The following is a 57,671-nucleotide window of genomic DNA, read 5'->3' on the forward strand; positions in this document are numbered from 1 at the left end:
GGTCTGGCAGGGGCGACACATCTCGCTCGGTCATCCGGTTGCGATCAAGTTCGTCCACCCGAAGCTGGCCAAGAGCTCCGAGGCGAAGCGCCGGTTCGAAATCGAGGCCAAGGCCGCGGCCCGCATCAACAGTCGCCACGCGGTGAAGGTCCACGACCATGGTGTGACCGACGATGGCCACCCGTACATCGTGATGGAGTACCTCGACGGCGAGCCGCTCGAGCAGGTCATCAAGAACCGCGGCCCGCTGCTGATGCCCGAGGTGACGACCATCGTGACCCAGGTCGCGCGGGCACTGGAGGCCGCGCACGAAGCCGGGATCGTCCACCGCGACCTGAAGCCCGACAACGTGTTCCTGGCCCGGGACGCCGAGGCGGGGAAGCTTGGTTATACGGTCAAGGTCGTCGACTTCGGGATCGCGAAGCTCGTGCACGAGGACCACAAAGTCTCGGGGGGCACCCAGGCCGGCGCGCTGCTCGGCACTCCCCACTACATGAGCCCCGAGGCGCTGACCTCGTCGTCCCCGGTTGGTCCGGGTTCGGACGTGTGGTCCCTCGGCGCCTGCGCGTTTGCTGCCCTGTGCGGCAGTCCGCCGTTTGGCGGTGACGTCATCGGTGAGGTGGTGCTGAAGGTCTGTTCGGCGCCCATGCCCGTGCCGTCGAAGGTCAATTCCAACGTGCCGCGGGAGTTCGATGCGTGGTTCGCCCGTGCGTGCGCCCGGGTCCCGGCGCAACGCTTCCAGTCGGCGCGGGATGCCGCGGTAGCGCTGCAGCAGCTCGGTCAGTGGGCCCAGACCAGCCGCGAGCAGGTCAGTTATGCGGTGCGCCCCACCCAACCCAGCCAGCTCGAGCTGGAGCTCGAAGAGCTGCAGCCGAAGGGCGGCAGGGGCAAACTGCTCGGGGTGGTGCTCGTGGGAGGGGCGCTCGCCATCGGCGGCTACGGTCTCTATGCAGCGCAGGCTGCGCGGCAGGCAAACCTCGCGCTGACCTTGCCCGACGAGCGTCCCGACGCGGGCGCTGTTGCCGTTCCGGAATCCAGCGTCGACGAACCCGATGCAGCGGACGACGGCGCTGTCGACGCGGCGACTTCACCATCCAGCTCTGCGGCGCCGACCAAACGACCGCCGAAGCGCTGACTTCGCGCACCGCTCAGCGGTGGAAGTCCTGCACCATCCACACGCTACCGTCCGCCGCCGTGAAGAACCCACACGAGAGCGCGGTGTAGCTCGGGTCCATGATGTTGTTGTGGTGACCGTGCGTCGGGCCGCTGCCCGGGCCCTCGTCGAACATGGCCTTGGTGCAGGTGTCGACGACCGAGTCCGTCGAGCCCTTCCACCCGGGGCACTCGTTCTGCGCGAGCTCGCCGCATTTTCCGAAAGCACCGTGCGGGGTCTTGCTCGTCGCGTCGGATTGGGCTTGGCCATCCGCGCAACCGGACGAGCTCGTGCGCAGCGTCAGCGGTGGTAGGTTCTTCGTCGCCCGGAACTCATTGGTCCGTTTCAGACAGCGGTCGCGCGCTGCGGCAAAGGCGTCGGGGGGCGGTGCGGGCGGCGCGCTCGGCGGGGTGGTCGGAGCCGGGGTCGGAGCAGGGGCCGGCGGCGGAGGCGTCGTGGCGGAGGGTGCGGGGGTGGGGGTCATGCTCGGGACACACGTCATGCCGACGGGTGTGCTGGCGCAGGTCGCCCCCGGCTTGCAGTCGGTCTCGCGTCGGCAGCCCCCGCAGCGGCCGCCGAGACAGCGACCAAAAGGACAGATGAAGTCCGCGTCGGAGTTGCAGGGGAGGCCCGCGGCTGCCGCCGGGCCCTCGGGTCCCGCGGGGACCGGGGCCGAGGTCGGAGCCGGGGCAGGGGCTGGAGCCGGCGCCGGGCCAGTCGGTGCGGGTCCCGGGTAGTTGGGGGGTGGATAGCCCCCGGGTTGGGCTCCACGGGCAGGATATTGGGCGCTGGTCGGCTCCTGTTTGCAGGCTTGGACGAGCGCACCCAAAGCCAAAGCAAAGGTGAGGCAGTGACGAAGGCGCATGCCGGTCCAGTCTAGCGCGAATCCGAGGGAAATTTCCCCACAGGATTGAGGCCCCGGCCCGAACGGACGGGTCAGAAACGTTGCTCCCCATGCTGGGGCCTGGATGTTATATGGTCCGCCGCGCGCGCGAGGTTCCACATGGGAATGATTGACGACACGCTGGGTGAGCTGAGATCCGGCATCGACAAGGCGAAAGAGGCGCTCCACCGGGAGCTAGGAAAGCTCCGCACCGGCCGCGCCCACTCGGGAATGGTCGACACGATTCGCGTGGATTACTACGGACAAAGCACGCCGATCCCCCAAATGGCGAACGTCAGCGTGCCAGAACCCCGGCTCATCACGGTCAAACCCTGGGACAAATCCCAGACCCAGGCCATCGAAAAGGCGCTGCGGGAGTCCGATCTGGGGCTCAATCCTCAGACTGACGGAGATCTCATCCGCATCCCGATCCCGCCCCTTTCCGAGGAGCGGCGGAAAGACCTGGTCAAGATCGCCAAGAAGCACGGGGAAGAGTGCAAGGTCGCCATCCGGAAGACCCGGCACGACGCCCTCGACATGCTCAACGAGCTCAAGAGCGCCGGGGAGGCCAGCGAGGACGAGGTCGAGCGTGGCAAGAAGAAGGCCGAGGAAATCGTCCACGAAGCGTCGGCCTCGGTCGACCAAATCATCGCCGGTAAAGAGAAGGAAATTCTCGTCGTCTGAACTGGCGTCGTTCTCCCGAACACGCCGCAATTGGGTCGGAGTTACGCGTGCTTGACATTGGCCACCCGCAACGGGAAGATTTCCCCGTCGAATGACGAAGCTCCGCGCAGTTGCGGCTGGAATCAGCGACGTGGGGCTCCAGCGGGATCACAACGAAGACAGCTTCGCGATCCTCAACGATCAGGAGCTGTACGTCGTTGCCGACGGCATGGGTGGCCACCGTGCCGGCGATGTTGCGAGTCGCCTGGCGACGGACTCCATGGTCGAGTTTTTCCGGGCGACGGCGGCAGAAGATGTCACCTGGCCCTTCCACTTCGATTCCAGGTTGTCCGAAGAGGAGAACCGCTTGCTCACCGGGATCCGCATCGCCAATCGGCAGATCATGGAGCGGAGCCTGCGCTCGCGCGAGTGCAACGGAATGGGGACGACCATCGTCGGGGCGTTGTTCAGCCCGTCGAAGGGCAAGATGTACATCGGCCATGTGGGCGACAGCCGCGCCTACCGCGTTCGGAGCGGCAAGATTGCCCAGCTCACCCGTGATCACTCGCTGGTCAACGACTACTTGCTCGCCATGCCGGAGCTCACCGAAGAGCAACGCAGCGAGCTTCCAAAGAACGTCATCACGCGCGCGCTTGGCATGCAGGATCACGTCACCGTCGATCTCCAGAGCGACGACGCGCAACCGGGTGATCTCTATGTGCTGTGCTCCGACGGCCTGTCGGGCATGATCGAAGATGGCGAAATCCTCGACGTCGTGGGCGACAATTCCGATATCACCGAGGCCTGCCGACGTCTGGTGGCCCTGGCGAACGAACACGGCGGGGAGGACAACATCACGGCGGTAATCGTCCGCATCGACGACAGCGTGAGCTCCAAGATCGAGATGTCCGAGCCAACCCCGACTGCCAGCGGCAGCGGCAGCTCCACACCTGCTGCGGCCAACACCGCCCCGCGTGAAGACACGCTAGCTACCGACGACACCAAAGAGGTGGACGCGCCGATCATCCCCGATCCGGTCGAGGATACCAGCCCAACCGCCGCCGCGAAGCCCGACCCTGAAGCGCCGGGCTCCGACGAAGACCCAAGCTGAGGAGCCGCGGGAGAGCCCGGCTCGCAGGCGCGAGCTCCGGCCCCCGCCGACCTCACTTGCAGTGGTCGAAGTAGAACCAACCCTGGTCGATATCGCAGAGAATCGACAGGTTGTCTTGGGACACGAGGGCGGGGCACGAGTACGCGGCCCAGATCTTTTCGTCGGTGACCACCAGCGGTAGAGACTCGACCGTGACCGTGCAGAGTTGATCGGTGGGACTGGTGAGCACATCCGTTGACGCGGGGTCGTAGACGCTCACGATCGCCTGGCCGGTGCCCGCCTTCGCGACCGTGCCGGTGACCTGAAAGAAACCGCCGCCCTTCTCGATCAGCCCGCTGAACTTGATCTCCGCGCCGCTGCCCACCGAGCACGAGACGTTGGCGCCCTCGTCGTCGGTGAACGGCTTGCCTTTGGCCGACCCGGACGGGCCTACACCCTTTTGGCCCAGGTAGATCGGGTCACCGGTGCTCGGACAGGACTTGCCCGCGACCGGCGGCGTCACTGTCGAAATCTGCACGGTTGCGCTCCCCACGGCTGGCGGTGCGGCGGGGTCACTGCACCCCAAGACTGCCAATACGGAAACCACCGTCACACCCGCGCTCGAGCCTCGCAGCATCGTCATCGTCCTTCCGGGTCCTGAGCCCGCCACCTGTTTAGCGTGGATTTCCCGGGATGTCATCGCTAGCGCATGCTCTTCATGGCCTGCTCGAGGTCCGCCCAGAGGTCCTCGACATCCTCGAGCCCCACCGAGAGGCGCACGAGGCTGTCGGAAATGCCGACCTTGCGCCGCACCTCGGCCGGAATCGACGCATGGGTCATGATAGCCGGGTGCTCCGCGAGTGACTCGACCCCTCCCAGGCTCTCCGCGAGGGTAAAGATGCGGAGGGCGCTGAGGAATCGCCTCGATTCATCGACCCCACCGACGAGCTCGACGCTGATCATCCCGCCGGGCCCCACCATCTGGCTCTGGCAGAGCGCGTGGTCCGGATGGCTGGCAAGCCCCGGGTAGTGGACCACCTGGACGGCGTTGCTCTCCGCCAGGCGCCGAGCGAGCTCGCTCGCGCTCTTGACGTGTTGTCGCATCCGGACCGGCAAGGTCTTGAGCCCGCGTAGCACCAGGTAACAATCCATCGGGCTCGGCACCGCGCCGATGGCGTTCTGCATGAAGCGGATCCGCTCCGCGAGCGCCTCGTCGCTGGTGACCAGCGCACCCCCCACGACGTCCGAGTGCCCGTTGATGTACTTCGTCGTCGAGTGCATCACCACCGTCGCTCCGAGGGCGAGCGGCCGCTGCAACATCGGCGACGCGAAGGTGTTGTCCACGACCAAAGGCAGCCGGCGTGAGCGCGCGATGTCGGCGATCTTTCGGATGTCGAACAGCTTGAGCAGTGGGTTCGTCGGCGTCTCCATCCACACCAAGCGCGTCTTGTCGGAGATGGCAGCCTCCACTCGATCGAGATGGCGCATGTCGACGAAGGTCGTCTTCACCCCCATCGGAGCCAGCACCTTGTCGAACAGGCGGAACGTCCCACCGTACACGTCGTCGCCGCTCACGACGTGGTCGCCGGGGCTCAGGGTGTGCAGCAAGGTCAGCGTCGCCGCGCTACCACTCCCGAATGCAAAGCCATGGCTCCCGCCCTCGAGCGCGGCGATGCACGCCTCGAGTGCCTCGCGAGTGGGATTGCCGCTGCGGGAGTACTCGAAGCGCTTGGGTTTCCCGGGCTCGGCTTGAGCGAACGTGCTCGAGAGCACGATCGGCTGCATGACGGCGGCGTGCGACGGATCAGGCTCCTGCCCGGCGTGGATGGCGAGGGTGTCGAGTTTGTCGGATACAACGGCCATGCACGGCGCATAACACAGGCGCGCCGATCCGCGACGTCGGCGCGCTCAAAGCGACTTGGGGTGAGTGAGGGGAATTGAACCCCCGACAACTGGAGCCACAGTCCAGCGCTCTACCACTGAGCTACACCCACCATGTCCGGGTGGACTGCGCCCGGTGGGAACCGCGCGCGTCAGGAGGTGTAGTCCACCGCCCGGGGGGTCGGCAAGGCTTTGCCTCAGGCTAGGTGCCAGAAGGCTCCTTGCTGGGCCACGATCCGGTCGAGCTCCTGCTCGTGTCGGGGAGAAATCCCGGCTGAGGTCGCCGGCGCCGGCTCGCCGAGATGCCCGTCTTCGAGGGCCATGAGGGTCGACGTCAGCGAATCGGACAACGCCCGCAAGTCGTAGCCGCCCTCGAGCACGAGCCCCAGCCGACCGGCGGCGCCTCGCGGCATTGCGCGGGCCACCCGCGCCAGCATGAGCCCATAGGCGTCCGAGCTCAGCTTCATGGACGCGAGCGGATCGCTCCGATGGGCGTCGAAGCCGGCGCTGATCAGCACGAGCCCCGGATCGTACTCGGAGATGACCGGCTCGATGACCCGCTCGAACGCAGCGAGGTACGTCGCGTCGCCGGCGCCGGCCGATAGAGGCACGTTCACTGTGAAGCCTGCCCCCTCTCCGCGCCCCACTTCGTCGACGGCGCCGGTGCCGGGATAGAACGGGTACTGGTGCAGCGAGATGTAGAGCACGCCGGGCTCTGCGTAGAACATCTCCTGGGTGCCGTTGCCGTGATGCACGTCCCAATCGAGCACTACGACGCGGTCCACACCCCGGGCCCGGGCGTGGGCTGCTGCAACCGCGACGTTGTTCAGCAGGCAGAACCCCATCGCACCATCCGGCCGAGCGTGGTGCCCAGGCGGCCGCACCAGCCCGAGGCCATAGCGGGCGTGACCGGCCGAGAGCGCATCCACCAGAGCGATGGCGCCGCCGGCTGCGCGGCGCGCGGCCATCACCGATCGGGGGCCGTAGAATGTGTCCGCATCGAAGTAGCCCTGGTTTCCGGCCGCCTGGCCGAGGCGGTCGAGGTATCGGTGTCCATGCACCCGGCCGAGCTCCTCGTCGGACGCGTCTCGCGGGTCCAGGGAGGTGGTCGCCAGCCCAAGGTGGGCCCGGGCTACCCCGGCCCGCGCCGCATCCAGGCGTTCTGGCCGCTCGGGATGGCCGGCGGGCGCCTCGTGTTCCGAGAAAAGCGGGTCATCCACGAGGGCGAGCACGTTCATGGCTTTCAACCCTGACGACGAGGATGATAGCCTCGCGCCGCGCTTTGCGTGAGAGCCTCAGCCTTCGGGGAGCTGAGACTCGAGCCTTCGAAGGGACACACCATGCGGTGGAAGATCATCGTCGTCAACGCGGGAATCGTCCTCATCGTGGGGATTCTGAGCTACGTGCTCCTGGCTGCGTCGCTGGGCGACGTCGTGTCCAATGTCGGGGAGCGCAAGACGGAAGTTTCGCAGGCGCTGCGCGCCGCGGCCGCACAGCTCGCGCTCGACGGCGCGCGGACCGAGCGCTGGCTGGATTCTCGGACAGCGACCGAGTCGGTCAAAGGAGTCTATTCCGGGGGCACGGTCGAGGCCCGACAGCAGGCAGCGACGGCCGCAGCCAACAAGATCCGCGACGAAGCGGTGGCAGACCCTACGTTCGCGAAAATGGCGCCGTCGGTGGTGCTGTTCGTCGACAAACAAGGCGTGGCAATCGGGCGCAACGGCTCGAACTTGATGCGCGGTGACAAGCTCGGCGAAGCCTATTCCTCCCTGTCCAAGGCGCTCACAACCGGCAACACCTCGAGCGACGTCTGGCTCAATCGTCAGCGGCAAGAGCAAGTGCTGGCATCCTACGCCCCCATCCGCGGCGAAGACGGGAGCGTGATCGGCGCTCTGGTGCTGGGCACTCCCCTCAGTGACGATCGGCTGGCGCGGACCAGCGAGCTCACCAGCGGGCAGTTCCTCGCGCTCAGTGTTCCGGGCGATCAACTCGAGCTGGTCGCAACCAGCAGCGGTGCGGCGGCAATGGTCGACGCTGTTCGCTCCGGCGCGGCCAAAGATACGGCGCAGAAGGCGCTCGAAAGTGTCGGCCTCATCGTGACCGATGCCGCGGTCGGTGGAAACCTGTACGGCTCCACCCCGCTGGTCGGGTATGGCGACGACAAACGCGCGGTGCTCACTGCGGCGGTCTCGGCCTCCCTGGTCGGCAGCCTATCGGGCCTGCTCTGGCCGGTCTTCGGCGTTACCGTGCTCGGGTTGCTGTTGGTCGGTGTGGGCGGCGCGCTGCTCGGAAACTACTACGAGCGCCCGGTCTCGGAGCTCGAAGAGGGCATCCTTGCCATCATCAACGGCAAGACCGATCTGCGCTTCCAGATCGAACACCCCGACCTGGGCGGGCTCGTGTTCCGAATCAATTCGCTCCTGAATGCGCTGATGGGAGTGCCTGAAGACACGACCGACGACGAAGGTCGGCCCAGTGTGCCCGCTACCAGCCCGGCGACTTTCGACGAGGGTGGCGGCGCCCCGCCCGCGCCTCCCGCGGGCTGAGGCAGCGCGCGGCTCGCGCGGACCGCAGTTCTCGGCTATAAGCCAGCCGCCGCGGGAAAATCCGCGTGAGGTGAACGGATGGGTTTGTTCGATTTCTTGAGCAAGGGCAAAGGCGAGAAGAAGTCCGGCGCAGCGCCGACCAAGGGCGAGAAAGAGGTCGCGCGTCTGGGCAAGCTCGCCGGTCAGAAGCTGGCTCAGAACTACGATCGGCAGGAGGCCATCGAAGAGCTGTCCCGCATCGGTACCTCGGATAGCGCCCGCGCACTCCTCAAACGCTTCGAGTTCACGATGGAGCCGTCCATCACCGACCAGGAAGAAAAAGAGTCGGCCGCCCGCGGGATCGTCGCGGCAGGCGAGGCGGCGATCGACCCAATTCGGGAGTTCTGCAAGAAGGCCGAGAGCCTGACCTGGCCGCTGAAGACCCTGAAGGACATCGTGCCTTCGGACAGTTTCTGCGACGAGCTCCTGACCGTGCTCGACATGTTCGACACCGAGTACGTTAGGAACTCCGAACCAAAGATCCAGCTCATCCGCATGCTGGAGGAGTTCCACACCGACGAGGTGAGGGTTGCTGTGGAGCCATTCATGACGGACGCCAGTGAGCCGGTGCGCTTCTCGGCGGTGACGACGGTCTTCGCCGCGGGCATGCCAGAGAGCGTCCCGGCGCTGATCGCCGCCCTCGAGGAAGAGGAGTCACTTCGGGTGAAGAACCGGATCTCCCAGGGCCTCGTCGACCGGGACTGGTCGATCCCGGAGGAGCTGCGCGAGGCAGCTGAAAAAGCCCTTCCTCCCGACTACGAGCGCGCCGGCGACAAGATCCGCAAGCAGTGAGTGGCGAGCGGTGCCCGCCGGCCGTCGCTGTCGGCTCGGGCGGTTGCTCTGGGCCGCGGCGGGTCGGTGTGCTCTTCACCCGCCGGGCGGTCGTTCCGGGCCGCGGCTGGTTCGCAGTGCGCTCCGCCCGTCGGCGCGTGCGCCCGCCACCGACCCGGTCACAAAAACACAAGGAGCGCGGGGCTCTTCACCACCGCGCTCCTCGCGCTCGACTTTTCAGTCAGCTCACTCGCTGACGCGATACTGCTGCGGGAAGTAGAAGTTGTAGGACAGGGTCAGCATCTGGTTGAAGCGGAACAGCCGATCCTTGTCGTTGATCTTGTTGTCCGGGAACTCGCTGTCCTTGCCGCCACCCTTGGTGTCGAAGCCGCCCGTGTTCCAGGAGAACGGCAGCGCGCGCCACTCGAAGCCGATGGCGTTCCACTTGTTCGCGTAGAAGGTGAAACCCAGACCAAACGTCGGAGCGACCGCGACACGGCTCTTCTTGTCGAACTGCTGCGAGCAGTCGTTGTCGCAGTCCTTGCGCTCGCTCACGCCGATGAAGGCGGGACCGGCGAAGAAGTAGAGGTCCGTGTCGACGTAGATGTTCTGGAACAGCGCCAGCTTGCCGCGGAACGGAACCCCGGTCAGCTGGGGGGCAATCACCCAGTCCATGCTGCCGAGTTGTTTCTTGAAGTCCGGTCCCAGGTTCACTGCCGTCAGGCGTCGATCCGTGCTGGCTCCGCCCGGATCGGCAGTACGTCGCCCGTCGTTCACGTCCTGGATGTGCTCACTCAGGCCGGTTGGCACCTTGATGGCCCCAAACGCCCCGAACGCCCCGATGGCGAGCCAGTCGGTGAGGTTGTAGTTCAGCCGCGCGCCGAACAGGATCTCGCGCTGATACTCGTCGAGCAGAGTGAACGAAGCCGCCGGAGCGATTTCGATGCGCTTCTCGCGATAGAGCCGCAGCTTCCGCACAGCGGGCGCGCCCGCGAGCGGGCCGGTGAGCAGGATCTCCTGCGCGTTCGCCTGCTCCGTCACGAGCGCCACGGCGAGCATCGCCCCGAGGCCGGTGAGGAGCTTGCGTAGGGTTGCCGTCGTCTTCATGGTGCTTCCCATCGTTCCTTCCGCGCGCATCACTTCGGCAACCTGTAGTCGAAGGAGAACGGAATGAAGATCGACACGCCCACCTGGGCCTGCACGGCGTTGGTCAGCTTGGACTCGCCGTACCACTTAGCCGAATCTTGCTGGTCCTTCTGGGTGAGCGGAATCGAGGTGTTCTCGAGTTTGTCGTTGAAGACGTAGTCGCGGACTTCCATCGTCGCCGCGAACCAGCGATTGAAGAAGATGCGCAGACCGAGTCCTGCGTTGAACGCGATGCGGTTCTCCCACTCGAAGTTGCGATTGTCCGGGTCGATGACCGGAATCGGCCGCGTGCTGATGGCGCCGACGCCACCGACCACATAGGCGTCGTAGTGGAAGATGAAATCGCCGAACCCTGCGAACTTGCCGTAAGCCGGCACGTACGTGAAGTTCAGCGCCGCACCCCAGTTGTATTCCGTGAGCGGAACACCAACACGCGCGGAACGTCGCACCTGCGCGTTGAAGTCGCTGTCCACGTTGAACGGCTGGTAGTAGTTGAAGTTCGCGCCAACGGCGAGGACGTTGGTGATGTAGTAGTTGAGCGCGATACCCGGACCCGGGTGGCTCACGAACTGATCGTTCAAGCTGAACGACCAGTACGGATTCACCTCGAGCCGTCGCACACGCAGCGCAAAGATCTGCTGCACGGCGTAGATCTGCTCTTTGAGAGGTTTCGCGGCCTCCTTGTTCATGTCCAGCTTGGGGCAAGCTGCGGGGTCGATCTTGCAGATGTCACCGAGGTCGCTTCCGGTGTCACCCGGAAGTTCGCCACCCGGTTCCTCGCCGCCTTCACCGGCAGCTTCTCCACCTTCACCTGCGACTTCAGTGCCATCCCCCGCTTTGTCAGCCTCTTTGCCGGCATCTTTGCCGGCCTCGGCTGCGGCCGGCTTGTCGCCGGCAGCGGGCTTTTTGCCCTGAGCCCAGGCACCCGCGGGCATTGCGCAAAGCGCAGCCGCAACGAGGAGCCCGACGCGCGTTTTCTTCATCGATGCCTCTTCCGCTTTCCGTGAACCACGACCGCTGCGGAGACTACCGCTACAACGAGCTCTGCAACTACCCAAAATAATTAACGAAATCCGCTACGCCCGAGTGCCGGGGGACTATATCACGCGCGCTTTTTTGCGATCAACCACGAAAACTAAAGAGAAACCCGCGCGCTCCCTCAGCCCCAATCTCGGCCCCTCGTCCGCGCCCGAAATCGGGCGCCTCGGCGGACCATTCCGAGCCCCTGCGATCACGCGGCGCTCGCCTCTTCGTCCAACCCGAGCAGGGCCTCCACGAACTCGTCCGGAGAGAAATCGCGCAGGTCGTCGGGGCGCTCGCCCAGGCCCACGAACCGGACGGGTACCCCGAACGTGTCACAAATGCCGAGAATGACGCCGCCTTTGGCGGTGCCATCGAGCTTGGTGAGCACGATCCCCGTGAGCTCGAGGTGCTCCTTGAACTCCTTGGCCTGTGCCAGGGCGTTCTGACCGTTGGTCGCATCCACCACCAGCAGAACCTCATGGGGGGCGCCAGCCAAGGCTTTGTCGGCGGTCTTGGCGATCTTCTTCATTTCGGCCATCAAGTTGGTCTTGGTGTGCAGGCGCCCGGCCGTGTCTGCGAGCACGACCTCGGCCCCGGTCTCCTGGGCCTTCTTGATCGCGTCGAACACCACGCTGCCCGGGTCGGCGCCGTCCTTGCCACGCACGACGTCACAACCAATGCGCTCGCCCCACACGACGAGCTGTTGCACGGCGGCCGCGCGGAAGGTGTCGCCTGCGGCCAGGACGACCTTCTTGCCGTCGGCTTGAAGCTTCGTTGCGAGCTTCCCGATCGTCGTCGTCTTGCCCGCACCGTTGACGCCGACCAAGAGCACCACGGTCGGATTGCCGGTGAGGGGAAACGCACCCGCCTTGCCGTCGACCTCCAGGATGCGCTTGGCCTCGTCGCGCACCGCGCTCCAGACCTTTTCAGAGTCGAGGAGATCGGCCTTGCTCAGTGACTCTTTGATCCGCGTGAGCATCGCTTGCGTCGTCCCGACGCCCACGTCCGACGAGAGCAGGATCTCCTCAATTTCCTCGGCGATCGCAGGATTCAGCTCCTTCTTCCCGCTGATCAATGCGCGGAGCTTGCCGAAGAAACCCTCCTCACCTCGAGACTTCGCCAAGCCCTTGCGCAGGCCCGCCACATCGCGCGTGCGTGTGAGCGAGGGGCGCGAAGGCACCGGCGCCTCCGCTTCGACTGCGATGTCGGCTTCGACGCTCTGGGAAGACTCCGCTCGCCGGGCGCTCTTTTCGGGCTCAGCGTCTTTCGACGCCGCGGCCTTGGCTTTCTCGGCGACCGCAGGTTTGGGCTTGGGCTCGTCGCTCTTCTTGGTCTCTTCCCGTTTTGCTGGCAGCTCTTGTTTCGGAGCTGCCCCGAGCTTGTCCGGCTCGGACTTGCGGATGAACAGGAAGTAGACGGCGACGAGCGCCACGATCCCGACGAGGACGTAGACGATTTCCATCTGTGGCGCGTGCCTCCAGGCAGTTGGGCCGCGGACTATAGGGAGCGCAGGTTTCGGCCGTCAACGCTTGGGATCGTCTACGGCCCGCCAAGCGGGTTCTTGCTCCCGAACCCGCTCTTCGACCTCGGCGTCTGGCGGGCTCGGCCCGAACGCCGCCTGTTCGACCTCCCCGGCCCAGACCACGACGTCTTCGGCCCGGCGGCTGCGGGCCACCGAGGCGACATGTCGCGGCGTCGCGTCGCCCGGCGTGGTCCACGGCTTGCCCATTCGTGCGGCCCATTCGACGAGCCGCGCTAGTAGGGCCCTGCGCCGTGAAACAAGACTGATTTGGAGGCTTCCCGCCAGAGGTAGGTCCTTCACCAGGGTCGAGTGCCAAGCCGCGGAGACCTCCAGCCGGGCGCCCTCGACTCGATTGACCGGTGCGAGCTCGAAACGCCCCTCGTCGTCGGTAGTCGTCCTGGCCGCGACACCATCCGAGGCGAAAGCCGGTAGGATCACGGTCAAGGTCGCCCCGCCCACCGGGGTCGCTTCGTGGGCGTCGTACACCCGGCCGCGCCATCCGGAGCGTTCGGGACCCGCCTCGATGACCTCCAAGGATGGCCGTCCCGGAGGCAGGCTGAGGCGGTCTCGTTCAGGTTTTTCCGTTCGCGGCGGGCGCCACCAGCTACGCACGACCCACGCGCCGACAGCTAGCGCCGCGATGACCCAGGGGAATCGGCGCCATGGGCTAGGGGGTGAGACTGGGACGCTGACGGTGATGGGCTCAGTCGCGAGCCACCACGGAACCTCCGGCAGGTAGCGCAGGGTCACGGGCACGACGCCCGCCGCGGGCAAGGGAAACAAGGCAGTGACTCGGGAGGAGCCAGCGTGCACGGGCGCCGTTCCGACGCTGTCGTTTCCCACCACCATCTCGATCGCACCGCTCGGCACGGCCCCAACGCTGGACCCGACAGCGACATCGATGCTCAAGCCGGAGCTCGGATCAGCGGGCCCCAGTTTGCCCGCGGTCGAAAGCACGACCCGCACGTTGCGCTGGATCGTCGCCGAGCGCCGCGCAGGCTGCACGGTATCCGAGCCAGCGAACTCCGCCACGAGTTCGGCCAGACCCGGCATTCCCAGATCCCGCGAGTGGAAGCTGACCTCGGCGCGTTCGCCCGAGCGCAGCGCAGTGCGCCCGAGCTCTCTCGTCGAACCATCACGCTCTTTGAGCAAGAGGCGGATCTGCAGCGCCTCGTCGATGGGCTCATCGTTGGGCTCTACCCGCGCGTCGAGCCAGACCGTATGCGTCTCCCGCTCCAGCGCGAGCTGAACGGGCGCCGGCGAAAACGCAAGCAGCAGGCTGCGCCGGGACGAGTCGACATCGAGCGTGACCTCCCCGCGGTCGTGGAAGCGATCCCCCTCGAACGCCACCTGCAACGCGGCGCGCCGCTCCAGCGTGGTGAAGGCCAGGCAGAACGCGCCGGCCCCGTCCGTGTCGACGAGCAGCTCTTCGGCGCTGGGGTGGATGTGGTTCTGCGCCGTCGTGCCGCACCCGAGCGACCTGCCAAGCTTCAGCACTGGCCCCCCCCGTTCCCGCGCTGCGCTGACCCTCAGGCGGGCTTGGCCGAGCGGGCGGCCGGTATCGTCCCGCACCGAGCCACGCAGCTCGATGCGGCCGTCTTTCAGCGCGGCTCGCGCATCGACCTGGGTGTTGCCCCGAACCTGCACTTTCACGGCCCACGCGCGCGGAGCCCACGCCACCAGCACGGTCAGCAAGAAGACACGGAGCGAGGCGGGTGAGCGCATGAAGTCCGATGTAGGAGTAGCCGCGCCCGAGCATAACTCCGATTGAAGTCCGAACGCTCCCGAACCGTCTCATTAGGCAGAGCGAAATGCATCCATGATGGTGACGGCAGGCGGCACTCGGGTCGTGGTAGGCTGCGGGCAAATGCCCCGGGCGGCTCGCCGTATCCTGACGCTGCTCGTCACGCTGACGTTGCTGGTCGTCACCACGATTGCTGCCGCTGAGGACAGGGTGGACAAGGCCACCGATCAGCTGAAGAACAGCGACGACTTCCGAGTCCGCACGCAGGCGGCTCTGGCCCTCGGTGCCTCCAAGAGCAAACGCGCGGTCGAACCGCTGTGCGCCGGCCTCGAAGACTCGAATACCACCGTGCGCGCGGCGTCGGCCGCGGCGCTCGGCAAGCTCAAGCAAGGCGGCGAAGACTGTCTGAACACGCGGCTCGACGAAGAGGAAAACTCCACCGTCAAGTCATCCATCAAGAAGGCGCTCACGCTACTCAAGTCGGCCTCCGAGCCTGCCATCACCGCCAGCACCAAGGTCTATCTGATGATCGCGAAGGCCAGCGACAAGAGCGGCAGGAGCGGTGATGAGATCGTGAAGATGGTCCGGAAAGCCATGCTCAAGGCAGCTGGTAAGGAAGACGGCTACGTGATTGCACCCGCTGACGAAACGCCCGCCCAGGCCAAGAAACGCCTATCCAAGTGGAAGAGCGTGAAGGCCTTCTACCTGTCCCCGAAGGTGCTCGAGCCGCGGTACTCTGGCGGCTCGCTCCAGATCAAGATCGACGTCGCCATCTTCACCTACCCGGGCAAAGCGCTGAAGGGCAGCATCCCCGTCAAGCTCACCCAGGACGGCGTGTCCGGCCGTGACACGTCGAGCGAGGACGATTTGATTCGCATGGCTTCGGAGCGCGCGGTCGAGAAGTTCTCGGCGAACATGGAGCGAATTCAGTGAGCCTTCCCGATGTCTTCGAGACCCCGGCGCAAGGCCCGTTCTCGCTCTCGGGGCTCCTCGGCCACTCGCTTGGCGGGCAGGGGAACCGCCTGAAAAACACCGCGTCAGCCCAGCAAATTGTGACGAATGCTCCCGAGCACCCTACGATGCGAGCGGGGGCGCCCGCGTGCGGTCTCCGAACGGACTGAGGAAAAGTCATCATGGCAGAAGCGGCAACCGCACCGGCGGCAGGCGGAGGGCGCCATCAGCGTCGCCTCCGAAACTACCTGCTGGATACCCATTTTCAGCTCAAGTACACGGCGTACCTCGTGGCGATCGCCATCGTGCTGAGTGGTTCGCTCGGTTTCATCCTGTATCGCACCAGCAACGCGGTGCTTGCCCAGAGTTACTCCACCGTGAGCAAGGGCGAACAGGTCGTGTCGTACGGCAAGCAGGTCGTTGAAGAGAGCCGCAAGGTGAGCGCCGTCGTCCAGATGAACATCGTCAAGGACGAGACCTACCAGGACAATCCAGCGCTGCTCGAGGCCTTCAAGACCGACGCACAATCCCAGGACGACCGTCTGAAGAAGCAGCAAGACGAGCTCGAGGCACAGTCAGCCAGCCTGAAACAGCAGTCCGCCGACATCGCGAATCAGCAGAAGACCATGCTCTCGTCGTTGACAGCGGTCTTGTTGCTGCTCGTCGTGGGCATCGGAGTCGCTGGCATTCTCGTCACGCACAAGGTTGCCGGACCCATCTACAAGATGAAGCGGCAAATCCGCGAGGTCGGCGAGGGCAAGCTCAAGATCCCCGGCAAGCTCCGCAAAGGGGACGAGCTGGTGGACTTCTTCGAAGCGTTCAACGACATGGTCGTCAACTGGCGGAAGCGCCAGGAAGACGAGATCGCGCTGCTCGACGAGGCGATGAAGAAGCTCGAAGGCAGTGTGGCGGCCGGCGAGATGGAGACGCTGCGAAAGCTACGCGCGGACATGCAGTCGACGCTCGATTGAAGCCTTCCCGCGGCGCTCAAAACGCAGCCTGGGCGTACTCGACAACCGGTGTACCGTCGTCGAAGGTGACACTGGCAGCGTCGAAGCGCATGCGGTCGACGCTCGAGTCGTGTTTGTACCGAGCCCTCCACAACCGCTCGCCGGCGCGGCGGACTCGCTGGCGCTTTTTCAGGTTGATACTGCCAAAGCCGGTCGTCCAGGCGCCGCTGCCTCGGGTCCGGACCTCCACTACGATGATGGTGCGGTCTTGCCGAGCGACCACGTCGAGCTCGAGGCGCCCGAGGCGCAAGTTGGTGGCGACGATGTGGCAGCCGTGCTGTCGCAGATAATGGACGACCGCTCGCTCCGCGCTGCCACCCAGCGCGAGTTTGTCGACGCGGGGAGCGCTACGGGTTCTTGCCGTCGTTGCCGCAGTTGGAGACTGCGGAGCTGCACGGCACGCCGCCGCTGGTCGGGACGTACTTCGAGCCATCCTTGATGCAATAACTTCCGGCCAGCTGCGCGGAGCCGAGCCCGAGATCATCGATCAGCTTCTCGCAAGAAAAGCCGCTGGGGCAGTCGCAGTAGCGCGCGTTGGGATCCGGGCCGTCGCAGCGACACGAGCAGTAGACCGAGTCCTTCACGCCGTCCCCACCGTGTTCCGGGGAGGCAGCGGCGGTACGGGTCACCAGCTGCGCAGGCACCGCGACGTCGATCGAGTCGCCGGCGTTGGCGCCGCTCGTCCCGGGGACGCGGCAGCGTTTGGGGTCTGTCGCCGGCAACTTGAGGTCTCCCTCGGTCTGCCCGTACGGACAACTGACGCGCCCGCGGAAGTGATTCACGAGGCACACGCGGGTGTCGCACTGGAACGACCGGCTCTCGACGTTGACCTCGCTCTCGTCGTAGCCGCCGAAAGTGGTCTGGTACTCGTCCTCGGGGGTGCAGGGGTCGCCAACGCCCCCGGGCTCGCACGCGAGCGCACCGAGGCCCAAAGAAGACGCCAGGAAGAGCCAAATAGCCGGAATCGGACGTGTCATAGTGTGCTCGCCACCTGTCGCGTTCAGTGTTCGCCGGAATGCACTCTGCTGCTTAGTCGCCGCACCGCACCAGGACGTGCGCTCGCGAAAAGCTAGTCGACCGCAGCGAGACCCGTCAACGCGAAAGGGACCCAAGGGTTCCTGCGGGCTTGAGTGTCGAAGCTCACGCCGGCAGCGAGGTCTGCTCGACCACGACCCAGAAGGTCGGGTCGAGGGGCGCCGCGGGCCCGGTGCGGCAGACCCGCCGCCTTCCCGCGAACACGGTGCCCGCAACCTTCGGGGAGCCGGCTGCCGACGCAATCGGAAATTCCCGTGTGGTGACGCTTGACAACCCTGCGCGGGCCCACCTAACATCAGCCCGGCCGCGCGTGGTATCTATCGGTTCTCATTGAACTTTTTGATGCCAACTCCTGGGGGCTCCGAATCAGAGCCGCCGGTGCGTGGGCTACCCGAGCGCCCGAAGCCCCCATTTTTAAAGCGAGGATCCATGTTCCGAAAGCGCCTTGTCGCCGCCTGCGTGGCGGCCACCGCCGCACTGGGAATCGTCAGCACCACCGATGCGGTCGCGCAAGAAGTGATCGATCTCGATGCGGAAGCGGCGAAGCCGGCGAAGAAGCCGGCGGGAAAAGCGCCTGCCAAACCCGCAGCGAAGGGTGCCGCGAAGGCGGACCCCAAAAAGGGCGGTGATGCCAAGGGCGACGCCAAAGGCGACGCAAAGGGCGACGCAAAGGGCGACGCAAAGGGCGACGCCAAGAAGGGCGGAGTCGACATCGATCTGGATGAAGGCCAGCCGACCGAGCAAGGTCCCGTCGTAGCCGGTCAGATGACCGAAGAGGCGGCGGCCGCCAAGAAGCTCTTCGATCGCGAGCGCTGGAACGAGGCGGCACAGGCTCTGTTCCGCGTCGTCAACGGCGAGACGAGCGACGACCCGGGCAACAAACAACTGGCGCAGTACTACCTCGCCATCGCGCTCTATCGCCTGAAGTTCTACCAGGCGAGCTACGCGCTCTTCAGCCAGATCGCCGACAACAAGAATCACCTGAAATTCAAGGAGACGCTGCTGTGGCTGGCGAAGCTCGCCACGCAGCTCCCCGAGCCGGCCGACATCATCGAGCGCGTGGGTAAGTACAGCGACGATCAGGTCGCCCGGTTCGACAACGAACAGCAGCGCGATCTGTTCTGGCAGCTCAACTACATGCTGGGTCGCTACAAGTACCGCAACCGGCAGTACGAAGAGGCCATTCGCCTGTTCCAGAAGGTCGACCGCAAGAGCGAATACTACGTGAAGAGCCAGTTCTTCACGGGCATCAGCTACGTACAGCTCCGCAAGAGTGTGCCCGCGGTGCAGTCGTTCCAGCGCATCGAAAAGTTGATCGACGAAGGTGCCGAGGGAGTGGAGGACGAAGATCGTCTGCGCGACCTCGCTTACCTGTCGATGGCGCGAACCTACTACTCGGCGTCCATCAAGCTAGACCCGGAGAGCAACACCCCGCAGGTCGATGAGAAGAAGCTGAGCGCGGCGGTCAAGTACTGGAACCAAATCCAGCCCGCCAGCGAGTACTGGCTCGACGCGCTTTTCGAGCAGTCTTGGGCTTACTTCATGGCCGGCGATTACCCGCACGCCCTCGGGAACATCCACACCATCCAGTCGCCGTACTTCCCGAACTCGTTCTATCCGGAAGCGGAAGTGCTCAAGGCGGTCATCTACTTCGCCAACTGCAACTACGAGGGAGCGACCATCGTGGTCGCTCGCTTCAACAAGAAGTTCGTACCCATCCGCGACGAACTCGAGAAGGTGCTCAAGCGCTTCAAGGGTGAGAACCAGGAGGAGCCGTTCTTCAAGTTCCTGAAGGAAGTGCGCGAGGGCAAGGCCAGCCTCGACTCGAAGATCAAGCCCATCGTCGAGAACGCACTCTCCGATCGACAGCTGCTCCGCAACATCGAGTACGTCCGGATCTTGGACGACGAGATGGAGCGCTACCGCAAGTCGCCCCCCGCGTTCCGCGGCTCTGCAGTGGGCAAACAGGTCGAAGATTCGCTGAAGATCGCCCGCGACCTTGCCGTGCGTCAGGCCGGAGAGCTGGCGATGCTGCGCTACCAGCGCAACGTCGACGAACTCAACGAGCATCTGCGAAACGGCGAGAAAATCTTGATCGACATCACGGCGGCCCAGCGCAACTTGCTCGACGAGAAGATCAGCAAGGGCCAGGTCAGCAAGGCTGAATCGAAGATTTACGGCGTCGTCAAACCGGACGAGGAGCACGTGCTGTGGCCCTTCGACGGTGAGTACTGGCGTGACGAGCTCGGCTTCTACCGTCAGGTGGTCGAGTCGGCGTGTGGGAGGTAAATAGAATGAAGTCCCTCAAAGCGTTTTCCCTGCTGGCGGCTCTCCTGGGCACGTTGATCGTCGCCCCGGCGACGTCGGCGGCGGCCGACGATCTTTCGAGCTCTTGTGTGGGCCCGGAGGCGAAAAAGACCCTGAGCGAGTGCCCGGGCGGACCGAGCAAGTTCACCGTCGGTGGCAAGCGCCCTGCCGCGTTCAAGAGTGCGCCTCCGCCTCGCGAGCGCAAGGACTCGAGCAATGCCAAACCGACGAACCCGACAGAGGCCATGGCCGCCGGGCAGCGCGATACCCGTAAGAACCGCCTGCAGGCGCGCTCGCGCGCGCTCTTGATCACGGAGATCCAGGGACTCGAGCGCTTGTACCGGAACACGCCGAAGAAGTCGGCAGATCGACCGCAGCTCATCCGGCGACTCGCCGAAGGCTACGTCGAGCTCGAGAGCGCAGCCCTGCGTGACAAGACCGCGGCGGACGTGAAGGCACAGGACTACAAGAAGAAGAACCCGAGCCAGGCCGCCAAGGCTCGCAGCGACGCCTCGTCAGCGAAGAAGATCGTCGTCGCCGCTCGTAAGAGCGCCATCAAGTACTACATCTTGATGAAGTCGGCGTACCCGAACTACTCGCGCCTGGACGAGGTGCTCTACTACCTCGCCTACGAGTATGAGCAGGCGGGCGACCTGACCAATGCCCGCAAGATCTACTTCGAGCTGATCGAGAAGGCGCCCAAGTCGCCCTACATTCCCAACGCCTATCTGGCGTTCGGTGAGCTCTTTTTCCAGGAAGCTCAGGGCGACCCGGCCAAGTGGGATCTGGCGGCCGCGGCTTACAAAGAGGTGATCAAGTACCCGCCGCCGGACAACAAGGTCTACGGCTTTGCTCGCTACAAGCTCGGCTACGTGCACTGGAACAAGACCGAGTTCGCCGACGCCTTGAACGAATTCAAGAAGGTCATCGAGTACGGCGACCAGTACGCGGCCTTGCCCAACGCGGCCCAGCTCGCCAAGAGCGCTCGCCGGGACATGATCCCGGTGTATGCGGCCAGCGGGCAACCGGATCGCGCCTTCAACTTCTTCAAGCCGCTGTCGGGCGACAAGGGTGGCGAGCAGTCGAAGACCATCGACATGCTCAATGACCTCGGTCTCGCCTACATCGACACCGGGCACTACAAGGAGGGTATCGCCCTCTATCGTGACCTCTTGAGCCGCGACAAGGGCCCGAAGAGCTGTCACTACCAGACGCAGATCACCGTCGCGACCCAGGCCATGAAGTCGTCGGACAAGGACGGCATCAAGAAAGAGCTCGAGACCCAGCTCGCGATGCGCAACGCCTTCATGAAGGAGAGCCATCCCGCGGACAAGAAGCTCGAGTGTGCCAACCGCACCGCGGAGCTCCTAGCCGAAAGCGCCATGGCGTGGCACCTCGAGGCCGTCGGCTCCGGCGGCGTGCGAGGCACCGGGGACAAGAAGACGATGGATCTGGCGGCCTACCTCTACAAGAAGGTCGCCGAGAACTTCGATCGCGCAGAGTTCAGCAAGTTCGAGTTCCCGCGCATCGTCAAGAGCGACTGGCCGACCCTGTACAAGATCAAGTACGCGATGTCGGACTTGCTCTACTTCCAGCAGCGCTGGGACGAGTGCGGTCCGGCCTTCGACTCGGTCGTTGCCGAGGACCCGAAGGGCGAGAGCGCGGCTGAGGCCGCCTACGCCTCGGTGCTCTGCTACCAGAAGATGTACGACGCGATGTACAAGGGCCAGTCCGACCGCAAGGGCAAGGGCCTCGGCCCGACGGGCGCCGACTCCAAGGATCGCGAAGCCAAGAAGGGCGAGTGGGAGAAGTTCAAGCCCAAGGAGTTTACCAGCCTCCAGAAGGGCATGATCCAGGCCTTCAACCGCTACGTCTGTTACATCACGCCGGCCAAGGGCGACAAGACCGCCGAGGACCAGTACGTCGAGGTCAAGTTCGCCCGCGCGCGTACCTACTACGAGGCGCAGCACTGGGAGGAGGCCGCGCTCGCGTTCCGCGACGTTGCCATCAACCACTCGACCCATGACTCCGGCATGTACGCCGCGAACCTCTACCTCGAGGCCTTGAACGTGCTCGGTGGCCGCGCCGACCCACCCCGCCCGACGTGCTTCGACGACATGGGTAAGGACGTGCCGACCTTCCTGAAGCTCTACTGCGAGGGCAAGAAGGCCGACGACAACAAGGAGAACTGCGAGCTCCTCAGCCGGATCCAGTTCGACATCCAGCGCTTGCGCGCTCAGAAGACGGTCGAGCTCGCGGACTCACAGCTCGAGAAGGGCAACAGCAAAGAGGCTGTCGACAACTACAAGAAGGGCGCGGATGCCTACTTGGAGATGTGGCGCGGCTACTGCGAAGGCCCGTTGTCGAAGGGTGAGAAGCCGAAGCAGTGTGAGAAGGCGAGCGAAATCGTCTACAACATGGCGCGCGCCTACCAGGCCGGCCGGCTCCTCGCGAAGTCGATTCAAGCCCGCCTCATTCTCCTCGATCCCAAGTACGGGATGGAGAAGTCCGACCTGGCCCAGAAGGCAACGTACGAGATCGGCGGTAACTACCAGGCCATCGCTGTGTACGACCGCGCAGCGGACTTCTTCGAGCGCTACGTCGAGCAGACCTGCGGGAAGCTGAGGAAGTGCGGCGAGGAAGCGGACAAGGCCCTCAGCGACGCCGTGGTGCTGCGCTTGGGCCTGGGCCAGGATGACAAGGCCATCGACGACGCGAACAAGTTCAACCGCTACTTCGGGGCGCGCAAGCCCGATCAGGTTGCTCAGATCGCCTTCGCCATCTCCGCGCATTACGGAGAGAAGAAGGACTGGGGCAACGTCGCCAAGCGGCTGGGCGGCGCAATGCGCCAGATTGATTCCAAGGCGACGTTGGACGTCCGAGTCCAAGCCCATGCACTGATGGGACGCGCCCTCAAGGAGTCGAAGAAGAACGCTGCCAACGAGTACGGCGCCGTCGTCAAGCTCTGGGCGGATCCGTCCAAGGCCGTGGCCGAAATCGAGAAAGGCGAGGGCGACAAACAACGGCGACTCGGCCGCGCGCTCGAGGCGGTCGGCGAGGGCCTGTTCTTCTTCGCCGAGCAGAAGAAGGCGAAGGTCGACGCGGTGAAGTTCCCCGCATTTACCGGGCCTGCGACCAAGGACGAAGTGCTCAAGCACATCAACGTCAAGGTCAAGGACTGGATCGGCAAGAAGAAGCCGCTCATCGACGACGCAACCAAGGAATACAAGAAGATCGTCGACCTTCAGCCCGTGCCGCCGCCGCGCTGGGTGATCTCTGCCGGCGCTCAGGTCGGCAACATGTGGGGAACCTTCGTGGACGAGTTCCGCGCGGCCCCCATCCCGGACACGATCAAGAAAGATTACGAGCTTCGGACCGCCTACTACGGCGCTCTCGACGATGCCTCGGAGCCGCAGAAGAAGACGGCGCGCGGTGCCTTCGAAACCTGTCTCGGCTACTCGGTGAAGTACCAGTATTTCGACGAGTACAGCCGTGAGTGCGAGAAGTGGCTCGCGAAGACCTACAAGACCGAATACCACCTCATCGACGAATTCCGTGGTGCACCAACCCGCGTGAACAGCGTGCTCAACGAGCAGGCGTTCCCGCTTCGCATCGGCGGTGACCCGCTAGTGACTGTGGCCCCGCCCCCAGAGCCTCCGGCTCCGAAAAAAGCGGCGCCGGAAGAACCCAAGAAGGGTGGGAAGAAGTGATGAGCGCCTGGCAGAACTTGAAAACGCGCTTCACCCTGGTCGCAGCCACGGCTGTGATCGTCAGCACCGCAGCGTGCGGAGGCGGCGGCGGAAGTGGCAAGGGTCCGCTTCGCCCTGGCGAAGACAGCGGCAAGAAGACCCGGCACGGCCAAGCGGTCGCCAAGGAAGCGGCCGCGGGCTTCGAGCGAGCGCTCGATGCGTTCGCCGAACGCGACAAGAAGGGTGACTGGGCCGATAGCAGTTGCACTGCCGTCGCGGAGCAATTCCTCGCCGCGAACAAAGCCCAGGTCGACGCGACCCGAAAGTCCTTGCCCGAAGCCCTCTACAACGCGGGACTCGCCTATCAGCGCTGTGACAAGGACGCGCAGGCTCGCGGGCAGTTCGAGGCGGCGGCCAAGGCAGATCCGACCTTCCACCGAGCTCGCGCCCAGCTTGCGCTCTACGACTTCGAGAAGTCGAAGAACCTCGAGGGCACCATCGCCACTCTGGAAGCGATCATTCGTGAGGCGAAGTTCCAGAACGTCGAGGCACTCGTGAGCCTTGCCGCCCTTCAGCTCGAGCGCAACGGCGACTCGGCCGATCAGGACGGCAAGAACGACATGGAGCGCGCCAAGAAGAACCTGCAGCGCGCGCTCGCAATCGACGACTCGTACATGGCTGCGTTCAACCAGCTGGCGATCTTCTACCTGGAGCAAGCGAAGGCGAAGGCCGACGCCGAGGCCTCCAAGCGCGGGCGCAAGCGCCGCGGCTTGGTTGCTGCGAGCTCCAAGTCGGCGGACGTCAACAGCCAGCAGCTCGATTTGGCAGCGCTCGTCGCGTCGCAGGGCGTTCGAAAGAACCCGAACTATGCGCCACTCCACAACACCGCCGGCCTGATTCAGGTCGAGCTCAAGAACTTCAACGGCGCAGTCAAGAGCTTCGCCGCTGCGCGCAAGTTGGACTCGAAGTTCTTCGAGGCCCACATGAACTACGCCGCGGTGAACCTGAGCTTTCGGGGCTTCGAAGAGGCGGAGAAGGCCTATCGGGACGCGATCAAGCTGAAGCCGAAGGAGTACGAGGCCCACCTGGGCCTAGCGCTAGCCATTCGCGGGCAGATCAGGCTCGGTGATAACGCTGCGATCAACAAGGCTCAGGCGGAGCTGGACGAAGCCAAGAAGATCGACCCGAGTCGAGCAGAGACCTACTACAACGAGGCCATCCTGATTCAGGAGTACCGGACGAAGGGCTCGGAGAAGGAAGCCGTGCCGATGTTCGAAAAGGCGGCTGCGACCTACAAGCAGTTCATCGACAAGGCGGGCAGCGCGCCCGAGTTCGCCGACGCGGTGAAGCGCGCCAAGGAACGGGCTGAAGACGCCGTCGATACCGCCAAGTTCATCAAAGAGGGTGAAGCTGCCAAGAATGCGCCACCTCCGCCGGCCCCGCCGCCAGAGGGTGGCGACAAGAAGTGAGGCTTTTCGCCTTGCGCGAAGGGCTCGTTCGGGGGGGCGGACTCCTCGGGCGGGCCTTCGACTTTTCGCAGCAGTGTTCGGGCGACAATGGAACTTCGGTTGGGACGGGCTGTCTGTCCCCTTCGTGGTGCATTGCTCTTCCCAACCCAGAGCTGCGAGACAGACGGCCCCCGCGAGACCATTGACGTCGACCGTCGGGCCGGACTACAATCACACTGTAATTGCGTCGGAATTTTTTGAGGAGGCTGGAACCATGACTCGCTCGCTCAAGGTTGGGTTTGCGTTGGCGTTCGCGGTCGCTGCGTTCGTCGTGACTCCGTCGGCTTTTGCGCAAGGCAAGGCCGCGGCCAAGGAAACGAAGGGTGGCGACGACGGGTACGGTTACTCGTTCGACGACGATCCGCTGAATGCTGGCGGCTTCGGACCGAACGATGCAACGATTCGTGTTCGTCCTCGCGCGGCTCGCACCACGCTGATCCGTCCGCGCACTTCTTTCGTGCCGGAAATGCTGAAGTCGGTCGAGAACATTTGAGGCTGGGCAGGTGTCGGGCTCTCCGAGCTCGGCATCGTCCGGACAACCAGGGAAGTCAGAAGCATGGCAAAGGCTGTACTCACGTTTGCGCTCTATCAGGGTGACGCTCTGCAACGTCGCGAGACCATTGCGCAGGATATCGTCAAGGTAGGGAAGGACCCCAAGAGCCATCTCCGCGTCGACGACGAGCTGGCTTCCCGCATGCACGCCGTGATCGAGGTCGGTAGCCCCGACGACATCACGCTCATCGATCTCGGCAATGAGCCGGGCACGATGGTGAACGGCGCCCGCGTGAACAAGTGCAAGTTGCACGTTGGCGATCAGATCCAGGTCGGCGGTACCAACATCTTGCTCGAGCGCGCCGAGGCCGCTGGAGCAGAGGTTCAGGCCGCGCCAGCCCAGGCAGCGCCCGCGCCGGCGATGCCTGCGCCGGGTGGAGCCAGCGCGTTCGGGGGAGCCAATCCGTTCGGGGGTTCGAACCCGTTCGCGGCGGCGGCTGCCTCGAGTCCCTTCGCCGTCGGCACGGCAAGCCCGTTCGACGTGGGCGCTTCGGCGCTCAACCCGTTTGCAGCGGGTGCCCAGCAGCAGTCGCACGTCGAGGCTCTGCGTGTGCCCGATGACGCGCCGCCCGGGACGTACACCTACACGCTGATCAAGAGCGGTCCCGACGTGCCTGCCGAAGAGGTGGAAGTCGCGCACCTTCAGTCGGTGGAGGTGATGGTGATGTGGGGCACCAACGTGCTGCACGTCTCGCACTTGACGCCGCCTCGCACGTTCTACGTGGGTGAGGAGCAGAGCAAGAATTTCGGCTGTGATTTCTACATTCCGGCGGAGAAGCTTGGCACCACGCGCATGCCGGTGGTGGTCGGAGATCGTGCGTCGGTGGCGGTGGTGATTCCGCCGGGCGCCAAGGGCCACATCGAAATTCCGGGGCAGCCGCGGATGACACTGGACGAAGCGCGCGCGAAGGCGCAGCCCAGTGCAGAGGTCAGTGGTGGACACCAGTTCCCGCTGCCAGGCGGCGGACGTGCTCGCATCGAGCTCGACCAGTTCGTGTTCCAGGTTGCTGCAGTGAACGCCGGCAAGCCCATCAAGCACGGTGTGGGTGCGGGCGTCGATTGGACGGTGTTCGTTTATTTCGCGCTGTCGTTCCTGGCGCACGCAGGGCTCATCGCAGCCATGGCGTTCTTCGTCCCGCCGCTCGGTCTGACGGACGACGAGGGCATCGACAAGGACCAGCTCTATCTCATCCAGCAGTATATGAAGAGCGCTGCCGAGCGTGAGATGGAGGAGAAGGAGACCGAGCAGGTCACCGAGGACAAGGCGGACAACAAGGAAGGCGGGACGGGCACACGAGCCAAGGGCGAAGAAGGCTCGATGGGTAACCCGACCACGAAGGCCACCAACAAGCGTTACGCCGTCCAGGGGCCCAAGGACAATCCGGATCCGCATATTGCTCGGCAGGCAGCCCTGCGTGAGGCTCAGGAATTCGGCATGATCGGTCTGCTCAACACCGGAGCAGCCGGCGACCCGAACGCGCCTACGGCGCCCTGGGGTCGTGAGACATCGCTGGGTCAGGACGACATGTCGGCCCGCGGTAACATGTGGGGTGATGAAATCGGTGACGCCTTCGGCGCCGGCGGTCTCGGCCTCTCAGGTATCGGCGAAGGTGGTGGTGGTCGCGGCGAGGGCATTGGCCTCGGCTCGATCGGAACCCTCGGCCACGGTGCCGGCACCGGCACGGGTCAGGGCTTCGGCTCCGGACATGGTCGCCTGGGCGGGGCTCACGCCACCCGCGCTCCCAAGGTCCGCATGGGTGCCACGACCGTGAGTGGTCGCCTGCCCCCCGAGGTCATTCAGCGCATCGTGCGGCAGAACTACGGTCGGTTCCGCATGTGTTACGAGCAGGGTTTGTCTCGAAACCCGAACCTGGAAGGTCGCGTGTCGGTGCGCTTCGTCATCGGTCGTGATGGCTCGGTGTCGAACGTCTCGAACGGTGGCTCGGACATTCCGGACAGCGGCGTGGTGGGTTGCGTGGTCAGTGCGTACTACGGCCTCAGCTTCCCGCAGCCTGAAGGCGGTATCGTAACGGTCGTCTACCCGATCATGTTCAGCCCCGGCTGATCGTCGAGCGAGTCGGCCTCGGAAGCGCGCCTCCCTGTCGGGTGGCGCGCTTTTTCGTTTCCGCGCGGCGGTGAGGGTCGACGCGCGGTCCAGTGGCCTTGGGCCGCGGCCGTCGAGGAGCAGCCGGAGGGCCGGGGCCCGCGCGCTTCGAGAGCCGAAAACCTGAAGGAATCTCGACAGAATCCGGCCACGAACCACCTTTACTTCGATCCCCCCGTCTGCATATGCTGATGCACCGCTTTTCGGGCGGTTGCCTCATGTGTGGGGTATCGGTCCGCTCGCTTGCCGGGGTGGCCCTGGGCTGGAGACATCGTGTGGATTCTCCTGCTCTCTAGCGATGTTCCACCCGTTGCCAAAGCACGAAAACAGAGGGTGAGCTCACGATGAAACTGGATAGCGTTTCCAAGGTCGCCTGCCTGGCGGCGGTGTTTGTTGCTGCATCTGCGTGCAGCCGAGATCACATCGAAGCCATCAATCTCGCCAACGAGGGTGACCAAGCCATCAAGGTCAATACCGAGGGCGCGATTCAGAAGTACGAGCAGGCCATCCAGCTCGACCCGACCAACCATCGGATCATGTGGAAGCTGGCGAAGGCTTACGAGAAGAAAGAGGACTGGGACAAGCTGGCCTCGACCCTCTCCCGGGCATCACAGGTCGCGCCGACGTTTGCGAACTACTATTACAAGCGCGGTTACGCGCTCGTGAAGATGGCCGAGGCGGGCAACCCCGACAAATACGAAGAGGCGAAGGAGCCGCTGAAGAAGTGCATCGAGAAGGACCCGAACTTCGCCGAGTGTTACCACTTCTTGGGAGAGACCAGCCTCTGGACCAATGACGAGCAGGGGGCGCTCGACAACTACACCAAGGCCGTCGAGCACGACGCGGTCACTCCCTATTTCTACCCCCCCCTCGCGGAGCTCTACATCGCGATGCGCTTCTACAAAGAGGCCGATGCTGTGCTGAAAGAAGGCACGCGCGTCGTTCCTCCGGGCGAGAAGAACAACAACCATCTCTACGGGATGTACGTGCTCCGTTTCCAGGTCGCACAGGCGTCCAACGACAAGGCGGGCATGGTCGCGGCCATGGAGAAGGCTGAAGAGGTCGCGGGCGACAGCCACCCCGAGATCGCGTTCAACCTGGGCAGCACTTATGCCGTGATGGATCCGCCCCAGAAGGAGAAGGCCGTCCGCCTCCTCAGCTCATTCGTGAAACGTGCTTGTCGGAGTGCGAAAGCCGCCCAGTTCAAGGAACAGTGCGAGTCGGCCAACACACTCATCCAAAAGCTGGGCGGAAAGGTCAACTGACCTTGCCGAGTCCGCGACGGGCCGAACGCCACGAGGCTTGTTCCGCCGGGTCAGGAGTGCCCGTTGCGGGGTTGTTTGAATTCGATCTGTCGATGAAGTCGGTCGCAGTCATGCTTTCTCCAAAGAAGAGCACCACTGCGGCCGTGCGCCATTTGTCCGAGGAAGCATGGATCTAGAGCAGCGTCTGAACAACCTCGAGCGTCACCACGATTGGGCCGGCCTCGCCGAAGCACTCGAGCAGGCCATTGCGAGCGCCCAGGATCCGGCCGCCAAAGCGGAGATGCACCTCCGCCTGGGGCGCCTGTTGAACTCGCAGTTCCTTCAGAGCGTGAAGGCTCTGAAACACTTCCAAGACGCGTTCAAACTGAATCCCGCACTGGGAGAGGCGTTGGCCGAGGCGCGGCGCATCTATTGGGAGCTGGGCAAGCTCAACATGGTCCAGAAGCTGCTCGAGCTGCAGCTCAAGAATTCGAGCGAGGCGCAGGCACCAGCCCTGTACCGCGAACTGGGCGACGTGTTCTGCGACCTGGCCGACTACGAACGCGCCGCGGACGCGTACGCCCGCGCGATGAACGACGGGCAGAGCGGCGACGTCGGCCAGCTTCTGGATGACGTCATGGTGGGGACGGAAGACTGGCAGGAGCGCATCGGAGTGGTGCTGCGCGCCGCCCACGAGACCGAAACCCCCGAGGGCAAGGCCGAGGCACTGCTGCGCGCAGCGCGCATCGCGCGGCGTTATGCGCCGGACGAAGTCGAGGGGATTTTGGGCCGCGCGTACTCTTCCGATCCGGGAAGCGTGATCGTTTCCGCGCTGTACGAGGGCTTGTTGGTGGACGCGAGTCGAACCGACGCAGTCGTCGCGATGCAGCGCCAGGTCCTCGACGGGCTCCCGGATACCACGACACGGGCGGATCTCGCGTTCCGCTTCGGTGTGCGCTGGGCGCTACGCCACCAGAACTTCGACGCGGCGCAGCCGTTGCTCGACGAAGCCCTTGGGCTCGATCCGTCTCACGAAGCGGCGTTTGCGTTCTACAAGGACCTGCACGGTACTCGGGATGGCCAGTGGACCCAGGTAGCGGCCAAGGCCGAAGAGCTCGCTGACGCTCTGGGAGAGACTGCCGGCAGCGCCTACCTCTTGGCCCACGCGGGCCTGGTGGTCTGGCGCGAACTCGGCGATCTGATTCGTGCGCGCGCCGTCTTCGCGCGGCTCGCAGGGGTCGACCCCGAGCATCCCGCCCTGCAGGCCTTCGAGGCTCAGATCGGCGAGAAGCTCGGCGGCGACGCTGCCGAAGCTCCCGGGGAGGCAGCGTCCGCTCCTGCCGCATCGGCGGAGCCAGCGTCGGCGCCCGCGTCTGCTCCGGCTTCCGCGCCGGCAGCCGAGAAGTCGGCGCCCCAGGCGGCCCCGGCACAGGCCAGCGGCGGCGGTGATGCCGCGAAGATCGCGGAGCTTCGCGCTCAGCTCGAGGAGCAAGAGTCGTCGAAGAAGATGCACGAGTACGTGAAGACGTTGGTCGCGCTGGCCGACGAGGTAACCGACACGGCCGAGAAGGTCGACCTCTACCTGAAGGCGGCCGATCTCTACGTTCACAAGTTCGTCAATCAGGCCGAGGCCGTGCGGACTTACGAGCGCATCTTGGAAGTCGAGCCCGCCAATCCCGGGGCCATCGACTACCTGCGCCAGATGTACGAAAAACGGCGCGATTGGGAAAAGCTGATTCAGCTGAAGACCAACGAGGCGCGCCAATACGAGCAGGGTCCCGTTCGCAGCGCGGCGTTCAAGGAAATTGCGCAGCTCGCGACGGAGCGGGTCAAGAAGCCTGAAGTCTGTATCGATCTCTGGGCCGTAGTGCTCGAGAACGACGCCGAAGACTCCGATGCCATCGATGCGCTGGCTCAGTTGTACGAGCGAGCCCGCGACTACGAGAAGTTGGCGGACGTGCTCGAGAAGCAGGCGCAGATCACCTACGACACCGGCGCGAAGATCAACATCCTGAACAAGCTCGGTCAGGTCGTGGGCGATCGTCTCAAAGACGACGTCCGCGCCGTCGAAGCCTACCGGCAGCTACTCACCATTCAGCCGGATGACCGCCGCGCCCAGGAGCAGCTGAAGAAGCGCTACGTGACACTCGGACGCTGGGACGACCTCGAAGTGTTCTACGCCGAGAGCGGCAAGTGGGACGAGTTCATCCGCGTGCTGGAGAGCAACGAGGCGAAGGCTGACACGAACGAGCAGCGCATCGGCATGCTGCTCAAGATCGCCGAGCTGTGGATGACCCAGAAGGGCAAGCCCGACCGCTCGGCGAAGGCGTACGAAAAGGTGCTCGGACTGGAGCCGACCCACCTGGCGGCTGCCGAACGCCTCATCCCCGTCTACACGGAGGCCAACAACCCGAAGGGACTGGCCAACGCGATCGAGGTCAAGCTCGGCCACGTCGACGAGCCGGGAGAGCGGCTGGCTCTGCTCAGGGAGGTCGCCGAGCTCTACGAGACGCGTATCAACGACAAGGCCAAAGCCTTCGAGCGTTTCCTGTCGGCATTCGAGATCGCGCCCAGCGACGACCAGAGTCAAGCTGACGTCGAGCGCGCGGCCCAACAAACTTCGCGCTGGGATGAGGTCGTGGCTGCTTATCGCGCCGCAGAGGAGCGCGCCGAGCAGGAGAGTGACGCCGTGCTCGCGACCGCGTTGCGTCTACGGCTCGGGCGGATTTTGGTCGACGAGGTGGGTCGTATCGACGACGCACTCGCGGAGTACCGCGCCGTGTACGAGGCGGAGCCGGAGAACGCAGTGGCGCTGGAGGCGCTGGAGAAGCTCTATCGGCAGACCGAACGCTGGAAAGACTTGCTCGAGGTCTACGCGAAGAAGCGCGATCTCGCCTACGACACCGAGACGAAGAAGCCGATTCTCTACGAGATTGCCCGGCTGCACGAGGGACAGCTTGGCGACGCCGAGTCGGCCATCAGCACCTACCAGGCAGTCCTGGAAGACGACCCGGCCGACGGCATCGCGCTCGAAGCTCTCGATCGCCTGTACGGTGAGACGAGTGCTTGGGAGGCTTACGCAGATGTCCTGCGCCGCCGCATCGAGCTGGACTCGAGCGAGCAGGCGCTGGTCGATCTCAAGTTTCGCCTCGCACAGACCCAGGCCCGTCATTTGTCCGACGCGGCTGGCGCGCTGACCAATTACCGCGAGATCTTGTTCATCAATCAGGATCACGAGGGCGCTCGGGTGTCCCTCGAGGAGATGCTCACTGACGAGGAGCTGCGGGGGGAGTCCGCCGCGATCCTCGAGACCATCTACGAGGTACGCGAGGACTGGGAGAAGCTGATCGGAGCGCTGGAGATCCTGGCCGTTGCCGACAGTGATCCCCAACGCCGCGTGGCGCTGCTCCGCAAAATCGCCTTCGTCGCGGCGAACCAGCTGCAATCACTCGAGCGAGCGATCGACGCGCAGGCTCGTGCTCTCAAGCAAGACCCGGCGCTGGTGGACACGCGGCTGGAGCTCGAGCAGTTGGCGGAGCAGTCCGGCGCCTGGCAGGAAGTGATTCGGATCTACCAGGAGGTGGCCGCGGGCATCGACGACGCGCCGCTCGCGCGTGACTACTGGATGCGACTCGCGTCGATCCAAGAGCAGCTCCAGCTCGTCGCGGACGCGGCGCAGAGTTACGACAAAGTGCTCGCGCTCGACCCAGGCGACGCTGAGGCGCTCGCGGCCATGGACGCGCTCTATCGGGGCACCGGGCACTGGGAAGAGTTGGTGGGCGTGTTCCGTCGCCGCATCGACCTGGCCGAAGACGGCGCGGAGCGCGAGTCGCTGTACGCGCAAATGGCGCAGGTCTTCGAGGAGAAGTTGGGCAAACCATCGGAGGCGATCGCCGCTTACCGAGAGGTGTTGGCACTCGACCCCGCGAGCGCCGTGGCGCTTTCGGCGCTCGATGGCCTGTTCACCCGCCAGAGCATGTGGGCGGAGCTGGCGGAGAACCTCGACACCCAGCTGGGGCTCGCCGAAGATGAGGCAACGCAGCTCTCATTGATGCTGCGCTTGGCCGCGCTCCGCGAGACCCGCATGAGCGACGTCGACTCTGCCATCGAAGGCTACCGGCAGGTCCTGGATCGCGAGCCGACCGACGCCCCCGCGCTGGCGGCCCTCGAACGCCTGGGCCAGGCCCCGGAGAACGAGCTGGCGATCGCGGAGATCCTCGAGCCGCTGTATCGGCAGCAAGGGGACTACCAGAAGCTCATCGGTGTGCACGAAGTGCAGGTCCGACGCGCCGACGATCCTTCGCGCCAGGTCGAGTTGCTGCACCAGATTGCATCGCTGCATGAAGATGCGGCCGGCGATGTGAACGCCGCGTTCGACACCATGGCGCGCGCGCTCGCCGCCGATCCGGCCCACGAAGGTACACAGCAAGGGCTCGACCGTTTGGCCCGAGTCACGAGCCGATTCCAGGATCTGGCCCAGGTGTTCGAGAAGCTCGCGTTGGAGCAGACCGAGCCTGACCTCGCCAGTGAGCTCTACACCTTCGCGGCCCGAGTCTTCGAGAACGACGTGGGGAACGTGGACCGGGCGATCGAGCTGTATCGCCAGGTGCTCAAGATCGACGCCATGAATCTGGCGGCGGCCGAGTCGTTGCAGACTCTATTCCACTCGACCGAGCGTTACGCCGACATGGCGCTGATCCTACAGCGCAAGGCGACAATCCTCGAGGATACCGAGGATCAGAAGGCGGCCCTGTATCAGGCTGCGAGCATCGAGGAAGAAGTCCTCGAGCGCAAAGACGCCGCGATCAACGTGTACCTGAAGGTGCTGGAGATCGATCCCGAGGATCTGAAGAGCATCGACGCCTTGATCAGCCTCTATCTGGGCCTCTCGCGCTGGGAGGACATGCTCGGCGTCTACAACAAGAAGGTCGATCTCGTCCTGGATACGGACGAAAAGAAGATGATCTTCTACCAGGTTGGCGCCGTTCACGAGCGTGAGCTGAGCGATGTGGGGCGAGCCATCGACACCTACCAAAAGGTACTCGAGCTCGATCCCGATGACCTGACTGCGCTGGGTCGGCTCGACGTGCTCTACCAGACGGCCGAGAACTGGCCGGAGTTGTTGAGCGTCTTGCAGCACGAGGCGGAGCTCACTCAGGACGCCGCCGAAGCGGTCAGTTTCCAGTACCGCATCGCGGAGTTGTTCGAGAAACACCTGGCGGACGTCGAGCGGGCCGTGGAGCTGTATCGCGACATTCTCGGCATTCAGCCGGACCACCCGCCGACCTTGGCGGCGCTCGAGGGCATCAAGGACGGCGACCGCGCAGGACTCGCCGCCGCTGGCGTGCTCGAGCCGGTCTACGATGCGATGGGCGAGTGGCAGCGCCTGGTGAGCGTGCTCGAAGTCCAGGTGCGCCACGCCGAAGACGCGTACGTGAAGGTCGAGCTCTTGCACCGCATCGCGCGGCTGTACGAGGAGAGTCTGAACGACCCACACAACGCGTTCCAGACCTACGCGCGCGCGGTCCAGGGCGACAGCCAGAACGAAGAGTCCCTCGCTTCGCTCGAGCGGCTCGCAAACCTGATCGAGCGCTGGCCCGCCGTCGCCGAGCTCTATGATTCCGAGCTCGCGCAGCTCGGTGAGCAGCCGGAGCGGGTCGTGGAGCTCGGGCTCAGGGTGGCGCAGGTCTACGAGGTCCAGCTCGAGAACCTCGACAACGCAGTCGCGCGCTATCGACGCGTGCTCGAGGCTGACCCAGAGAGTCAGAGCGCGGTGCGGGCGCTGGACCGGCTCTTCTCCCAGAGCGAGCGTTGGACGGATCTGGCCGAGGTTCTGAAGCGCGAGGCCGACATTGGTCAGAGCCCGGACGAGATCTTGGAGTTCAAGTTCCGCCTCGGGCAGGTCTACCAGCTGCGTCTGGGTGATCTGGACAGGGCCATCGAGGCCTACCGTGAGGTCATCAACGCGGCTCCCGAGCACGCTGACACACTCACTGCCCTCGAGGGGCTGTTCGAGTCGGGGACCAAACAGCTGGAGGTCGCAGAGATCCTGGAGCCGCTGTATCAGCAGTCCGGCGAGTGGGAGAAGCTCATCCGCGTGCGCGAGGCCGAGCTCGGCCACATCACCGACTTGGACCAGCGCATCGCGATGTACCAACGGATCGCGGAGGACGCCGAGGAGCGCCTGATGGATCCAGTGCGCGCGTTCGAGGTCTACGTGCGAGCGATCCGCGAGCGCCCGCTGGACGAGCGCACGGGCGACGAGATTGAGCGCTTGGGCAGCATGATCGACGGTGGCTGGGAGCAGCTCGCCAACGCCTACGCAGACGTGCTCGGCATCGAGGGCTCGGAGGCGGCGACGCAGGCGGCCATCGGCAAGCGTCTCGCCAGGGTCTTCGAAGAGGAGCTGGCGGATGTCGCGAAGGCAGAGGAGACCTATCGGTACGTGTTGACGGTGGTGCCGGCGGAAGCCGACGCACTCGCCAACCTGGATCGCATCTACACTTCGCTGGAGCAGTGGCCCGAGCTCGCTGGCGTGCTCGAACAGCGCGCTCAGGCGGCTGAGGATTCACGCGACAAGGTCGACCTCAACACCCGGCTCGGACAGGTCTACGAAGAGCAACTGGGTCAAGTGCAGGACGCGATCCGGGCGTTTCGGCGGATCTTCGACCAGCTCGAGCCGGCAAACGAAGAGGCGATTCAGGCACTCGGTCGCATCTACGAGCAGACGGAGCAGTGGGTCGAGCTCGACGGTGTTTATCGTCGCGAGCTCGAGAACGCGGTCGGCGACGTGCAAGAGGCCGAGATCCGCGCGAAGATGGCGCGGCTCGCGTCCGAGCGTCTGGGCAAGATCGAGGAGGCAATCGAGGGCTGGAAGCGTGTGCTCGATCTGCGCGACGAGGATCCAGAGGCGCTCTAAACGCTGGCCGGTTTGTACGAGGCCCAGGGTAAATGGGCTGAGCTCACGGACATGCTCGAGCGCCACTTCGACATCGCCGAGAGTGACGAGGAGCGGGTCAATATCCTGACGCGTCGCGCGCGCTTGTTCTCCGAACAACTCGAGCGGGACGACGAGGCGCTCGAGACCTGGCAGCGCGTGCTCGACATCGACTTCTCGAACGTGGCCGCCCTGCGGGCGATCGCGCAGATCTGGCGAACCCGGCAGGACCCGCGGGAGCTCGTTGCGGCGTTGCATGCCAGCATCGACCGGGCTGCAGCTCTGCTCGACGCGGTCGAGCTCGTCGCCATCTATCGAGAGCTCGGCAAGACCTATGGGCACGTGCTCGAGCAGCCATTCGAATCGGCGGAGGCCTGGCGCAACCTGCTCGAGGTCGATCCAAACGATTTCGAAGCAATGGCTGAGCTGGAGCGCACCTACCGCGCCGAGGAGCGCTGGGTCGAGGTCGTCGACGTCAAGATGCGGCGTGCCGAGGCCATCCAGGAGCCGGCGGAGAAGGTCCGCGAGCTGCTCGAGGTCACCCAGATCTGGAAGAAGGAAGTCAGCGACTACGACAAGGCGACGCCGGCGTTCGAGAAGGTGCTCGTCATCGATCCGACGCACGACGAGGCGTTCGAGTCCCTGGAGCGCTTGCACACTGCGGCGGAGCGCTGGGAGCAGCTGATCGAGATCTACTTGAATCGGCTCGAGACGCGCGAGGTCGTCGAAGAGAAGAACGACCTGCTGAGGCGCATTGCCCGTGTCTTCGAGGAGAAGCTGGACGACAAGAACCAGGCGTTTGATGCGCTGGTGAACGCCTTCGCCGAGGACTACGGCGACGACGAGAGCGTCAAGTACCTCGAGCGCATGGCGGCCGGGACGGGGAGGTGGGGCGAGCTCATCAACACCGCGAATGCCTGGCTCAAGGAAGAGGAAGACTCGCGCAAGAAGATCGAGCTCTGCCTGCGCCTCGGCAAGTGGTACGGCGAGGACCTCGGCCACCCGGAGTACGCTCAGCCGTATTACGCGCAGGTGATGCAGCTCGACCCGAACAACGTTCAGGTCCTGCGGCAGATGGCCAGCATCTACCGGCTCGGGGCGCAGTGGCAGAAGATGGGCGAGACCCTGACGCGCGCCCTCGACGTCGCCGTCGCAAACGACGACAAGAAGGTGATCTTGTGTGACCTCGGCGACTTGCTCGAGAAACACATGAGCCAGGCCGATCAGGGCATCACGTTCTACCGACGCGCCCTCGACGTCGATCCGTTGTTCTTGCCTGCGCTCGAGTCGTTGGAGCGGATCTACGACCAGCGTGGGAACCATGCCGACCTGGTGCAGATCCTGACCAGCAAGGTCCAGGCGCTCACCGATCCGGACCAGATCGCCCAGCACAAGATGAGGTTGGGTGGTTTGTACGAGACTGCGCTGGGCGACTTCGAGCGGGCCGGCAAGGTGTACCGCGAGGTGCTCGAGCTGGATGGCAGCAGCATCTTCGCGCTCCGGGGCCTCGAGCGCATCTACCAGGCCCTTCAGACTTGGCCGGACATGATCGACATCCTCGAGCGGCAGCTCGACGTCGTCGAGACCGAGCGCGAGCGCGTCGACGTGCTCTTGAAGCTGGCACAGATCCAGGAGGAGCAGTTCCTCAAGGCCGACCTAGCGGCGCAGCGTCTGGAGCAAGCCGTCGAAATCGACGCTGGCTGCGAGCCCGCCTACGTCAGCCTCGAGCGCTGTTACCGCCGGCTCAAGCAGTGGCTCGACCTGATCAACACCTACGAGCGGCACGTCGCCGAGGCCGCCGATCAGGACACCAAGATCGAGCTATTTTCGGCCATGGCGGAGGTTTATTCGCAGGAGGTCGGCGATGTCGACCGTGCGATTGACGCCTACCAGAACATCGTCGACCTGGACGAGAACAACATCGAGGCTCTCGATGCGCTGAGCAAGCTCTACGAAAAGCAGGGCGACGCAGCCCGTGCCATCGAGTCGATGACGCGCGTCGCGGATCTCACGACGGACGGCACGCAGCGCGTCGAGATGTACTACCGCATCGGCAAATCGCTCGACGAGAAGCTGAGCGACCGTTCGCAGGCGCAAGAGCGCTTCGAGATGGCCCTCGATCTCGATCCGACCCATCTTCCGACACTCGCTGCGCTGCGTATCATTGCGGTCGATGAGCAGGATTGGGACCGCGCAGCCCGGTATCTGGAGCAGGAGCAGCTCAACACTCAGGCGCCGCGCGCGCGGGCAAAGTTGCTCGTGGAGCTCGGGAAGCTGCGCGACGAGATGTTGAACGAGCACGAACAGGCAGTGCTGGCCTACGAGCTCGCGATGCAGTGCGACGAAGACTGCGAGGAAGCCGCACTTCCGCTCGTTCAGGAGTACAGCAACGTGGGGCGCTGGCAGGAGGCGGAGCCCCTGGCCGAGATGCTCGTCAAGAAGAGCAAGAACCACGAGCGCCACGAGCAGCACCTGCTGCACAAGCTGCTCGGCAAGGTCCACGCAGCCTTGGGCAACGCCGATCGCGCGCTGAAGGCATACCAGGCCGCCAATCACCTCGACTTGACGGATCAGGAGGCGATCCGCGGGATCGCCGACGCCGGTTACGATCTGAAAGACTGGCCCACCGCGCTGACCAGTTATCAGAAGGTCCTCACCGCCCTGAGCGAGGACGAAGTCGAGCTGCGCACCGATGTCTACTATCGGCTGGGCTGCATCAAGCGCGAGCAACACCAGGCGAAACAGGCGATCAACAACTTCGAGAAGGCGCTGGCGCTCAACGGTGAGCACCGCCCGACGCTCGAGGCGTTGATTGACGTGTACGCGGGCGCCAACGACTGGAAACAAGTCGCGGCCTACAAGCGCCAGGTCCTGGACAGCGTCTTCGAGGGCGACGAACGCTATACGCTGCTCAACGATATCGGCGACCTGTGGGCAGAGAAGGAAAAGAACCCGCAGAAGGCCATCGAGGCCCTCGAAGAGGCGCAGGAGCTGAAGCCCGAGGACCACATCCTCTTGCACAAGTTGCTGCAGCTCTACGGTGAGGCGCAGGAGTGGCAGAAGATGATCGACACACTGCAGTCGATCGCTTCCATCGAGGAAAAGCCCGAGATCAAGAGCCGGTATTTCTACACGATGGCTCAGATCTACCGCGACAAGCTGAACGAGCTCGATCGCGCGGTGGAGCTCTTCAACGAGTCACTGGACTTGAACCCGAGCTATCTGCAGGCGTTCGAGCGCATCAACAAGATCCTGACCCAGGAGAAGAACTGGAAGCAGCTCGAGCGCTCTTACCGGAAGATGCTGCATCGCATCGCGGGCAAGGGGAACAACGACCTCGAGCACACGCTGTGGCATCAGCTGGGCCTGATCTACCGCGACCGGCTCCAGCGACCGGATGAGGCCATCGAGGCCTTCAAGATGGCCACGACCATCAAGCCCGGCGACGCCATGCAGCACCAGATCTTGGCTGAGCTGTACGAGGTCAGCGAGCGCTTCGACGAAGCGATCGGCGAGCAACGCAACATCCTCGAGGTCGATCCGCTCAAGGTGGAGCCGTATCGCGCGCTGTATCGGCTGTACCTACAGAAACACGCCTACGACGAGGCCTGGTGCTTGGCGGCCGCCATGGCCTTCATGAAGAAGATCGACGGCGAAGAGAAGCAGTTCTTCGAGGACTACCGGCCGCAGGGCATGCTGCAGGTGAAGGGACGCCTCTCGAACGAGCTCTGGGTCCGGCACCTGTTCCACCCGGACGAGAACATCTACATCTCCAAGATCATGGAGATGATCGCGCCGGCAGCGCTGCAGGCGAAGATTGCGCAGCTCCAGTCACAAGGAAAGCTGCCGACGCTCGACAAACGCTTCAAGCAGGATCCGGCCACCTCGACCGTTACCTTTGCCAAGACGTTTGGCTGGGCCGCGCAGGTGCTCGGGATCCCGTCGCCGGAGCTGTACGTGCGCAATGACGTCCCGGGTTCGATCATTGCGGTTCCGGCCGTGCCGCCCGCATCGCTCGCCGGTCAGACCGTGCTCACCGGGTTCCAGCCTCAGGAGCTGACGTTCATCTGCGGCAAGCACCTGTCGTACTACCGCGGTGAACACTACATCCGGACGCTGTTCCCGACGCAGGCCGAGCTGACCATCATGCTGTTTGCTGGTGTGATGATCGCTGCGCCCAATACTCCGATGCCGGCGGACATGCAGGCTCAGATCCGCGCAACGGCCCAAGAGCTGGCGAAGTACATGCAGCCGGTGCAGCTCGAGGGGCTGCGTATCGTCGTGAAGAAGTTCATCGACGAGGGCGCCAAGGCCAACATCAAGCGCTGGAACCAGGCGGTCGAGCAGACGGCGTGTCGCACCGGGCTCTTGGTCTGTGCCGACCTCGAGATCGCAAAGAAGATCATCGGCGCCGAGCCGTCGCTGCCAGGTGACCTCACGCCGGCGGAGAAGATCAAGGATCTGCTCCTGTTCAGCGTGAGCGAGCACTACGCACAGCTGCGCAAGGCGCTGGGTATCGCGGTCGGCTGAGTTCCGGCGGGCCAGAGCCCGCCGCGAGCGCGGACATCCAGCGAGGTCGGGCGCGGGCATCGGCTGAGGGTCGCGAGGCCCGATGTCGGGCGTGTCCGCGAGCGCGAGCCGCCTGGGGTCATGCGGCCCGAGGTTGGCGCGGCGACCGCGCGGTCAAGAGGCGGAGACCTCCGCAGCCAGAGCCTGGCTATTTTCCAGGCAGGTCCAGCGTGACGCGCACGCCCGTCAGGAAATTCCAGTGGGCGGCGGCCGCGCCAAGATCACCGCTGGAGCGTGAGGAGTAGTAGCCCATGTCGAGCTCGAGGTACGGGCCGAAGCCGACCTTGTCGAACGCATACCAGTCTCCACCCACGGCGAGACGCAGCCACTCGATGCCCGAGTAGGTAACGTCAGCGCCGAAGCCGGAGATCTTGGTGGTGCGGTAGCCGAGGCCGGCTGACATCCAGGGGTCGAACCGCACCCCTTGAACCAGGTGGTAGCGCACGAAGGCGCCGAACGCAGTGCTCTGGGTCTTGCAGTCCGCGCAGTTCGTGGAGTTGCCGAGACGCAGGTGCTGGCCGAACGCGCCCACGGCGACGGTGCGACTCAACCCGTAGGCTGCGTCGAGCCCGAACGCCCAACCGGAGCCCATCGCGTCGGTTTGTGGCGCCTTGGCCTCGAGCTTGCCAAACGGCACGGCCACGCCCGCGGACGGCGAGAGCTGAAAGTGGCCCGCGAGCTGATCCGGAGCCGGGATCACCAGGGGTGGCTCCGGACCGTCTTCGTCGGGGGCTTCCGTCGGGGCGGCCTTCGGTTTGGGGGCCGGGGCGTCGCCGGGACCCGGCGCGGATTCCGAAGCGTCGTCCTCGGTTCCATCACCCGCCTCGCCGGGCGTCTCCTGAGCTGCCGCATTGAGCGGAAACCCGCCGAGACATGCCGCCGCGACCAGTGGCCAGAACCTGGACATGGGCGCCTTGTTAGCACGGCGTTCGGGCGCCGGGACAGCCCATTCCCGGCCGGCGACGGCGAGGTCGCCTCAGGGTGCGGAATGGCCAGCAGACTCTGGCGCACCAGCGCCCCCGGCGCCGCGCAACTCGCGGGCCCAGCCGCCGATGTCGACCCACCATGGAGAACGGCGCCGAGAGCACGGGAGAGGTCACGCTCGAAGTGACACGGGAGCGGATCCGGGGTCCGTGGGTGCTCGAGATCGGGACTCCTGAAGGCTCGCGGCAGGCCCGCCTCGAACCTGGGCGCCCGCTCGTGCTCGGGGCCGGGCGCCTCGCCGACGTGCGTGTTCTGGACCCAACCGTCAGCGCACGACACTGTCGTGTCACCGCGACCGCGCGGGGGGTTGCGGTCGAGGATGTGGGATCGAAGAACGGTGTGTTCGTGGGGGCGGCTCGCGTCAGCCACGCGCTGCTCGCAAAGCGGTTGGGAGCGTTTGTCATCGGGCGCACGACTGTGGTCTTGCGTGGACCGGAGGCAGACGACGAGAGCGGTACCAGGGAGGGGATCCCGGGTTTGGTCGGCACCTCATCAGCCATGCTGCGGGTGGCCGAAGAGGTCCGACGTCATGCACCGCTGAGGGCTCCAGTGCTCGTGCGCGGGGAGTCCGGTACCGGAAAGGATCTCGTTGCCCAGGCGTTGCATCGACTCAGCGGGCGGTCCGGCGCGTTCGTACCGCTCAACGTGGGCGCCGTGCCGGAATCCCTCGCGGACGGCGAGTTGTTCGGGCATCGCCGCGGTGCGTTTACTGGAGCAGTGGCCACGCGCCTCGGGGCGTTCGAGCAAGCGCAACGCGGCACGCTGTTTCTGGACGAGGTCGCGGAGCTACCCGCCAGCATGCAGGTCAAGTTGTTGCGTGTCGTCGAGGACGGGGTCGTGCGCCCCGTCGGTGCGAGTCAGCCGCTGACGGTGGATGTGCGGGTGGTTTCCGCGACCTGGGCGCCGCTCGAAGAATGGGTGCAATTGCGGCGATTCCGCGCGGATCTCCTGCACCGCTTGAGCACGGTGGTGATCGAAATTCCGCCCCTCCGCCAGCGAAAGAGCGACATTCCCATGTTGTGCCACGCTCTCATCAGGCGCTTTGTGCCCGAGGTTGGCCCCAAGTGTCTGACCAGCGGAGCAATCGCCCGGCTCGTGGAGCACACCTGGCCGGGAAACGTACGCGAGCTCGGGGCGGTGTTGTATCGAGCGGCGGTCGCGACGGACAGTGAAGTGATCGAAGCGTGTCACGTGCAGTTGCCCGAGATCCCGATCGGGATTCGACCCCAGGCGCTGGCGCCCGCAGAGGCCCTCGTGTTGCTAGAGCGTCATGCCGGCAACATCACCGCCGCGTCGCGGGCGGCTCAAGTGCCGCGTTCGACCTTTCGCTCGTGGCTGGGAAAAGCCAGGGAGCGTTAGGTTCTTCGGGCTCAGAACTGACCGACGACGCCAAGTCCGCGCTCGGTCGGGCTCATGAGCGGGACGACGGCGGCACGGAAGTCATGGTGCTTTGCGGTCTGCTTGCGACCGTTCTTGCCGACCGTGGCTTTGTTGGAGCCGGTGTCCACGAAGTAATAAACGACGGTGCCAGCGACAGCGACGCCAGCAACGACGAAACTCACGGTCGAGAGACTCTTCTGTGAATCGCCGTCATCGACGCGCGCCTGGTACTTGTCGCAGGCGACGCGGAAGTCGACCGGTGAAGTCTTGACCGGTGGGCCACAGGGGCCGTTGATGCCGGAGGCCTGCGCCTTGTCGACGATCTTCAGCCGAATGGACTCGGCGTCGTCGTAGCTCGACTTCGAGGCGACGGCGAAGCCAACGCCGCCCGCCAAACCGACGAGGGCGAGACCGCCGCCGACCCACGCGAGAGGTGTGCTCTTGGCCCAAGGCAAGAATCCCGGTTTGTCCGAGCCCTTGTCGCCCTCGGGTGGTTTGCCGCCCGGTGGGAACGGCTGCCCCATGGGTGGGCCTGCCGGCCCTGGGCCGGTGGCAGGACCGGGACCGGGTGGCAGAGGAGCGACTGGAGTGCCCGCCCCGTCGAAGTTGAGATCGACGGAGCCCGTCTGCCCTGCGATCGCCGTGACCGTGGAAGCGGCGGTCTTGCCATCCTTGCGAGCCTCGAGGTTGTGTGACCCCGGCTTCAAGAAGATCGCCCCCGGTAGCGGAGAGCGACCTTCGAGCGTCCCGTCGACGAACACATCCGCGCCTTCGGCGCTGACCGCAACATTGAGCTCGCCCACGCTCGCCTTGGCTGCAGCGAGCCCCTTCTCTGCTTCTTGACGTTCCGCAGCGCTCGCCTCTTTGTTCTCGCGCAGGTACTGCGAGAAGTGTTTTGCCGAGTCCGCTTCCCGCGATGAGCGAAGCTCGCTCTGGGCGAGATTCAGCAGCACGGCGGGGTGTTTCTTGAGCGCGTACGCCTGGAGGAACGCCGCTCTGGCCTTGTCGTATTGTTTGCCGTCGTAAAACTTCACGCCCTCCTGGAAGCGCTCCCGCGCCATCTGGATTGAGGCGTCGTCCTGGACATGGACGACCTCCGTCGAAGTCATCGGGGCGAGGGCCACGAATGCGGCGAAAAGGGCTGCGTGTCGGCGGGTCATTGGGGGGCTCGTCGGAGTGGATTACTTCGGCTCAGAACGGGGTGTCACGAACGATCGTCCCGCCGCCCTTGGGGGCAGTGGGTTTCGGGCCAGTCGGCTTCGCCGGTCCCGGTTTCGCCACAGGTTTCGCCGCGGCCACCGGCTTCGGCTCCGGTTTTGCGGGTTTCGCTGGAGGCGGCGCCTTTGCCTCGGGCTCCGGCGGCGAGGCCTTCGCTTCGGGCTCCGGCGTCTCTGCTTTCGGCTCGCTTGGCGGGGGCGCCTCGACGGCGGGTTTCTCCGTGACGGTTGCGGCGGGTTTGGCTGCTGCCGGGAGCGAGCTCGTGCGCTCTGCCGGTTTCGGCTCTTCCGGAGTTCCTCCACCCATGAGCAGCTTCACGCCGCCCAGCAACAGGATGAGCGCCGCAACGCCGAGCACCGCGTAGACCACGTTGTTGCGTTTGACCGGAGTGACAGGGATGTCGTCTTCTTCGTATCGCGCGCCACGCTGCGATCGAGGGGCCTCGGCTGCCCGCGCAACCTGTGCACCCGGAGCCACGGCGGCCGCGGGCGCCTGGACGACGGGTGAACCTTGCGCGACAACGGGTGCGGCAGGCGCGGGGGCTGCGAACGCGGCGGGGGGAGCGGCGGCTGCGGCTTGCTGGACGGCTTCTTCGTCGACACTGCCGAGCATCAACGTCTTGCCTGCACCCGGGCTCTTCGCGGGTGCCGCTGGATCCACCGGAGGAGTCGCGGCCGCAGGGGACGAGGCTGGTGGTGCCGGTGCCACGCCAATCATCGTCTTCTTGTGATCGACCGTGGGTGCGGGCGGTTCGGGTTCCGGCGCGGCCGGAGCCTTTGAGCCAGCGGCAACCACGGGGCGCGCGATGATCTTGGACGCAGGTGCAGCGGGCGCGGCTTCCGCAGTTGCGGCCGCCGCCGCCGGTGCGCCCTCGGTTGTTACCGCGGCCGCGGTCTCGGGCGCCGCCCCTGATGCGGGCTCAACCGCGGCAGCCGACGCGGCGGGCTCGGTCGGCTCCGGCGAATTGGCCTCGACCTCCGATTCCCACATCGGCGTGAAATGGCTGGCCAGCTCGTCGGCCTCGTCAGGATTGACGGGGTCGATGGCAGCGCCCTGATTCTCGTCCGCCATGGCGTTCGTCCTCGCGCAAACGCTTGAAGGCTAGCACCCGGTGGCCCCCTGCCGCAACGCACGGAGTCCGCGAATTTCCAAGGGAAAGCCCGGGAACATCCACGCGTGCTTGGCCCAACGGGCCTTCATCGGGCAACTCTTGCCCGTGATGGCGCCCTGGCTGACCGCTCGAATCGCGCTCGGTGCGCTGCTCGCGACCGCCTGCGGAGGGGGCTCGACCGCGCCTGCCGGTGGGACTTCGGCCGCGGTCTCCGCGGTCTTGGCGCCCGTGGTTCTGCCTGGCCGGGCCGAGGCGGTGGCCGAAGCAGACCGCTTGGCGGTTGCCGCATCGAAGGCGAGTGGACAAGAGCAGATCGCTCTCACCCGCCGGGCTGCGGAGCTGCGGTCTCGCTTGTGGCGCATCGAACATCGAGACGCCGACGTGCTCGAGGCATTGGAGCTCTATCGGGGCATCGAGCAAAAGACCGGGGAGGCTGCCTGCCTCGCGCGTTTGGATCGCGCGCTGCTGGAGGGGGAGCAACGCGGCGAGCCCGCCGAGACCTATCGCTCGGTGTACCGCACCAAGGTCGGGGCCGCCGGCGGCGTGTGTCTCGAGCGAGCGGAGCGAGTGCTGGCTGTGCTCTCCGCTTTCCGACCGCTTCCCAACGTGCTCGGCGAGATCGAGCGTCAAGCAAAGGGCAGCGACTCGGGTGCGGCCGACGCGGGCGATCGCGCGTCTGCCGCCGCCAGCGTTCGGATCGACCCGAGCGGTCCGGTGGTCGTTCCCACGTTGCAAGGTGCGCGGCCCACCGGGCCAGTTCGAATCACCAACATCGAACGCTATGGTGCCAAGGACGCGGCGAGGATCGTGGTCTTCGTCACCCACCCCACGCTGTTCGACGTGGGGTTCATCGCTGGCCAAGGCGCAGCCGGTCCGCGGTTGTACGTGGACATCGACGGCGCGAGCTACAAGGGTGCGCTCGAACATGCCGTCGGAGGCCTGGTCGAGCGTGTGCGCATGGGAAAGCGCGGCAAGGGCACGCGGGTCGTTCTGGACCTGCGCTCTGAGGTGCACCGCAAGGTCTTCTATCTGCCCGAGCCATTTCGCCTGGTAATCGACGTTTCGACGCAGCCGACGACCTCGGCGCCCGTAGACGCCACCGGCGGACCGCGCACGATCCGGAGAGTCGTGCTCGATCCTGGCCACGGCGGGCATGATCCGGGTGCGATCGGCGCCGCTGGCCTGCGGGAGAAGGATGTCACGTTGGACATTGCCCATCGAGCGGCGCCGCTTCTGTCGCGCGAGCTCGGGGTTTCCACGCTGCTCACGCGCGACGCGGACGACTTCGTGGCGCTCGATGCCCGGACGGCTCGAGCCAATGCGTTCCAGGCCGACCTCTTCGTCTCGATTCACTGCAACGCGAGCGAGGACCCTGCGGCGCACGGTTTCATGACCTTCGTCTTGGATGAGTCCCGGGACGCGCTGGCGTCATCGATCGCGGCGCGCGAGAACGCCGCGTCCGCCGCCGCCGCGGCCGAACTCGCGAACGCGATGAGCCGCGTGCTCGACGCGGGCTCCATCTCTCGCTCGGTACAGCTGGCAGACCTGCTACAGAAGTCCGCGCGGGCGTCGCTCTCGCCCTCGTACGCGGACGCCTCAGGATGGTGGCGTCAAGCGCGCAGGCTTCTACGTGCTGGCCGGCGCGCGCATGCCGGCCGTCCTCTTCGAGACCAGCTTCATCTCCAATCCGTTGGAAGAGTCGCGGCTCAACGCGGGCGACTACCGGCAGAAGCTCGCGGATGCGATTGTGAACGCCGTTCGAGCGTACCGCGAGGGTCGCTGAGTGAGGCGGCCAGCGGTCGTTCGGAGACTCAAGAGCTGTCCAAGAATTGAACAGCTCTTTCACCTTGTCATCGGGGAGGCACGCGCCTCCCCGCCCCAACGAAGTGAATTCGTTGGGGCCCCACCCCACGCGGGCCGGCTTCGCCGGCTTGCGCCAGGCCAATTTTTGGACAGCTCTTCAGCGGTTGACGCGCCGCGGGACGAAGCGGCCCTGTTCGAGCACGAACCGCGTGGGTGCTTCGGGGTTTTCGGGGGCAGCTGAGGGTTCGGGGAAGAGCGGGTCACCCGGCAGCGCCAGCACCATGCACTCGCCGTCCATGGCAAAGAAGGGACAGATGGGCTCGAGCGGGTGTGCCCGCGCGATCACCCGCGCGTGTTCGATGTCCGAGGCACTCGCCAAGAGCTGCACGGTTTGAAGCGTCGGCGGCGCCAGGAAGAGCTCGTCATTCGCCCAGGCATCCAAGATCTCCTGCGGCTTGCCCCAGAAGCTGGCCGTGGTCTCGTGCGCGTCGTGTTTCCCGCTCTGACCCTCGGGCGCGGCGAGCACGTAAAAGCGCGTATCGAATCTCCGTTCTTCTGCCAGTGGGGTGACCCAACGCGCCATCAGCTCCAGGGCGCCGACGTCCAGGTTGAAACCGCGCTCGCCGAGCAGCTGCATGAACGCGAGTGCATCATCGGGCGTGCCCGATGTGCGCGTCGCAAGGTCGGCGCGCAGAGCATCGATGGTGCCGTCATCGAGCACCACGCCGCTGAGGGGCAAGATGCCGGCCTCTTCGAACAGCTCGCGCAGCGCAGCGATGGCAAACGCGCGTGACGTGAGAACATCGGTGGCCGCCTGACCCGCGCGCTCTCCAAGTGGCGTCGACTGGGAGACCCACGCGGGCGAGCGGTCGGCCTCTGCGACCTTGCCCCCGGGGAAGACGACTGCGCCGCCCAGGAAGCCGGACTTGGCGTGACGTTTCACACAGAAGAGCTCGACGCCGTTCGGCGATTCACGGATCACCACCACGGTGGCGGCGTCCCTCGGCTGGGCCGGGGGGCGTGAAGGATCGAAGCGGAGCACGCGCGGGCAGCATAGCCAAAATCAGCGGAATCTGCCCGGCTTGGGCGGGGGACGCAGGCTGCATTGACGACGCGAAGGCGGCGCCTTAGGTTCGGGGGCTTCGGAGCGCCAGATGGCAACGAAATCGAGCGAAAAAGCCGCACCCACCAATACTGAGGCGAAGCTGACGAAAGCTCAGCTGAAGAAGTTCAAGGATCTGCTCGATACGAAGCGGATGGAGATCATCCGCAAGGCGCAGCAGACGCTCAACGAGGACATGACTCTCGACGCCAACGACTTGCCGGATGAAATGGATCTCGCTTCGAGCGAGTACCTCCAGTCTTTCACGTTCCGCCTGCGCGGGCGCGAGAAGGTGTTCCTCGACAAGATCCAGAAGGCCCTCGAAAAGATCGAGTCGGGCAATTTTGGAGTGTGCGACGACTGTAGCGAGCGCATCTCAGCGAAACGTCTCGAGGCCCGCCCCGAGACGACGCTGTGCATCCGTTGCAAAGAAGATCAGGAACGGGTCGAAAAAGACTTCGGCTGAGGTCGGCCGCGAGCCGCGTTCGCCGTTCCGTTCGGGCGCTCAGCGCTTGCGGGCATTGGAGCGTCGGCTGACGGGCGGCTGTTGTTTGGCAACACCGCTTCGGGGTCCGGTGCCGGACGGCGGCGGTTTGCCCGTCTTCGCGCCCGGAACGTGACGCTCGAGCACCTCTCTCAGGTAGCGCCCGGTGTGGGTATCAGTTTCGGCAACCTGCTCGGGGGTGCCACTCGCGACGATGCGTCCACCGCCCTCGCCGCCTTCCGGCCCCATGTCCACGATCCAGTCCGCGCACGCGACGAGCTCCATGTTGTGTTCGATGACCACGATGGAATTGCCCGCGTCCCTGAGGCCAGAGAGCGCCAGGGTGAGCAGCTCGATGTCCTGAAAGTGGAGCCCAGTCGTCGGTTCGTCCAGCACGTAGAGCGTGCTCCCCGTCGCCTTGCGGGCGAGCTCCGTCGCCAGTTTCACGCGTTGGGCCTCGCCGCCCGAGAGGGTCGTCGCCGGTTGTCCGAGCTTGACGTAACCAAGACCCACCTGGCGCAGCGCGGCTAGGCGCTGCGCGATGCGCGGGAGGGACTCGAAGAGGTCGTACGCCTCGTCAACCGTCAGCTCCAACGCCTCCGCGATGGCGAGCCCGCGGTATTTGATCTCCAGCGTCTCGCGGTTGTAGCGACGCCCGCCGCAGGCATCACAGGTCACGTACACGTCCGGAAGGAAGTGCATCTCGACACGCAGCACTCCGTCGCCTTGGCAGGCCTCGCAGCGCCCGCCCTTCACGTTGAACGAAAAGCGGCCCGGCTTGTAGCCGCGTGCGCGGGCGTCCGGTAGCCCGGAGTAGATCTCCCGAAGGTGCGTGAAGATGCCCGTGTAGGTCGCCGGGTTCGAGCGCGGTGTGCGGCCGATTGGTGCCTGGTCGATACTGATGACCTTGTCGATCTGCGCGAGCCCTTCGATGCGGTCGCACGGACCAACCCAGCCCGTTGCTCCGTACAGCTCAGCGCGCGCGGCCGACAGCAGCGTGTCGACGATCAGACTGCTCTTGCCGGAACCGCTGACGCCGGTCACGGCGGTGATGCAGCCGAGCGGGATCTCGAGCGTGACGTCGTTCAGGTTGTGGGCCCGGGCGCCAATCACCGACAGCTTCTTCTTTCCGGGTTTCACCCGGACCTTGGGCAGGGGCAGGCGCTTTTCCCCGGACAGATACGGTCCGGTGACGGAGTTCGGGTTCGCCATCAGCTCAGCCGGCGTGCCTTGCGCGACGATGGTGCCGCCGTGGGCGCCGGCACCCGGACCCATGTCGACGATGAAGTCCGCCGCGAGGATGGCGTCCCGGTCGTGTTCCACGACGATCACACTGTTGCCCTTTTCGACCAGGCGGCGCACGGCGACCAGGAGGCGCGCGTTGTCGCGCGCGTGCAGTCCAACGCTGGGTTCGTCCAGCACGTAGAGCACGCCGACCAACGAGGCGCCGATCTGAGTGGCGAGCCGGATGCGCTGGCCCTCGCCGCCCGACAGGGTGAATGCTGGCCGATCCAGCGTGAGGTAGTCGAGCCCAACGTCGATCAAGAACCCCGTGCGCTCGATCACCGCTTTGAGCAGCGGTTTTGCGATCGCGGCGTCTCGACCGACCATAGATTCGCTCTCGGACAGCTCTGCCAAGAATAGCTTGAGCTTTCGCAAGGGCAGCGTGCTGACCTCCGAGATGGCGCGGCCGCCGAGCTTGACCGCCAGCGCCTCGGGGCGAAGACGGCGACCGCCGCACGCATCACAGATCTGGCTGACGACGAAACGCCCGAGGTCCTCCGGCCCGATCGCGCCGTCGTAGTCGTCGTGGTCTTCCTGGTCTTCGAGCTCGCCGGTCTCGAGCATGCGACCGAGGCGAACGACGATGCCTTCGTAGCCTTTCTGACCCTTCTTGCGGCCGCTGCCGAGCAAGATCGCTTGCCGCTGCGCCTCGGGCAAATCCTGCCAAGGTTTGTCCGGGTTGACGCCCAGCGCATCGACCAGCGCTGCGACTTCGGTCGCGGTCGAGAGGGAGCCGCGCCGACCGAACGCCGCGACTGCACCTTCGCGCAGGGTGCGGGTCTCGTCCGGCACCACCCGGCCCGGATCGATCGCCGAGCGCATGCCGAGCCCGTCGCAGGTCGGACAGGCGCCGTGCGGGCTGTTGAAGGAGAAGAGTCGAGGCTCGAGCGGGGGCAAGGTGAGCCCGTATTCCCACGAGACCAGCCGCTCGCTCATCACCACGGGCTCGGTGCCGTCGACCGGGTCGATGAGGACCGTGCCGTCTCCGAGCTTGAGCGCGAGCTCCACCGAGTCGGTGACCCGCCCCTTCACGCCGTCTTTCACCACGATGCGATCGACGACCACGTCGAGGTCGTGGGTCTTGGATTTGTCGAGCGAGAGCTCTTCACCGAGATCGATCTGCACGCCGTCGACCCGTGCCCGCACGAAGCCGTCGCGCCGCAGCTGGTCGAGCTCGGTCCATAGATCCCCTTTTCGCTTGCGAGCGACGGGCGCGAGGATGGCGCTCTTGGCGCCTTCGCCGCGGGCTACCACGGCATCGACGATTTCCTGGACCGTGTGGGCTCTGAGCACCTTTCCCGAGATGGGACAGTGCGGGACGCCGACGCGAGCGAACAGCAGCCGCAGGTAGTCCGCAATTTCCGTCACCGTCCCCACCGTCGAGCGTGGGCTCTTGCCGAGGGCGCGCTGTTCGATGGCGATGGCGGGGCTCAGACCCTCGATGCTCTCGACCCGTGGCTTGGGGAGCTGGTCGAGGAACTGGCGCGCGTACGCCGAGAGGGACTCGACGTAGCGGCGCTGGCCTTCGGCGTAGATCGTGTCGAAGGCGAGCGAGGACTTGCCGGAGCCACTGGGTCCGGTGATCACCACCAAGCGATTGCGGGGCAGCTCGCAGCTGACCTCTTTCAGGTTGTGCTGCGAGGCAGCTCGCACGACGAGCGTGTCCACCATTTCGGGACCGACAGACTAGCGCCGGTAGCGCGGGAACGGCAGCCCCGTGGGCGGTGAAGGGGGACGGTTCCGCCCGGAAGTTGGCCGAAGAACGCCACCCGAGCATAACGGGGTCGCCCGTGATTCCGCCCGACCTCAGCCCGCTAATCCCGCTCCTGGTGGCGATCTTGCCGCTACCGAGCGTGATTTCGCCTCAGGCCCAGCTGGCCGCAGCGTCCGCCGTGAGCGTGGGAGTGGTGGCGGAGCTGCCGGCGCCCTGCCCGGCAGACATGGCCTTGGTCGACGGCAGCTCGTGTCCCGCAGTGGAGTACCAGTGCGAGCGGTTTGTCAGCGAGTCGAGCCCGAGCTGCGCCGAGTACGCGCGCAAGCCCGAATGTCGTTACAACGAGGAGCCGCGCCGATTTTGCGTCGATCGCTACGAGTGGCCGAACCGAGTGGGGGAGAAACCCGCGGTGTTTGCCACGTGGTACGACGCAAAACGTTCCTGCGCGAGCGCGGGCAAGCGGCTGTGCCAGCGCAGTGAATGGACGTTGGCGTGCGAGGGCCCCAAGCGCGCGCCCTATCCCTACGGCTGGGAGCGATTTCCGAGCCCGTGCAACGTGAGCCGACCGGTCGAGGAGGCGGACGCCAAGAAGCTCGTGGCTCCAGGCACCCGCGATGCGGAGATCGCGCGACTCTGGCAGGCTGATCCGATCGGCAGTCACCCGGATTGTGTGAGCGCGTTCGGCGCCTACGACATGGTCGGCAACGTGGACGAATGGACCGACAACTCGGAGGAGGGTAGCGCGCAGATCTCCACTCTCAATGGAGGCTACTGGGGTCCGGTCCGCAATACCTGTCGGTTGACGACCCGGAGCCACGGTCCCGAGTTTCAGTTTTACCAGATCGGGTTTCGCTGCTGCGCTGACACCGCAGACGGCATCTCGCCGATGTTGCCTCCGGATCCACAACCGAAACAGGCGCTCGACCAGAAGAAGGGGCCGGACGGCTGGCCCGTGGCGGTGAGTGAGGATCATCATCCCGGCACCTCCGAGCCGAGCGGCTAGGGCCCATCCCGGTGCCGATGGTGGCCGCGCGACAAGCACAGACAGGGCGATTCACCCGCACAGGTCGTGCCGCCCTACTCGCCGGCTTGGTGCTGTTGTCGGTATCGGGCGCGCTGGTCGCGGCTCGGCGACTCTCCGGGCTGCCTGAGCAGCGAATGTTGCACGTGCCGGGTCCGGCGCTCAGCGGCGTCGTGGTTTCCTCCGCGCCCGCCGCGTCTCAGCCGGCGCCGGCGGCCCCTGCAAGATGTGCCGACGGCATGCTGATGGTCGAGGGGATCTACTGTCCCTACGTTGGGCATCGCTGTGTCGAGTGGCTCCAGGAGAAACGGGACCGCTGCCGGCGCTACGATGAGAAGACGATCCTGTGCGAGGGGCTCAAGGTGAAGAAGAGCTTCTGCATGGACCGCTTCGAGTACCCGAATCAGCAGGGTGTCTACCCCGTGGTCATGGCGAGCTGGGTGGATGCCGAGCAAGCCTGCCTCGCGGAGGGCAAGCGTCTGTGCACCGAGAGCGAGTGGACGTTTGCCTGTGAGGGCGAGAAGATGGTTCCGTATCCCTATGGCTTCGAGCGGCGAGCGGATGCGTGCAACATCGACCGTCACTATCGCGACCCGGACTTCTCGGCTTTCTCCCACGACCGCCAGATATCCGAAGAAGTGTCGCGGCTCGACCAACGGGTGCAGAGCGGTTCCATGTCCGCGTGTGTGAGTCCCTTCGGGATCCACGATATGACCGGCAACGTCGACGAGTGGGTGGTCAACGAGGATCCGGCCATCGACAAGGGCGAGGACGTGTCGGGGCTCAAGGGCGGGTACTGGGGTCCCATCCGTGCGCGCTGTAGGCCGGTGACCAACTCGCACAATCGGTGGTTCCGATTTTACCAGGCCGGATTTCGCTGCTGCGCCGATCCCAAACCCTGACCGGCCGCCCGGGTCTGCCGTGAAATCGTCGCGAAAGGCCGAGAGCGGCCCGAACCGCGTCGGCTGTTGCCCCACCCGCGGCGTTCGACTAGGTTTCCGGGCGTGGAGCTTGCATGGGTCCGCGTTCCTTCCCAGTCGCCTAAACCCGGCCGAAGGTGCGCCCCCAATTCGAGCCGGCGGGCCTATAGCTCAATCGGTCAGAGTCCCCGGCTCATAACCGGGCAGTTCCTGGTTCGAACCCAGGTGGGCCCACAAACGTTCTACGGGGGATCCTCAACGCCAGGGAGCCGTGTTCGTCCGTGAAATTGCAAGCTCAAATCGACGCCCTCGAACGCCTCACAGCTTTGGATTCGGAGCTCAAAGACCTCCAAGAGCAGCTCGCTCGCGAGCGAGAGGAGCTCGCTACCAAGCGGCAGTCGCTGCAAGACCTCGACGGCAAGATCACGCGTGATCGCCAGAGTGTCGAGGACATGGAGCGCATGCGGAACGAGCTGATGCTCGAGCTGCGGCAGATGAGCAATCAGATCGAGAAGTCCAGGGAGAAACTCTCCCGCTGCCGCACGGAACGCGAGGCCAATGCTGCGCAGCGCGAGGTCGAGGAGCTTCGCAAGCTGTTTCGTGATCGAGAGATCGAGATCGAACGACTGAACGGGCTCGCCGAATCCGCCCGCGCCGGCATCGAGACCACCACCGTCGATCGCGATCAGATTTCCGGTGAGCTCGGTGAGACCGAAGGGGCGACGACCACTCGCCTCAGCGAGGCCGAGGCCCAGGCCGCGGAGAAGGAAAAGGCTCGCAAGGAGCTGGTCGCCTTGGTCCTGCCGACGCTCTATCGACGCTACGAGCTGGTGCGCAAACGCCGCGGCACCGCCCTGGCCCACACGACCGAGGGCACGTGCAGCGAGTGCCACATGCGCCTACCGCCGATGCTCTACCAGCAGCTGCGCCAGAGCGACGACTTCGGCCAGTGCCCGAGCTGCAACCGCATCTTGTACTTCCGCATCGACGTGCCGTCCGACGAGGCATCTCAGTCGGAGGAAGGCCCGTCCACGGGGGCGTGAGCGCCGTGCTGATCAGGGCATCAGGGGGGTCGGAAGGCGCATGAAGGCCTGTTCCGAGTGCAACCGGCTGTACCCCGACGACGCGGGCTTCTGTCCCGTCGACGGCAAGGAGCTGGTCAGCGCCACGCTGGCGCCGGTCGCCGCAGCCGACGATGACGCGCGCATCGGCCAGGTGATGTGCAGCCGCTACCAGGTTCGGCGCGTCGTGGCGGACGGCGGCATGGGCCGCGTCTACGAGGCCCTCGACATGGTGGAGCGGCGCAACGTCGCCCTGAAGATCCTCCACCCGGACGTCGCGACCGACAACGTGTCGCTCGAGCGCTTCAAGCGCGAGTTCGAGGTCAGCCAGCTGTTGCCTCACAATCACATCGTGGAGGTCAGCGATTTTCAGGCGACCCACGACGGCAGCTACGCACTGGTGATGGAGTTCCTCTACGGTGAGGAGCTGCGCGCGATGCTCAAGCGGGAGCAGGTCATGCCGCCGGAGCGGGTGATCCGCATGATCAGCCAGATTGCGCTGGCGCTCGACGAGGCGCACGCCCGGAAGCTGGTGCACCGCGATCTGAAGCCCGACAACGTGTTTCTGTGTCAGACGCGCGAGGGCGACATCGTCAAGATCCTCGATTTCGGCTCGGTCAAGGACAAGAGCGATCCGGCGAAAAAGCTGACGGTGATGGGCACGACCATCGGCTCGCCCTACTACATGGCCCCCGAGCAGGCACAGGGGCTCGAGACGCTGGACCACCGCGCCGACGTCTGGGCCCTTGCCGCGATCTCGTACGAGTGTTTGACCGGTACCGTTCCGTTCAAGGGCAACAACGGCCCGAGCATCTTGCTCGAGATCCTGACGAAAGATCCCACGCCGCCGAGCGTGGCCGCAGCCGGTCGAGCGCATACCGTCCCGCCGACGGTGGACCGGGTGATGGTGCACGCCTTCAAGAAGAATCCCTCCCTCCGGATCGGCTCCGTCGGCGCCTTCGCCGATGCACTCGGCCACGCCTTTGGGCTCACGGGCACACACCAGGAGTGGGCCACCGTGCCCCAGGACCAGCTTGGAGCGACGGTCACCGCGCGGCTCCCGGAGATGATGGTCGCCGCCGCTCCTCCGCCCGCCGACGCGGCCGACAACTTCTTCGGCGAGAGCGAGGCCTTCGGTGCGCAGTCCATGGGGGTTTCGCCTGCGGCCATGGGCGCGCATCCGATGGCTCCGCAGGGTGTGTATCAGGATGACCTGGTCCCCATGGGTGTGCCCAAGTCCGGCAATTTCGGGCTGCTCCTGGCGGTCGCCGTTGGGGGCATCGCGCTGCTGGTTGGTGTGTTGATCGTCGTCGTCCTGTTTCGCTGAGACGAACCCCCCGGGCGGCGACCCGAGTCCACCTGGCAGCTGTGGCCCGACGCCGGGCCGTGTGGTATCGAGAGCTGTCATGAAGGCCTCGTTCTCCAAGCGTCTCTCACTGGCATTGCTGATCCCTGCCGCCGCGCTCGCGTTCGCGTGCAGCAAAGAGGCGACGCCGACCGCCGAGCAGCCGAAGCCGCCGATTGGGAACACTCCCACGGAGGTGACTCCGGCAACGGTGGCGGGCGACAAGTCCGGAACGGAGCCTGCGGCTGCGAAAGAGGGCGACGAGGCGAACACCGATGGGGTTGGTGCCGACGTCGCGGGCGCCAAGCCGAGCTACGCCGAGACCAACTTCACGCTCGGAATGAAGGCCTCTGGTAGCTACAAGGCAGGGCAAGAGGGCAGCGTCGAGATCGTGCTCGAGGCCAAGGCGCCCTTCCACGCCAACGACAAGTACCCCTACAAGTTCAAGGTCGCCGAGACCGTCGGGGTGACCTTCCCGGAGCCCATCGTCAAGAAGGACAAAGCCAAGGTGGAGCACATGAGCGTCAGCATGCCCGTGGCGTTCACCGGGGCCGCCGCCGGCAAGAAGAAGATCCTCAGGCGTGTTCCACTTCTCGGTCTGCACGGACGACAAATGCCTGATCGAGAAGCGCGCGCTCGCGCTCGAAGTCGACGTCAAATAGTCAGCGGCTGCTGACAAAAGCCGAGTGAGCGCGCCGGGTGATCGGGGCCGGCGCCGATCTGGTAGGCTCGTGCCCATGGGTGGCAAGCGCATCCTCGACGAGCTGCGGTTGATCGCGGAGCAGGTCCAGCGAGGGTTCGAGCAAGAGCGGCGGGTGCTCTCCTTCCAGGAATACCTCGAGCTCTTTGCGACCGATCCCGTCGGTCATTCGCGGGATGCGTCGCGCTACCTCAGGGACATGTTCGTTCACTACGGTCGAGAGAACGTGGAGCGACCGTGGGGCACCGAGACTCGCTTCCGTTTGTTCGATCAGCCCTTCGAAGAGGTCGCAGGCGTAGCTCACGACGCACTCGTCGGTCAGGAGGCGCTGCAGGGTGAGCTGTTCCGCGTGCTGGAGAATTTCGTCCGGGAGGGGCGCCCGAATCGTGTCTTGTTGATGCATGGTCCGAACGGTTCGGCCAAGAGCACGGCCGCCGCCTGCATCATGCACGCGCTCGAGCAGTACTCCGCGCTCGACGTCGGCGCGCTCTATCGGTTTCACTGGGTCTTCCCCAGCCAGCGCGAGCTCAAGGGTGCGATCGGTTTTGGTGGGCGCCGGGCGGCGGGTGCGCCGGACGACGGCAGTTATGCTCACTTGCCCGAAGACCAGATCGACGCCCGGCTGTTCGTCGAGGTCCGTGATCACCCGTTGTTCCTCTTGCCGCACGAGGCGCGAGCGGCAGTGCTCGAGCGCACCTACCGCGAGGCTGGCGCGACGGAGCCCCCGCCGAGCTGGATCTTCCAGGGCAGCCTCTCGCACAAGAGCAAACAGGTATACGAGGCGCTGCTCACGAGCTACGGCGGCTCCCTCGAGGAAGTGCTCCGCCACGTCCAGGTGGAGCGATACTTCATTTCCCAGCGCTATCGCGTGGGAGCCGTGACGCTCGGTCCGCAGCTGTCCGTCGACGCCGGTGAGCGACAGGTGACCGCCGACCGTTCGCTCAGCGCCCTGCCGTCTGCGCTGCAGGCCGTGACGCTGTTCGAGGCCTTCGGCGAGCTGATCGAGGCCGCCGGTGGCCTGCTGGAGTTCTCGGACATCTTGAAGCGCCCGCTCGATGCCTTCAAGTACCTGCAGATCACCGCCGAGACCGGCGAGGTCGCCCTGCGATCCCAGACCGTGCAGGTGAACTGCGTGATGTTGGCGAGCGGCAACGAGCTGCACCTCGACGCATTCCGC

General features: G+C 65.3%; 39 protein-coding genes and 2 tRNA genes (2 of these 41 running past the window's edge). 25 read left to right on the forward strand and 16 right to left on the reverse strand.

Annotated elements, in window-relative coordinates; genetic code table 11:
- Positions 1-1,135, forward strand: partial view of a serine/threonine protein kinase gene (locus tag IPI67_14395; protein ID MBK7581389.1) — the 3' portion only. Its footprint begins 92 nt before the window's first position; only the last 1,135 of its 1,227 coding nucleotides appear in the window; the start codon falls outside the window, past its left edge; the stop codon is at positions 1,133-1,135.
- A 13-nt stretch (positions 1,136-1,148) separates the two neighbouring features.
- Here IPI67_14395 and IPI67_14400 read toward each other — a convergent pair whose 3' ends face one another.
- Positions 1,149-2,018 carry a hypothetical protein gene (locus tag IPI67_14400; protein ID MBK7581390.1) on the reverse strand — a complete coding sequence of 290 codons (870 nt, stop codon included), beginning with the start codon at positions 2,016-2,018 and terminating at the stop codon, positions 1,149-1,151.
- A gap of 144 nt (positions 2,019-2,162) precedes the next feature.
- On the opposite strand from IPI67_14400, the gene frr reads away from it, so the two are divergent.
- The gene (frr, locus tag IPI67_14405; protein MBK7581391.1) at positions 2,163-2,720 is read left to right on the forward strand and encodes a ribosome recycling factor; all 558 of its coding nucleotides are present in this window, start codon (positions 2,163-2,165) and stop codon (positions 2,718-2,720) included.
- A 91-nt stretch (positions 2,721-2,811) separates the two neighbouring features.
- Entirely contained in the window at positions 2,812-3,810 is a 999-nt protein-coding gene (locus tag IPI67_14410) for a Stp1/IreP family PP2C-type Ser/Thr phosphatase (protein MBK7581392.1), read from the forward strand.
- A gap of 52 nt (positions 3,811-3,862) precedes the next feature.
- Here IPI67_14410 and IPI67_14415 read toward each other — a convergent pair whose 3' ends face one another.
- The 4 genes from IPI67_14415 to IPI67_14430 form a co-directional block, all read right to left on the reverse strand.
- Positions 3,863-4,432, reverse strand: a complete 570-nt coding sequence (locus IPI67_14415) for a hypothetical protein (GenBank protein MBK7581393.1) — start codon at positions 4,430-4,432, stop codon at positions 3,863-3,865.
- A 59-nt stretch (positions 4,433-4,491) separates the two neighbouring features.
- A complete protein-coding gene (locus tag IPI67_14420) occupies positions 4,492-5,652 on the reverse strand; it encodes a cystathionine gamma-synthase (GenBank protein MBK7581394.1) in 1,161 nt (386 codons plus the stop codon).
- Between the two features lie 56 nt (positions 5,653-5,708).
- A tRNA-His gene (locus IPI67_14425) sits at positions 5,709-5,783 on the reverse strand.
- Between the two features lie 84 nt (positions 5,784-5,867).
- The gene (locus IPI67_14430; GenBank protein MBK7581395.1) at positions 5,868-6,908 is read right to left on the reverse strand and encodes a histone deacetylase; all 1,041 of its coding nucleotides are present in this window, start codon (positions 6,906-6,908) and stop codon (positions 5,868-5,870) included.
- A 102-nt stretch (positions 6,909-7,010) separates the two neighbouring features.
- On the opposite strand from IPI67_14430, the gene IPI67_14435 reads away from it, so the two are divergent.
- A complete protein-coding gene (locus IPI67_14435; GenBank protein ID MBK7581396.1) occupies positions 7,011-8,216 on the forward strand; it encodes a hypothetical protein in 1,206 nt (401 codons plus the stop codon).
- 78 nt (positions 8,217-8,294) lie between these two features.
- Positions 8,295-9,047 carry a HEAT repeat domain-containing protein gene (locus IPI67_14440; GenBank protein MBK7581397.1) on the forward strand — a complete coding sequence of 251 codons (753 nt, stop codon included), beginning with the start codon at positions 8,295-8,297 and terminating at the stop codon, positions 9,045-9,047.
- 225 nt (positions 9,048-9,272) lie between these two features.
- Here the strand turns inward: IPI67_14440 and IPI67_14445 are convergent, their stop codons facing one another.
- The 4 genes from IPI67_14445 to IPI67_14460 all read right to left on the reverse strand — a co-directional run bounded on the left by IPI67_14445 (position 9,273) and on the right by IPI67_14460 (position 14,442).
- Positions 9,273-10,085 (reverse strand): hypothetical protein, encoded by an 813-nt coding sequence (locus tag IPI67_14445; protein MBK7581398.1) that lies wholly within the window; start codon positions 10,083-10,085, stop codon positions 9,273-9,275.
- 77 nt (positions 10,086-10,162) lie between these two features.
- Positions 10,163-11,155, reverse strand: coding sequence for an outer membrane beta-barrel domain-containing protein (locus IPI67_14450; protein ID MBK7581399.1), 993 nt, complete (start codon positions 11,153-11,155; stop codon positions 10,163-10,165).
- A 248-nt stretch (positions 11,156-11,403) separates the two neighbouring features.
- Positions 11,404-12,657, reverse strand: coding sequence for a signal recognition particle-docking protein FtsY (ftsY, locus tag IPI67_14455; protein MBK7581400.1), 1,254 nt, complete (start codon positions 12,655-12,657; stop codon positions 11,404-11,406).
- Between the two features lie 60 nt (positions 12,658-12,717).
- Positions 12,718-14,442 (reverse strand): carboxypeptidase regulatory-like domain-containing protein, encoded by a 1,725-nt coding sequence (locus IPI67_14460; protein MBK7581401.1) that lies wholly within the window; start codon positions 14,440-14,442, stop codon positions 12,718-12,720.
- Between the two features lie 142 nt (positions 14,443-14,584).
- Between IPI67_14460 and IPI67_14465 the strand changes: the two genes are divergently transcribed.
- Both IPI67_14465 and IPI67_14470 read left to right on the forward strand, forming a co-directional pair.
- Positions 14,585-15,394: a HEAT repeat domain-containing protein gene (locus IPI67_14465; GenBank protein ID MBK7581402.1), complete on the forward strand. Its 810-nt coding sequence runs from the start codon at positions 14,585-14,587 to the stop codon at positions 15,392-15,394.
- Positions 15,395-15,594: 200 nt separating this feature from the next.
- Positions 15,595-16,383: a HAMP domain-containing protein gene (locus IPI67_14470; protein MBK7581403.1), complete on the forward strand. Its 789-nt coding sequence runs from the start codon at positions 15,595-15,597 to the stop codon at positions 16,381-16,383.
- Positions 16,384-16,399: 16 nt separating this feature from the next.
- Here IPI67_14470 and IPI67_14475 read toward each other — a convergent pair whose 3' ends face one another.
- Together IPI67_14475 and IPI67_14480 are read right to left on the reverse strand one after the other, a co-directional pair.
- On the reverse strand, positions 16,400-16,855 hold the full coding sequence (locus IPI67_14475) for a YraN family protein (GenBank protein ID MBK7581404.1): 456 nt from the start codon (positions 16,853-16,855) through the stop codon (positions 16,400-16,402).
- On the reverse strand, positions 16,770-17,399 hold the full coding sequence (locus IPI67_14480; protein ID MBK7581405.1) for a hypothetical protein: 630 nt from the start codon (positions 17,397-17,399) through the stop codon (positions 16,770-16,772). The genes IPI67_14475 and IPI67_14480 overlap by 86 nt, the downstream gene beginning before the upstream one ends.
- A gap of 487 nt (positions 17,400-17,886) precedes the next feature.
- Between IPI67_14480 and IPI67_14485 the strand changes: the two genes are divergently transcribed.
- The 8 genes from IPI67_14485 to IPI67_14520 all read left to right on the forward strand — a co-directional run bounded on the left by IPI67_14485 (position 17,887) and on the right by IPI67_14520 (position 40,328).
- Entirely contained in the window at positions 17,887-19,746 is a 1,860-nt protein-coding gene (locus IPI67_14485) for a hypothetical protein (GenBank protein ID MBK7581406.1), read from the forward strand.
- 5 nt (positions 19,747-19,751) lie between these two features.
- Positions 19,752-23,474 carry a tetratricopeptide repeat protein gene (locus IPI67_14490; protein MBK7581407.1) on the forward strand — a complete coding sequence of 1,241 codons (3,723 nt, stop codon included), beginning with the start codon at positions 19,752-19,754 and terminating at the stop codon, positions 23,472-23,474.
- Entirely contained in the window at positions 23,474-24,922 is a 1,449-nt protein-coding gene (locus tag IPI67_14495) for a hypothetical protein (protein ID MBK7581408.1), read from the forward strand. The genes IPI67_14490 and IPI67_14495 overlap by 1 nt, the downstream gene beginning before the upstream one ends.
- Before the next feature lie 253 nt (positions 24,923-25,175).
- On the forward strand, positions 25,176-25,454 hold the full coding sequence (locus IPI67_14500; GenBank protein ID MBK7581409.1) for a hypothetical protein: 279 nt from the start codon (positions 25,176-25,178) through the stop codon (positions 25,452-25,454).
- A 63-nt stretch (positions 25,455-25,517) separates the two neighbouring features.
- Positions 25,518-27,578, forward strand: a complete 2,061-nt coding sequence (locus tag IPI67_14505) for an AgmX/PglI C-terminal domain-containing protein (GenBank protein MBK7581410.1) — start codon at positions 25,518-25,520, stop codon at positions 27,576-27,578.
- Positions 27,579-27,961: 383 nt separating this feature from the next.
- Positions 27,962-28,882 (forward strand): tetratricopeptide repeat protein, encoded by a 921-nt coding sequence (locus IPI67_14510; protein ID MBK7581411.1) that lies wholly within the window; start codon positions 27,962-27,964, stop codon positions 28,880-28,882.
- 166 nt (positions 28,883-29,048) lie between these two features.
- The gene (locus IPI67_14515) at positions 29,049-35,780 is read left to right on the forward strand and encodes a tetratricopeptide repeat protein (GenBank protein MBK7581412.1); all 6,732 of its coding nucleotides are present in this window, start codon (positions 29,049-29,051) and stop codon (positions 35,778-35,780) included.
- A 51-nt stretch (positions 35,781-35,831) separates the two neighbouring features.
- Positions 35,832-40,328, forward strand: coding sequence for a hypothetical protein (locus IPI67_14520; GenBank protein MBK7581413.1), 4,497 nt, complete (start codon positions 35,832-35,834; stop codon positions 40,326-40,328).
- Between the two features lie 187 nt (positions 40,329-40,515).
- Here the strand turns inward: IPI67_14520 and IPI67_14525 are convergent, their stop codons facing one another.
- Positions 40,516-41,274: a hypothetical protein gene (locus tag IPI67_14525; protein ID MBK7581414.1), complete on the reverse strand. Its 759-nt coding sequence runs from the start codon at positions 41,272-41,274 to the stop codon at positions 40,516-40,518.
- Between the two features lie 158 nt (positions 41,275-41,432).
- Here IPI67_14525 and IPI67_14530 point away from each other — a divergent pair, with 158 nt between their 5' ends.
- Entirely contained in the window at positions 41,433-42,710 is a 1,278-nt protein-coding gene (locus IPI67_14530) for a sigma 54-dependent Fis family transcriptional regulator (GenBank protein MBK7581415.1), read from the forward strand.
- An 11-nt stretch (positions 42,711-42,721) separates the two neighbouring features.
- Here the strand turns inward: IPI67_14530 and IPI67_14535 are convergent, their stop codons facing one another.
- Together IPI67_14535 and IPI67_14540 are read right to left on the reverse strand one after the other, a co-directional pair.
- The gene (locus IPI67_14535; protein ID MBK7581416.1) at positions 42,722-43,840 is read right to left on the reverse strand and encodes a hypothetical protein; all 1,119 of its coding nucleotides are present in this window, start codon (positions 43,838-43,840) and stop codon (positions 42,722-42,724) included.
- 82 nt (positions 43,841-43,922) lie between these two features.
- Positions 43,923-45,020 carry a hypothetical protein gene (locus tag IPI67_14540; protein MBK7581417.1) on the reverse strand — a complete coding sequence of 366 codons (1,098 nt, stop codon included), beginning with the start codon at positions 45,018-45,020 and terminating at the stop codon, positions 43,923-43,925.
- Between the two features lie 109 nt (positions 45,021-45,129).
- On the opposite strand from IPI67_14540, the gene IPI67_14545 reads away from it, so the two are divergent.
- Positions 45,130-46,893, forward strand: coding sequence for an N-acetylmuramoyl-L-alanine amidase (locus IPI67_14545; protein ID MBK7581418.1), 1,764 nt, complete (start codon positions 45,130-45,132; stop codon positions 46,891-46,893).
- Between the two features lie 127 nt (positions 46,894-47,020).
- Here the strand turns inward: IPI67_14545 and IPI67_14550 are convergent, their stop codons facing one another.
- A complete protein-coding gene (locus IPI67_14550; GenBank protein MBK7581419.1) occupies positions 47,021-47,905 on the reverse strand; it encodes a hypothetical protein in 885 nt (294 codons plus the stop codon).
- Between the two features lie 163 nt (positions 47,906-48,068).
- Between IPI67_14550 and IPI67_14555 the strand changes: the two genes are divergently transcribed.
- Positions 48,069-48,431, forward strand: coding sequence for a TraR/DksA C4-type zinc finger protein (locus tag IPI67_14555; GenBank protein ID MBK7581420.1), 363 nt, complete (start codon positions 48,069-48,071; stop codon positions 48,429-48,431).
- 39 nt (positions 48,432-48,470) lie between these two features.
- Here the strand turns inward: IPI67_14555 and uvrA are convergent, their stop codons facing one another.
- Positions 48,471-51,404: an excinuclease ABC subunit UvrA gene (gene uvrA / locus IPI67_14560; GenBank protein ID MBK7581421.1), complete on the reverse strand. Its 2,934-nt coding sequence runs from the start codon at positions 51,402-51,404 to the stop codon at positions 48,471-48,473.
- A gap of 119 nt (positions 51,405-51,523) precedes the next feature.
- Between uvrA and IPI67_14565 the strand changes: the two genes are divergently transcribed.
- From IPI67_14565 to IPI67_14595, 7 genes are all read left to right on the forward strand, one after another.
- Positions 51,524-52,450, forward strand: a complete 927-nt coding sequence (locus tag IPI67_14565) for an SUMF1/EgtB/PvdO family nonheme iron enzyme (GenBank protein ID MBK7581422.1) — start codon at positions 51,524-51,526, stop codon at positions 52,448-52,450.
- Between the two features lie 89 nt (positions 52,451-52,539).
- The gene (locus IPI67_14570) at positions 52,540-53,370 is read left to right on the forward strand and encodes an SUMF1/EgtB/PvdO family nonheme iron enzyme (GenBank protein ID MBK7581423.1); all 831 of its coding nucleotides are present in this window, start codon (positions 52,540-52,542) and stop codon (positions 53,368-53,370) included.
- Positions 53,371-53,548: 178 nt separating this feature from the next.
- Positions 53,549-53,622, forward strand: a tRNA-Ile gene (locus IPI67_14575).
- 47 nt (positions 53,623-53,669) lie between these two features.
- Positions 53,670-54,431 carry a hypothetical protein gene (locus tag IPI67_14580; protein ID MBK7581424.1) on the forward strand — a complete coding sequence of 254 codons (762 nt, stop codon included), beginning with the start codon at positions 53,670-53,672 and terminating at the stop codon, positions 54,429-54,431.
- A gap of 40 nt (positions 54,432-54,471) precedes the next feature.
- On the forward strand, positions 54,472-55,776 hold the full coding sequence (locus IPI67_14585; protein ID MBK7581425.1) for a serine/threonine protein kinase: 1,305 nt from the start codon (positions 54,472-54,474) through the stop codon (positions 55,774-55,776).
- A gap of 79 nt (positions 55,777-55,855) precedes the next feature.
- Positions 55,856-56,470 (forward strand): hypothetical protein, encoded by a 615-nt coding sequence (locus IPI67_14590; protein MBK7581426.1) that lies wholly within the window; start codon positions 55,856-55,858, stop codon positions 56,468-56,470.
- 61 nt (positions 56,471-56,531) lie between these two features.
- Positions 56,532-57,671, forward strand: the 5' portion of a protein-coding gene (locus IPI67_14595; GenBank protein MBK7581427.1) for a serine protein kinase PrkA. 1,116 nt of this gene lie beyond the right edge of the window; the window shows 1,140 of its 2,256 coding nt (coding positions 1-1,140); its start codon is at positions 56,532-56,534; its stop codon lies off the right edge, out of view.

The sequence above is a fragment of the Myxococcales bacterium genome (genome assembly GCA_016706225.1).
Taxonomy (GTDB): Bacteria; Myxococcota_A; Polyangia; order Polyangiales; family Polyangiaceae; genus JADJKB01.

What these genes read in the sequence shown, in the direction of transcription:
- IPI67_14400 (MBK7581390.1), bottom strand. Translation starts at nt 2,018, where the DNA reads ATGCGCCTTCGTCACTGCCTCACCTTTGCTTTGGCTTTGGGTGCGCTC.
- frr (MBK7581391.1), top strand. Translation starts at nt 2,163, where the DNA reads ATGATTGACGACACGCTGGGTGAGCTGAGATCCGGCATCGACAAGGCG.
- IPI67_14410 (MBK7581392.1), top strand. Translation starts at nt 2,812, where the DNA reads ATGACGAAGCTCCGCGCAGTTGCGGCTGGAATCAGCGACGTGGGGCTC.
- IPI67_14415 (MBK7581393.1), bottom strand. Translation starts at nt 4,432, where the DNA reads ATGACGATGCTGCGAGGCTCGAGCGCGGGTGTGACGGTGGTTTCCGTA.
- IPI67_14420 (MBK7581394.1), bottom strand. Translation starts at nt 5,652, where the DNA reads ATGGCCGTTGTATCCGACAAACTCGACACCCTCGCCATCCACGCCGGG.
- IPI67_14430 (MBK7581395.1), bottom strand. Translation starts at nt 6,908, where the DNA reads ATGAACGTGCTCGCCCTCGTGGATGACCCGCTTTTCTCGGAACACGAG.
- IPI67_14435 (MBK7581396.1), top strand. Translation starts at nt 7,011, where the DNA reads ATGCGGTGGAAGATCATCGTCGTCAACGCGGGAATCGTCCTCATCGTG.
- IPI67_14440 (MBK7581397.1), top strand. Translation starts at nt 8,295, where the DNA reads ATGGGTTTGTTCGATTTCTTGAGCAAGGGCAAAGGCGAGAAGAAGTCC.
- IPI67_14445 (MBK7581398.1), bottom strand. Translation starts at nt 10,085, where the DNA reads ATGCTCGCCGTGGCGCTCGTGACGGAGCAGGCGAACGCGCAGGAGATC.
- IPI67_14450 (MBK7581399.1), bottom strand. Translation starts at nt 11,155, where the DNA reads ATGAAGAAAACGCGCGTCGGGCTCCTCGTTGCGGCTGCGCTTTGCGCA.
- ftsY (MBK7581400.1), bottom strand. Translation starts at nt 12,657, where the DNA reads ATGGAAATCGTCTACGTCCTCGTCGGGATCGTGGCGCTCGTCGCCGTC.
- IPI67_14460 (MBK7581401.1), bottom strand. Translation starts at nt 14,442, where the DNA reads ATGCGCTCACCCGCCTCGCTCCGTGTCTTCTTGCTGACCGTGCTGGTG.
- IPI67_14465 (MBK7581402.1), top strand. Translation starts at nt 14,585, where the DNA reads ATGCCCCGGGCGGCTCGCCGTATCCTGACGCTGCTCGTCACGCTGACG.
- IPI67_14470 (MBK7581403.1), top strand. Translation starts at nt 15,595, where the DNA reads ATGGCAGAAGCGGCAACCGCACCGGCGGCAGGCGGAGGGCGCCATCAG.
- IPI67_14475 (MBK7581404.1), bottom strand. Translation starts at nt 16,855, where the DNA reads ATGGCTCGAAGTACGTCCCGACCAGCGGCGGCGTGCCGTGCAGCTCCG.
- IPI67_14480 (MBK7581405.1), bottom strand. Translation starts at nt 17,399, where the DNA reads ATGACACGTCCGATTCCGGCTATTTGGCTCTTCCTGGCGTCTTCTTTG.
- IPI67_14485 (MBK7581406.1), top strand. Translation starts at nt 17,887, where the DNA reads ATGTTCCGAAAGCGCCTTGTCGCCGCCTGCGTGGCGGCCACCGCCGCA.
- IPI67_14490 (MBK7581407.1), top strand. Translation starts at nt 19,752, where the DNA reads ATGAAGTCCCTCAAAGCGTTTTCCCTGCTGGCGGCTCTCCTGGGCACG.
- IPI67_14495 (MBK7581408.1), top strand. Translation starts at nt 23,474, where the DNA reads ATGAGCGCCTGGCAGAACTTGAAAACGCGCTTCACCCTGGTCGCAGCC.
- IPI67_14500 (MBK7581409.1), top strand. Translation starts at nt 25,176, where the DNA reads ATGACTCGCTCGCTCAAGGTTGGGTTTGCGTTGGCGTTCGCGGTCGCT.
- IPI67_14505 (MBK7581410.1), top strand. Translation starts at nt 25,518, where the DNA reads ATGGCAAAGGCTGTACTCACGTTTGCGCTCTATCAGGGTGACGCTCTG.
- IPI67_14510 (MBK7581411.1), top strand. Translation starts at nt 27,962, where the DNA reads ATGAAACTGGATAGCGTTTCCAAGGTCGCCTGCCTGGCGGCGGTGTTT.
- IPI67_14515 (MBK7581412.1), top strand. Translation starts at nt 29,049, where the DNA reads ATGGATCTAGAGCAGCGTCTGAACAACCTCGAGCGTCACCACGATTGG.
- IPI67_14520 (MBK7581413.1), top strand. Translation starts at nt 35,832, where the DNA reads ATGCTCGAGCGCCACTTCGACATCGCCGAGAGTGACGAGGAGCGGGTC.
- IPI67_14525 (MBK7581414.1), bottom strand. Translation starts at nt 41,274, where the DNA reads ATGTCCAGGTTCTGGCCACTGGTCGCGGCGGCATGTCTCGGCGGGTTT.
- IPI67_14530 (MBK7581415.1), top strand. Translation starts at nt 41,433, where the DNA reads ATGGAGAACGGCGCCGAGAGCACGGGAGAGGTCACGCTCGAAGTGACA.
- IPI67_14535 (MBK7581416.1), bottom strand. Translation starts at nt 43,840, where the DNA reads ATGACTTCGACGGAGGTCGTCCATGTCCAGGACGACGCCTCAATCCAG.
- IPI67_14540 (MBK7581417.1), bottom strand. Translation starts at nt 45,020, where the DNA reads ATGGCGGACGAGAATCAGGGCGCTGCCATCGACCCCGTCAATCCTGAC.
- uvrA (MBK7581421.1), bottom strand. Translation starts at nt 51,404, where the DNA reads ATGGTGGACACGCTCGTCGTGCGAGCTGCCTCGCAGCACAACCTGAAA.
- IPI67_14585 (MBK7581425.1), top strand. Translation starts at nt 54,472, where the DNA reads ATGAAGGCCTGTTCCGAGTGCAACCGGCTGTACCCCGACGACGCGGGC.
- IPI67_14590 (MBK7581426.1), top strand. Translation starts at nt 55,856, where the DNA reads ATGAAGGCCTCGTTCTCCAAGCGTCTCTCACTGGCATTGCTGATCCCT.